The 55228-nt window shown below is 65.4% G+C and carries 53 protein-coding genes and 4 tRNA genes (1 of these 57 cut by a window edge); 19 read left to right on the top strand and 38 right to left on the bottom strand.

Annotation, left to right across the window (positions count from 1 at the left end; all coding sequences use genetic code 11):
- The 4 genes from AC1RQK_RS11145 to AC1RQK_RS11130 form a co-directional block, all read right to left on the bottom strand.
- Positions 1–515 carry the start of a YbfB/YjiJ family MFS transporter gene (locus tag AC1RQK_RS11145; RefSeq protein ID WP_492809142.1) on the bottom strand. It extends 721 nt beyond the left edge of the window, so the window shows 515 of its 1236 coding nt (coding positions 1–515); its start codon is at positions 513–515; its stop codon lies off the left edge, out of view.
- A gap of 49 nt (positions 516–564) precedes the next feature.
- On the bottom strand, positions 565–1179 hold the full coding sequence (locus AC1RQK_RS11140) for a TetR/AcrR family transcriptional regulator (RefSeq protein WP_492809141.1): 615 nt from the start codon (positions 1177–1179) through the stop codon (positions 565–567).
- Between the two features lie 252 nt (positions 1180–1431).
- Positions 1432–2430: a lipopolysaccharide heptosyltransferase I gene (gene waaC, locus AC1RQK_RS11135; RefSeq protein WP_492376111.1), complete on the bottom strand. Its 999-nt coding sequence runs from the start codon at positions 2428–2430 to the stop codon at positions 1432–1434.
- 256 nt (positions 2431–2686) lie between these two features.
- Positions 2687–3292: a cysteine hydrolase family protein gene (locus AC1RQK_RS11130; RefSeq protein ID WP_492376116.1), complete on the bottom strand. Its 606-nt coding sequence runs from the start codon at positions 3290–3292 to the stop codon at positions 2687–2689.
- Between the two features lie 139 nt (positions 3293–3431).
- On the opposite strand from AC1RQK_RS11130, the gene AC1RQK_RS11125 reads away from it, so the two are divergent.
- On the top strand, positions 3432–4304 hold the full coding sequence (locus AC1RQK_RS11125; RefSeq protein WP_492809140.1) for a LysR family transcriptional regulator: 873 nt from the start codon (positions 3432–3434) through the stop codon (positions 4302–4304).
- A 128-nt stretch (positions 4305–4432) separates the two neighbouring features.
- Complete coding sequence (locus AC1RQK_RS11120; RefSeq protein WP_492809139.1) at positions 4433–5827, top strand: APC family permease; 1395 nt, start codon at positions 4433–4435, stop codon at positions 5825–5827.
- Positions 5828–5843: 16 nt separating this feature from the next.
- Here AC1RQK_RS11120 and AC1RQK_RS11115 read toward each other — a convergent pair whose 3' ends face one another.
- The 8 genes from AC1RQK_RS11115 to AC1RQK_RS11080 form a co-directional block, all read right to left on the bottom strand.
- Positions 5844–6410: a TetR/AcrR family transcriptional regulator gene (locus tag AC1RQK_RS11115; RefSeq protein ID WP_492809138.1), complete on the bottom strand. Its 567-nt coding sequence runs from the start codon at positions 6408–6410 to the stop codon at positions 5844–5846.
- Positions 6411–6546: 136 nt separating this feature from the next.
- The gene (locus tag AC1RQK_RS11110) at positions 6547–7023 is read right to left on the bottom strand and encodes a copper resistance protein CopQ (protein ID WP_492376107.1); all 477 of its coding nucleotides are present in this window, start codon (positions 7021–7023) and stop codon (positions 6547–6549) included.
- 336 nt (positions 7024–7359) lie between these two features.
- Positions 7360–9090: an ABC transporter substrate-binding protein gene (locus tag AC1RQK_RS11105; RefSeq protein WP_492376115.1), complete on the bottom strand. Its 1731-nt coding sequence runs from the start codon at positions 9088–9090 to the stop codon at positions 7360–7362.
- Positions 9091–9237: 147 nt separating this feature from the next.
- Positions 9238–9546: a DUF2160 domain-containing protein gene (locus AC1RQK_RS11100; RefSeq protein WP_459371386.1), complete on the bottom strand. Its 309-nt coding sequence runs from the start codon at positions 9544–9546 to the stop codon at positions 9238–9240.
- A 12-nt stretch (positions 9547–9558) separates the two neighbouring features.
- On the bottom strand, positions 9559–10392 hold the full coding sequence (locus tag AC1RQK_RS11095; protein ID WP_492376106.1) for a carbohydrate ABC transporter permease: 834 nt from the start codon (positions 10390–10392) through the stop codon (positions 9559–9561).
- Positions 10385–11278, bottom strand: a complete 894-nt coding sequence (locus tag AC1RQK_RS11090; RefSeq protein WP_492376105.1) for a carbohydrate ABC transporter permease — start codon at positions 11276–11278, stop codon at positions 10385–10387. Before AC1RQK_RS11090 ends, AC1RQK_RS11095 begins: the two co-directional genes overlap by 8 nt.
- Entirely contained in the window at positions 11275–12381 is a 1107-nt protein-coding gene (locus tag AC1RQK_RS11085; protein ID WP_492376104.1) for an ABC transporter ATP-binding protein, read from the bottom strand. Before AC1RQK_RS11085 ends, AC1RQK_RS11090 begins: the two co-directional genes overlap by 4 nt.
- Position 12382: 1 nt before the next feature.
- Positions 12383–13483: an ABC transporter ATP-binding protein gene (locus AC1RQK_RS11080; protein ID WP_492809137.1), complete on the bottom strand. Its 1101-nt coding sequence runs from the start codon at positions 13481–13483 to the stop codon at positions 12383–12385.
- A gap of 156 nt (positions 13484–13639) precedes the next feature.
- On the opposite strand from AC1RQK_RS11080, the gene AC1RQK_RS11075 reads away from it, so the two are divergent.
- Positions 13640–14407 (top strand): DeoR/GlpR family DNA-binding transcription regulator, encoded by a 768-nt coding sequence (locus AC1RQK_RS11075; protein ID WP_150983211.1) that lies wholly within the window; start codon positions 13640–13642, stop codon positions 14405–14407.
- A 127-nt stretch (positions 14408–14534) separates the two neighbouring features.
- Here AC1RQK_RS11075 and purU read toward each other — a convergent pair whose 3' ends face one another.
- Entirely contained in the window at positions 14535–15401 is an 867-nt protein-coding gene (gene purU / locus AC1RQK_RS11070) for a formyltetrahydrofolate deformylase (protein ID WP_043347737.1), read from the bottom strand.
- Between the two features lie 29 nt (positions 15402–15430).
- Positions 15431–16297, bottom strand: a complete 867-nt coding sequence (locus AC1RQK_RS11065) for an NUDIX hydrolase (RefSeq protein ID WP_492376102.1) — start codon at positions 16295–16297, stop codon at positions 15431–15433.
- A gap of 138 nt (positions 16298–16435) precedes the next feature.
- On the opposite strand from AC1RQK_RS11065, the gene glpK reads away from it, so the two are divergent.
- The 4 genes from glpK (at position 16436) to AC1RQK_RS11045 (ending at position 20697) form a co-directional block, all read left to right on the top strand.
- Entirely contained in the window at positions 16436–17998 is a 1563-nt protein-coding gene (gene glpK, locus AC1RQK_RS11060; RefSeq protein ID WP_492376101.1) for a glycerol kinase GlpK, read from the top strand.
- A gap of 111 nt (positions 17999–18109) precedes the next feature.
- Positions 18110–19714 carry a glycerol-3-phosphate dehydrogenase/oxidase gene (locus AC1RQK_RS11055; RefSeq protein ID WP_492809136.1) on the top strand — a complete coding sequence of 535 codons (1605 nt, stop codon included), beginning with the start codon at positions 18110–18112 and terminating at the stop codon, positions 19712–19714.
- 123 nt (positions 19715–19837) lie between these two features.
- Positions 19838–20212, top strand: coding sequence for an MliC family protein (locus AC1RQK_RS11050; RefSeq protein WP_492376099.1), 375 nt, complete (start codon positions 19838–19840; stop codon positions 20210–20212).
- A gap of 98 nt (positions 20213–20310) precedes the next feature.
- Entirely contained in the window at positions 20311–20697 is a 387-nt protein-coding gene (locus AC1RQK_RS11045) for a hypothetical protein (RefSeq protein WP_043347745.1), read from the top strand.
- A 518-nt stretch (positions 20698–21215) separates the two neighbouring features.
- Here AC1RQK_RS11045 and AC1RQK_RS11040 read toward each other — a convergent pair.
- Together AC1RQK_RS11040 and AC1RQK_RS11035 are read right to left on the bottom strand one after the other, a co-directional pair.
- Positions 21216–21500, bottom strand: coding sequence for a hypothetical protein (locus AC1RQK_RS11040; RefSeq protein ID WP_043347749.1), 285 nt, complete (start codon positions 21498–21500; stop codon positions 21216–21218).
- 128 nt (positions 21501–21628) lie between these two features.
- Positions 21629–21856 (bottom strand): hypothetical protein, encoded by a 228-nt coding sequence (locus AC1RQK_RS11035; RefSeq protein WP_150983206.1) that lies wholly within the window; start codon positions 21854–21856, stop codon positions 21629–21631.
- Positions 21857–22058: 202 nt separating this feature from the next.
- Here AC1RQK_RS11035 and AC1RQK_RS11030 point away from each other — a divergent pair, with 202 nt between their 5' ends.
- Positions 22059–23330, top strand: a complete 1272-nt coding sequence (locus AC1RQK_RS11030; RefSeq protein ID WP_492387192.1) for a serine hydrolase domain-containing protein — start codon at positions 22059–22061, stop codon at positions 23328–23330.
- Between the two features lie 130 nt (positions 23331–23460).
- On the opposite strand, the gene AC1RQK_RS11025 is transcribed toward AC1RQK_RS11030, so the two are convergent.
- The 6 genes from AC1RQK_RS11025 to AC1RQK_RS11000 form a co-directional block, all read right to left on the bottom strand.
- Complete coding sequence (locus AC1RQK_RS11025) at positions 23461–23745, bottom strand: hypothetical protein (protein WP_043347757.1); 285 nt, start codon at positions 23743–23745, stop codon at positions 23461–23463.
- 117 nt (positions 23746–23862) lie between these two features.
- Positions 23863–24084 (bottom strand): hypothetical protein, encoded by a 222-nt coding sequence (locus tag AC1RQK_RS11020; RefSeq protein WP_253927639.1) that lies wholly within the window; start codon positions 24082–24084, stop codon positions 23863–23865.
- A gap of 89 nt (positions 24085–24173) precedes the next feature.
- Positions 24174–24377 carry a hypothetical protein gene (locus tag AC1RQK_RS11015; protein WP_043347764.1) on the bottom strand — a complete coding sequence of 68 codons (204 nt, stop codon included), beginning with the start codon at positions 24375–24377 and terminating at the stop codon, positions 24174–24176.
- A gap of 82 nt (positions 24378–24459) precedes the next feature.
- Positions 24460–25701, bottom strand: coding sequence for a CaiB/BaiF CoA transferase family protein (locus tag AC1RQK_RS11010; RefSeq protein ID WP_492376231.1), 1242 nt, complete (start codon positions 25699–25701; stop codon positions 24460–24462).
- Between the two features lie 54 nt (positions 25702–25755).
- Complete coding sequence (locus tag AC1RQK_RS11005; RefSeq protein ID WP_492376232.1) at positions 25756–26733, bottom strand: Bug family tripartite tricarboxylate transporter substrate binding protein; 978 nt, start codon at positions 26731–26733, stop codon at positions 25756–25758.
- Positions 26734–26798: 65 nt separating this feature from the next.
- On the bottom strand, positions 26799–27956 hold the full coding sequence (locus AC1RQK_RS11000; protein ID WP_416049155.1) for an acyl-CoA dehydrogenase family protein: 1158 nt from the start codon (positions 27954–27956) through the stop codon (positions 26799–26801).
- Between the two features lie 216 nt (positions 27957–28172).
- On the opposite strand from AC1RQK_RS11000, the gene AC1RQK_RS10995 reads away from it, so the two are divergent.
- Both AC1RQK_RS10995 and AC1RQK_RS10990 read left to right on the top strand, forming a co-directional pair.
- Positions 28173–28955 carry an IclR family transcriptional regulator gene (locus tag AC1RQK_RS10995; RefSeq protein ID WP_492376233.1) on the top strand — a complete coding sequence of 261 codons (783 nt, stop codon included), beginning with the start codon at positions 28173–28175 and terminating at the stop codon, positions 28953–28955.
- Entirely contained in the window at positions 28955–29779 is an 825-nt protein-coding gene (locus tag AC1RQK_RS10990) for an IclR family transcriptional regulator (RefSeq protein ID WP_492809131.1), read from the top strand. Before AC1RQK_RS10995 ends, AC1RQK_RS10990 begins: the two co-directional genes overlap by 1 nt.
- A 21-nt stretch (positions 29780–29800) precedes the next feature.
- Here the strand turns inward: AC1RQK_RS10990 and AC1RQK_RS10985 are convergent, their stop codons facing one another.
- From AC1RQK_RS10985 to acs, 4 genes are all read right to left on the bottom strand, one after another.
- Complete coding sequence (locus AC1RQK_RS10985) at positions 29801–30181, bottom strand: DUF5594 family protein (RefSeq protein WP_492809129.1); 381 nt, start codon at positions 30179–30181, stop codon at positions 29801–29803.
- Between the two features lie 501 nt (positions 30182–30682).
- Positions 30683–30772 (bottom strand) — tRNA-Ser (locus AC1RQK_RS10980).
- A 62-nt stretch (positions 30773–30834) separates the two neighbouring features.
- Positions 30835–32886 carry a VC_2705 family sodium/solute symporter gene (locus tag AC1RQK_RS10975; protein WP_492376236.1) on the bottom strand — a complete coding sequence of 684 codons (2052 nt, stop codon included), beginning with the start codon at positions 32884–32886 and terminating at the stop codon, positions 30835–30837.
- A gap of 101 nt (positions 32887–32987) precedes the next feature.
- A complete protein-coding gene (gene acs / locus AC1RQK_RS10970; RefSeq protein ID WP_492809127.1) occupies positions 32988–34970 on the bottom strand; it encodes an acetate--CoA ligase in 1983 nt (660 codons plus the stop codon).
- A gap of 356 nt (positions 34971–35326) precedes the next feature.
- Between acs and AC1RQK_RS10965 the strand changes: the two genes are divergently transcribed.
- The gene (locus AC1RQK_RS10965) at positions 35327–36262 is read left to right on the top strand and encodes a DMT family transporter (RefSeq protein ID WP_492376238.1); all 936 of its coding nucleotides are present in this window, start codon (positions 35327–35329) and stop codon (positions 36260–36262) included.
- Positions 36263–36343: 81 nt separating this feature from the next.
- Here AC1RQK_RS10965 and AC1RQK_RS10960 read toward each other — a convergent pair whose 3' ends face one another.
- The 3 genes from AC1RQK_RS10960 to AC1RQK_RS10950 form a co-directional block, all read right to left on the bottom strand.
- A complete protein-coding gene (locus AC1RQK_RS10960) occupies positions 36344–37609 on the bottom strand; it encodes a sensor histidine kinase (protein WP_492809124.1) in 1266 nt (421 codons plus the stop codon).
- A complete protein-coding gene (locus AC1RQK_RS10955; protein WP_492376240.1) occupies positions 37606–38340 on the bottom strand; it encodes a response regulator in 735 nt (244 codons plus the stop codon). The genes AC1RQK_RS10960 and AC1RQK_RS10955 overlap by 4 nt, the downstream gene beginning before the upstream one ends.
- A gap of 82 nt (positions 38341–38422) precedes the next feature.
- A complete protein-coding gene (locus tag AC1RQK_RS10950; RefSeq protein ID WP_492809122.1) occupies positions 38423–39235 on the bottom strand; it encodes a hypothetical protein in 813 nt (270 codons plus the stop codon).
- Positions 39236–39520: 285 nt separating this feature from the next.
- Here AC1RQK_RS10950 and AC1RQK_RS10945 point away from each other — a divergent pair, with 285 nt between their 5' ends.
- Positions 39521–41044 (top strand): fumarate hydratase, encoded by a 1524-nt coding sequence (locus AC1RQK_RS10945; protein ID WP_492376242.1) that lies wholly within the window; start codon positions 39521–39523, stop codon positions 41042–41044.
- A gap of 96 nt (positions 41045–41140) precedes the next feature.
- Positions 41141–41953: a glutamate racemase gene (murI, locus tag AC1RQK_RS10940; RefSeq protein WP_492809120.1), complete on the top strand. Its 813-nt coding sequence runs from the start codon at positions 41141–41143 to the stop codon at positions 41951–41953.
- Between the two features lie 21 nt (positions 41954–41974).
- Here the strand turns inward: murI and AC1RQK_RS10935 are convergent, their stop codons facing one another.
- Positions 41975–44275 (bottom strand): AAA family ATPase, encoded by a 2301-nt coding sequence (locus AC1RQK_RS10935; RefSeq protein WP_492376244.1) that lies wholly within the window; start codon positions 44273–44275, stop codon positions 41975–41977.
- A gap of 448 nt (positions 44276–44723) precedes the next feature.
- Between AC1RQK_RS10935 and AC1RQK_RS10930 the strand changes: the two genes are divergently transcribed.
- The 4 genes from AC1RQK_RS10930 to AC1RQK_RS10915 all read left to right on the top strand — a co-directional run bounded on the left by AC1RQK_RS10930 (position 44724) and on the right by AC1RQK_RS10915 (position 47140).
- Positions 44724–45380 carry an energy transducer TonB gene (locus tag AC1RQK_RS10930; protein ID WP_150983191.1) on the top strand — a complete coding sequence of 219 codons (657 nt, stop codon included), beginning with the start codon at positions 44724–44726 and terminating at the stop codon, positions 45378–45380.
- Positions 45381–45409: 29 nt separating this feature from the next.
- A complete protein-coding gene (locus tag AC1RQK_RS10925) occupies positions 45410–46147 on the top strand; it encodes a MotA/TolQ/ExbB proton channel family protein (RefSeq protein WP_150983190.1) in 738 nt (245 codons plus the stop codon).
- A 29-nt stretch (positions 46148–46176) separates the two neighbouring features.
- Positions 46177–46590 carry an ExbD/TolR family protein gene (locus AC1RQK_RS10920; protein ID WP_492809117.1) on the top strand — a complete coding sequence of 138 codons (414 nt, stop codon included), beginning with the start codon at positions 46177–46179 and terminating at the stop codon, positions 46588–46590.
- A 217-nt stretch (positions 46591–46807) separates the two neighbouring features.
- Complete coding sequence (locus AC1RQK_RS10915) at positions 46808–47140, top strand: hemin uptake protein HemP (protein ID WP_492809115.1); 333 nt, start codon at positions 46808–46810, stop codon at positions 47138–47140.
- A 248-nt stretch (positions 47141–47388) separates the two neighbouring features.
- Here AC1RQK_RS10915 and AC1RQK_RS10910 read toward each other — a convergent pair whose 3' ends face one another.
- The 3 genes from AC1RQK_RS10910 to AC1RQK_RS10900 form a co-directional block, all read right to left on the bottom strand.
- A complete protein-coding gene (locus AC1RQK_RS10910; protein ID WP_006158644.1) occupies positions 47389–47796 on the bottom strand; it encodes a heme-binding protein in 408 nt (135 codons plus the stop codon).
- Between the two features lie 196 nt (positions 47797–47992).
- A complete protein-coding gene (locus AC1RQK_RS10905; protein ID WP_492376823.1) occupies positions 47993–48250 on the bottom strand; it encodes a hypothetical protein in 258 nt (85 codons plus the stop codon).
- A gap of 282 nt (positions 48251–48532) precedes the next feature.
- Entirely contained in the window at positions 48533–48859 is a 327-nt protein-coding gene (locus AC1RQK_RS10900) for a hypothetical protein (protein ID WP_492376824.1), read from the bottom strand.
- A gap of 208 nt (positions 48860–49067) precedes the next feature.
- Between AC1RQK_RS10900 and AC1RQK_RS10895 the strand changes: the two genes are divergently transcribed.
- A tRNA-Leu gene (locus AC1RQK_RS10895) sits at positions 49068–49154 on the top strand.
- A gap of 50 nt (positions 49155–49204) precedes the next feature.
- On the opposite strand, the gene AC1RQK_RS10890 is transcribed toward AC1RQK_RS10895, so the two are convergent.
- Positions 49205–50308: a YeiH family protein gene (locus AC1RQK_RS10890; RefSeq protein ID WP_492374581.1), complete on the bottom strand. Its 1104-nt coding sequence runs from the start codon at positions 50306–50308 to the stop codon at positions 49205–49207.
- Between the two features lie 124 nt (positions 50309–50432).
- On the opposite strand from AC1RQK_RS10890, the gene AC1RQK_RS10885 reads away from it, so the two are divergent.
- Positions 50433–51338 carry a LysR family transcriptional regulator gene (locus AC1RQK_RS10885; protein WP_492809113.1) on the top strand — a complete coding sequence of 302 codons (906 nt, stop codon included), beginning with the start codon at positions 50433–50435 and terminating at the stop codon, positions 51336–51338.
- A gap of 27 nt (positions 51339–51365) precedes the next feature.
- Here AC1RQK_RS10885 and AC1RQK_RS10880 read toward each other — a convergent pair whose 3' ends face one another.
- The 4 genes from AC1RQK_RS10880 to AC1RQK_RS10865 form a co-directional block, all read right to left on the bottom strand.
- The gene (locus AC1RQK_RS10880) at positions 51366–52604 is read right to left on the bottom strand and encodes a cation:proton antiporter domain-containing protein (RefSeq protein WP_492809111.1); all 1239 of its coding nucleotides are present in this window, start codon (positions 52602–52604) and stop codon (positions 51366–51368) included.
- Positions 52605–52990: 386 nt separating this feature from the next.
- Positions 52991–54535 (bottom strand): methyl-accepting chemotaxis protein, encoded by a 1545-nt coding sequence (locus AC1RQK_RS10875; RefSeq protein WP_492374584.1) that lies wholly within the window; start codon positions 54533–54535, stop codon positions 52991–52993.
- 438 nt (positions 54536–54973) lie between these two features.
- Positions 54974–55047 (bottom strand) — tRNA-Cys (locus AC1RQK_RS10870).
- A gap of 104 nt (positions 55048–55151) precedes the next feature.
- Positions 55152–55227: transfer RNA gene (locus tag AC1RQK_RS10865), tRNA-Gly, on the bottom strand.
- Between the last annotated feature and the right edge of the window lies 1 nt (position 55228).

Raw genomic sequence — 55228 nt, 5'->3', positions numbered from 1 at the left:
CGCAGCAACTCCGGAATGATGGTGCCCGAGGCGGCGATGCCCAGCCCGAGCCCCAGGAAGATCATGCCGCTGGCAAAGCCGCGCCGCGCGGCCGGGATATGCGGCAGGATCGTGGTGGCGACCAGCACCATGATGGCGCCGCCGGACACGCCGGAAGCAAAGCGCCAGACAAAGAACCAGCTCACCGACAACGGATACGCGCAGGCAAAGAACGCGGCGGTGGCAATCACCATCAGCAGACGCAGCGCATTACGGTTCGACAGCGCCGTGGCAAGCGGACGGCCCAGCAGCGCGCCGGCCAGGTAGCCCGCGAAGTTCGCCGCGCCCAGCGTCACCGCCTGCGACGACGTGAACCACTGCGCCTGGATCAGCGGCGGAATCAGCGGCGTGTAGGCGAAGCGCGCCAGGCCGATGGCCACCAGGCTGGCGCACAACCCGGCCAGTGTGGCGAACAACGCGCGGGCATCGAGTGTCGATGCCATGGGACCGGGGATGGTGGCTGTGTGCTCGGACATGATGCATTCCTACGGATACGGTGTGTGCGTTTGTTGCGCTCATGCGAGCTCATGCCGTGCGCGGTCCGGCGGGCAGCGGCGGCAGGCCCAGCAGGCTAAGCGCTGGGGCAACAGCCCCCGTCAGCAATGCCCGTTCGGGCCTGACCCGGGCCAGCACGCGCACGCCGAGCAGCACCGCCAGCAGATGCGCAGCCGCATCCGCCGCCGGCATGGCCGCGGGAATCTCGCCGCTCGCCTGCCCCGCTACCATGCAGCGCTGAAAAAAATCCTGGATCTGGGCGAGTTCGTCGGCGATGCCTTTCCGGCAGGCTTCGTCGCCGGGCGTGGACTCCACCGCGGCATTGACCAGCATGCAGCCGCGGTGCCGCACGTCCGCGACCGAGCGCTCGACGATCTCGCCAAAGAACGCCGCAATGGCATGCGCTGGCGATTGCGAAGATTCCAGCCGGCCGATGCGCTCGCGCAGGGTACGGTCTAGGTAGTGCTCCAGCGCCCGCAGGAACAACCCGCGCTTGTCGCCGAAGGCGTTGTACAGGCTGGGCTGCGTCAAGCCCGTGCACTTCACGAGATCGCGTGTGGAGGTGGCCTCGAAGCCATTCGCCCAGAATGCGTCTCCCGCTGCCTCCAGCACCTGCTTCTCATCGAATTCGCGTGGTCGCGCCATGGTGGCTCCGGCTTGCCTGACTTGGGTCGGTCGGGGTGGATAGATTCTGTATCACACGATATAGAACGCATTATATATCGGTCGATATAGAACACAAGGCAAAAATGCGGGCAAGCGTGGGCAACGCAGACGGCCGCCCGGATGGACGGCCTGCATTCCGTGATGAACAAGGGGAGCGGCGCGGGCGCCGGGCACTGCCGGTACCGCGCAAGTGGACAGGACGCCCCGCCGTTGCGGCGGGGCGGGCGGCGATCAGCCCTGGCTGGCGGCCACCAGTTGCGGCCTGGACTGGCCGGCCGTGACCTGGCCGATCGCGGCGAGCACGTCCGCAATCTCCGGCACCACGCCACGCGCGCCAACGGAGACGGACTGCCCGGGCGTGTTAATGCCGAAGTGCTGGCTGTCGGTTACCGTGAACAGCATCACCGACGGCTTGCCCAGCGCATCCGCCAGATGCACGAAACCGGTATCGGTGCCAACCACGAGCGCGGCGGCATCCACCCGTTGCGCGCATTCGGTAATGGTCATGCGCGGCAGGACCTCGGCACCGGGGATCTCCGCTGCCAGGGCTTCGGATTGCTCGCGCTCCGCGGGCGAGCCCCAGGGCAGCTGGATCCGGTAGCCGCGCTCGGTGAGCGTCCTGCCGACCGAGATCCAGCGCTGCGCAGGCCATTTCTTGGCCTCGACGGAAGTCGCGTGGAACAGCATCGCGCGCGGCACGCCATCGGCATTGAGCGGCGCCGCGGGCGCGGGCACGCGCAGCGCGTAATGCTCAACGGGATCCAGCGGATAGCCAAGCGCGTTGGCCACCACCATGCGCATCTTGTGGCGCGCGGTAGCGTCGCCATGCGGCCCGAAGATCTGCGTGTAGGCAAACACGGCGCGCGCCTCGCCAAGGTACTCGGCGGCGTAGCCCAGGCGCCGGCTGGAGCGCGCCAGCCAGGCCACGATGGCGCTCTTGTACACGCCGTGCACATCCACCACCACATCGTACTTCTCGCGGCGCAGGGCCCACAGCGCGCCGATGATGGCACGCAGGTCGGCCCAGCTGCGGGATTTCTTGAAGCCGCGCAGCGGCGGCGCGATCACGCGATCCACGCCCACGGCCCAGCGCGGAATATCGGCGCACGACGCATCGGCCACCCAGTCGATCTTGGCCTCGGGATAGGCGCGCCGCAGGTCGGACACCAACGGCAGCGTGTGCACCATATCGCCCAGAGAGGTGATCTTGATGAGGAGAATGCGTTTCATGGAAATGGAGAATCGGGTTGCGGACGGATCTCGCTGGCTGGCAGCGAGGCCGTAGTATGCACCAGCCCCATGGGCGGCGCACCAATTTGCAAGCCCTGCGACGGCCCCGCATGGGATTCGCGCGGCACCCGGCGCCAGCCAGCGGTACACCGCATTTTCCTTTGACTTTCCTTAACATGGGTACCAGCGTGGGACATACGGTCGGCAGAGGATCCACCACGCATCAGGTGGCCCTCTGCGCCCCGTTCCCGCCAACTCAGGCCCAGGCGCCAGGGCCAGCCACCACGGTGGCAAAGCGGTCATGCAGCGCCGCCAGCGAGTGACGGTGGATTTCCGCTGCCGAGAGCGGCGCCCCGCCCAGCGGGTCAGGCAGGTCGCGCGTGGCGCAGGCCGATGCCACCACGGTGCTGCGATAGCCATGATCGAGCGCTGAGCGCACCGTGGCGCTGATGCACATATGCGTCTGGAAGCCCGCCACGATCAGCTCCTTGCGCCCTAGCTTGTCCAGCATGGCGGCCAGCGTGGTGCCGGCAAAGCTGTTGGGCAGGCCCTTGACCACGGTGTGCTCGCCGCCAAGCGGCTCCAGCCCTTGGATGATGGCCGCATACGGGCCCTCGGGATCGAAGGCGCCGCCGCTGCCGGCCCGCCCGTGATGCACCACGTGCACCACCGGGCTGCCATGCTGGCGCGCCAGCGCCAGGAGCTCGCCGCAGGCCGCGATGGCAGCGGGCATGCCCACCAGCGGGAGCTTGCCGTCGACATACTCGCGCTGGTGGTCGATCAGCACCAGCGTGGCAGCTTCCCACGCCGAAGGAAGGCGGCTGGCGCCGGCGAGGTCGAGCAGGGTAAAGGGTGTGGTCATCATGGCTCCTAGTGCTTGTGCGTCAGATGTCGGAAACGGCGTGGGAATACACGGGCAGGCGCCACCAGGGTGACTACCATGCAAGCGATGATAAGCCGCGCTATGCTGTTCGCCAATTCTCAACTGGCTCACATCCATTGTGCAAAAACGTTCACTCCACTGGGATGACCTGCTCACCCTGTCCACGCTGATCCGCACCGGCAACTACTCGGCCTGTGCCCGCGAGCTTGAAGTCACGCACGCGACAGCGATCCGCCGCATCCGGCGGCTGGAGACGGCGCTCGGCAAGCCCGTGGCAACACGCACCGATGGCGCGTTCGCGCTCTCTGCGGCCGGCCGCTCGGCGCTGGCCGCGGCGCAGCAGATGGAGAGTTCGGCGCAGCGCTTGCTGCGCCAAGTGGAGGACGCCGGCAGCGGCGTCTCCGGCGTGGTCAGCATCGCCTGCACCGCCGCGCTCGGCAGCCACTTCCTGACACCACGCATGTTCGGGCTCTATCGCGCGCACCCGCAACTCGAGGTCAGGCTGGAAACGGACAATCGCATCGCCAGCCTGGCACGGCGCCGCGCCCACATCGCGGTAAGGCTGGCGCGGCCGCAGGAAAGCGATGCCATCGCGCAGCGCGCGGGCAGCATGGGCTTTGGCCTGTATGCGCCGCTACGGCCCGCCAACGCCGGCCCGTGGCGCGAGCAGGATCTCGACGGCGCGCCATTGTGCGGCTTGCTGGACGAAGGCCTGGCGTTGCCGGAATCCGAATGGACGCGCACGCTGGCGGCACGCACGGGCTTCCAGTCGAACAACCTGCTGGCAGTGCGCGAGGCCATTCGCAACGGCTTGGGCATCGGCCTGCTGCCGCACTACCTGGCGCGGGACGATGCCCGGCTCGCGCTGGTGCGCGAGGTGCCGGAGGTCGTACGGGAAATCTGGCTGGCATATCCGCAGGAGTTTCGCGGCGCTTCCCGGTTCCGGCCCGTGATCGACTGGCTGGCCGGGGAACTGCGGCAATGCCCGTGAGCCTCGGAAGCGGTTGAAAAGGCGGAGGCAGGCAGTATAGTTGCCTGAAGCATGCCCGCCCCCACGGGCTCGCGCACGGTGCTGTCGGCAGGCCGCCACCGGCCACCGATGGCACGGGGAGCTTCGCCATGGATCGGAATTCACCGGCAACGCTGGACGCAGGCGCACTCGGGCTGGGCGAATCCGTCGTCATGGGCGTGGCGGGCACGGCGCCCGCCTTCAGCCTGGCGGCCACCACCGCCACCCTGGTCGCGACTGTGGGGAGCCTGGCGCCGGCCAGCCTGCTGTATTGCGGCCTGATCATGTTCGGCGTGACGCTGTCTTACCAGCAACTGAACCGGCTGCAGCCCAGCGCGGGCGCCTGCTACACCTGGGTCTGCGAGATCTTCCATCCGGTGCTCGGTTTTTTCGCGGGCTGGACGCTGTTGGTGGCGTCGGCGGTATTCATGGTATCCGGCACCATTCCGGCTGCCACCGCCACCCTGCTCCTGTTCGATCCGGCGCTGGCGGAGCGCCCGCCCGTGGTGACCCTGGTCGCCGCAGGCTGGCTGCTGGCGGTCAGCGTGGTCGTGGTCAAGGGAGTCAAGCTGACCAGCTACACCCAGGTGGCAATGACGCTGGTCGAGGTCGGGGTGCTGGCCGCGATCGTGCTCGCCGCCCTGCTGCGTGCGCCGCTGCCGCTTGCCCACCCGCCCTCGCTGGCCATGCTGTCACCATTTGACTTTAACCCGCAGCTGTTTGCCAATGGGGCGCTGGTGGCGTTGTTCTTTTTCTGGGGCTGGGACGTGACGGCGAACCTGACCGAGGAAACGCGCGATCCGGCGCATGCGCCCGGGCGCGGCGCATTGATGGCGATGGTCATCGTGCTGGCACTGTTCATGGCCTTCGTCATCGCCAGCCAGGCCGTGCTGAGCGACCAGGAGATCCGCCGAGCCGGCACCAACGTGGTGTTTGCGCTCGCCGCGCGGCTGCTCCCGCGCCCGTGGGACTACCTGGCCGTGCTGGCCGTCATGCTCAGCACCGTGGGCACGCTGGAGACCTCGATCCTGCAGTTCACCCGCACGCTCTACGCCAAAGGCCGCGATGGCCTGCTGCACCCGCGCTATGCCGAGCTGCACCGCACCTGGCGCACGCCGTGGGTGGCCACCGCGGTGATTGCCTCGTTCGGCTTGCTGCTGCTGGCGCTGTCCGCCTGCTTCAACAGCGTGGGCCAGATCATCCAGGACTCGGTCAATGCCATCGGCTTCCAGGTGGCGTTCTATTACGGGCTAGCCGGCTTCGCCTGTGCCTGGCACTGCCGGCGCGGTGCCGCCCGCGCACCCGCCAGGCTGTTGCTGCTAGTGCTTTGGCCCGCTTGCAGCGCGGCGTTCCTGTGGTTCATCGGGCTGTACAGCATCCCCAGCTTCGACCTGGCCACGCGTTTGGTGGCCCTGGGCGGCATCGCGGTTGGCGCGGTGCCGCTCTGGCTCAACCGGCGCCGGCGGCTTGCCGCACGCGGAGCGCTCGGGGCCCCTGGCCCGTGACACGCCCCCGGGGCGCCTAGGCGGATACCGATGCTGTCAACAGGTCCGCGGCGGCCTCGATACGCTGTGGCGCGCCGAACAGCCGCGCGACCACCAGCCCGCTTTGCAGCGCGCCAAACACGGCTTGCGCCAGCGCCTGCGGCGGAATCGGCAAAGCCTTGTGCCGCACGGCCTGCGCGGTTTCCAGCAGGCGCGTGAGCCAGGTCTCGTGCAGGCGGTAGAAATCCTTGAGGATGCGATGCACCGCTTCCGGCAGGAACACGGCATCCGTGGACAGCATGCCCACCAGGCAGATGGCGTCGCCACCCGCGGTAGCCAGCCAGGGCGCGAGGTAAGCGCGAGCCTGCTCGTCCACCGGCAGGCTGGTGTCGATGCCGCGCACGCGCTCTGAGTTGCGGGCGCTGTACTCCGTCACCGCCGCCTGCACCAGGTCCTCCTTGGAGGGAAAGTGGTAATGGATGCTGGAGGTCTTGACCCCTACCCGCTCGGCAAGGTCCCGATAACTGAATCCATTGAACCCCCGCTGCCGCACCAGCACCAGGGTGTGCTCCAGCAGTTGATCGCGTACGGACGGAGTCGTCATGGCATGCATCCACCTTTCGGCGGACCCTCGAGGCGCCGGCAATGGCAAAGAGCCGGTGTTACCGGCTCTTTGCATGTATCACCGCATTCATTGGATGACCGATTGATTCACAGCGTGCTCAGGCGTCGCGCGTAGCTCAAGCGTTGGCGCCTTCCGTGAACACGTCGAACTTGCCGGTACGGGCACCGTCGGTATAGGCGTCCACGCTGCGAGCCGGGCTGGCCGACACGCCACTACGATCCAGGCCGGCGACGATACGTGCGCCATCGGTGTACGGGTCGAACTTGCCGGCACGGGCGCCGTCGGTGAACTGGTCAACGGCCCGCGACGGCGAAGCCGAGACGCCGGTGCGATCCAGGCCGGCCACGATGCGGGCACCGTCCGTGTACGGGTCAGCCTTGCCAACGCGTGCGCCTTCGGTGAACGGGTCGAACTTGCCGCTGCGCGCGCCGTCGGTGAAGGCGTCGGGCGTGGTGGTGCGGAACACGTAGCCGTACTTGTCACCCGAGAACGTGCTGTCCTTCGGGCCTGAAGCCTGGGCAGTGCCGGCAACGAAAGCAGCAGCAAGGGCGGCGGCGGTGATCAGGGTCTTGGCGAAGAGGTTCGAGGTCATGATGTTCTCCATTTGCATTTGAGGACCCGCGCTTGGGCGGAATCGAATCGGTACGCTTTGGAACCCTTCGCTTCCTTCGCCTGTTACCTACTAGTAGATAGATGAGCTGGCCAAAAAAAACGGGAATTCCCCGGGTGATGCGCTGGATCCTCTTTCCTGCTGCAGCTTTTCTTGCTGGGGCGGAGCAGCGGCTTCCATGTGTTGAATATTATCTACTGGTAGATAGATAGTCAAGGGGTTTTTCAGGAGATCGCTTTTGTCGATAACGCATCACAAACTCCGGAAGAAAAAACGGTGGCACAAGGCCACCGTCCGCTACGCCATCGGGGATGGCGCTTACCGCACCTTCCCTTCCTTCCATGCCTGCAACAACTTGTCATAGGCGATGGTCTCGCCCTTCGGCTTCTCGTTGGCCAGCTTCTTCCAGGGCGCGTGGTCGTCGGACAGCCACTTGGCGGGATCGCTCTTGGCGTTGAGCTTGGGCGCGCAGTTCGTCATGCCGGCGCGTTGCAGCCGCCCCATCACCTGGTCCATTTCCTCGGCCAGGTTGTCCATCGCGGCCTGCGGCGTCTTCTCGCCGGTCACAGCGGTCGCCACGTTCTTCCACCACAGCTGGGCCAGCTTGGGGTAGTCGGGCACGTTGGTGCCGGTGGGCGTCCACGCCACCCGCGCCGGGCTGCGATAGAACTCGATCAGGCCGCCATACTGCGCGGCATTCTTGGTGAGGTACTCGTGATGGATGTCGCTGTCGCGGATAAAGGTCAGGCCGGTGAGCGACTTCTTCAGCGATACCGTCTTGGACGTCACGAACTGCGCGTAGAGCCAGGCCGCCGCGAGGCGGTTGGGATCGGTGTTCTTGAAGAAGGTCCAGGAGCCCACGTCCTGGTAGCCGTTCTGCATGCCCTGCTTCCAGTACGGGCCATAGGGCGACGGCGCCATGCGCCATTTCGGCGTGCCGTCCGCATTGACCACCGGCAGCCCCTTCTTGGTCATGTCGGCGGTGAAGGCCGTGTACCAGAAGATCTGCTGCGCCACCTGCCCTTGCGCCGGCACCGGGCCGGCTTCGGAGAAGGTCATGCCCATGGCTTGCGGCGGCGCGTACTTCTTCATCCAGTCGATGTACTTGGTGAGCGCATAGACCGCGGCCGGGCTGTTGGTGGCACCGCCGCGCGAGACCGATGCACCTTCCGGCGTGCATTTGTCAGCGCCGACACGGATGCCCCATTCGTCCACCGGCATGCCGTTGGGCAGGCCCTTGTCAGCCGACCCGGCCATCGAGAGCCAGGCGTCGGTAAAGCGCCAGCCGAGCGACGGATCCTTCTTGCCGTAGTCCATATGGCCGTAAACCTTCTTGCCGTCGAGTTCCTTGACGTCGTTGGAGAAGAAGCTGGCGATGTCCTCGTAGGCCGACCAGTTGGTGGGCACGCCCAGGTCATAGCCGTACTTGGCCTTGAACTTGTCCTGCAGGTCCTTGCGCGCGAACCAGTCGGCGCGGAACCAGTACAGGTTGGCGAACTGCTGGTCGGGCAGCTGGTAGAGCTTGCCATCCGGCGCGGTCGTGAACTTGGTACCGATGAAATCCTTCACGTCCAGCCCGGGATTGGTCCACTCCTTGCCGGCGCCGGCCATGTAGTCGGTCAGCGGCAGGATGGCGCCGTAGCGATAGTGCGTGCCGATCAGGTCGGAGTCGGAAATCCAGCCGTCATAGATCGACTTGCCGGACTGCATCGAGGTCTGCAGCTTCTCCACCACATCGCCTTCCTGGATGATGTCGTGCTTGACCTGGATGCCGGTGATTTCCTCGAAGGCCTTGGCCAGCGTCTTGGATTCGTACTCGTGGGTCGTGATGGTCTCCGAGACCACGCTGATCTGCGTCACGCCTTTCGCCTTGAGCTTGGCGGCAGCGTCCATGAACCACTTCATTTCAGCGAGCTGCTTGTCCTTGGCGAGCGACGACGGCTGGAACTCGCTGTCGATCCACTTCTTGGCCTCGGCCTCGCCTGCCCAAGCGGCGTGGCCGCAAGCGAGCGCCGCTGCGCAGGCCAGCGCCGTCATGCCCAATTTCACGTGCACCTTCATTGACGTCTCCTCGAGAATCCCCCTCCCTGCTCTTTGTCTGGGTCGCGGTCCGGGGAAGGTGCAGGCCGCTATGCCCATTGACGAAAAATCCGTCGCTTTATTCTTGTCGGCTCAGGTACGCGATCCGCATGCGGCTCAGCCCTTGCGCATCACCAGGCCCAGCGCAAGCATGGACAGCACCAGGCTGATCCAGATCGAAGGCTCCTCCGCCAGCGAAAACCACGCCATCATCTTCTCGCCCAGGCCTACCCACGCGAGGTTGATCCAGGCCGCGCACATCAGGCCGATGAACAGGCGATCGCCGCGGGTGGTCGCGATCGGCAGGAAGCCCTTGCGCTCCATGGTAGGGGCGCGCGTCTCCCACATCGTCATGCCAACCAGCATCACCGCGATGCTGATGAAGAACACGGCCACCGGGGTGGTCCATACCATCCAGTTGAACATGGCATCCTCTCCTTACACGCGGCCCATCGCGAAGCCTTTCGCGATGTAGTGCCGCACAAACCAGATCACGATGCCGCCGGGCACGATGGTGAGCACCCCGGCCGCGGCCAGCACGCCCCAGTCCATGCCGGAGGCCGACACCGTGCGCGTCATGGTGGCAACGATCGGCTTGGCGTTGACCGAGGTCAGCGTGCGCGCCAGCAACAGCTCCACCCAGCTGAACATGAAGCAGAAGAATGCGGCCACGCCCACGCCGGCCTTGATCAGCGGCAGGAAGATGGTGATGAAGAAGCGCGGGAAGGAATAGCCATCCACATAGGCCGTCTCGTCGATCTCGCGCGGCACGCCCGACATGAAGCCCTCCAGGATCCACACCGCCAGCGGCACGTTGAACACCAGGTGCGCCAGCGCCACGCCCAGGTGCGTGTCCATCAGGCCGATGGTGGTGTAGAGCTGGAAGAACGGCAGCAGGAACACCGCCGGTGGCGTCATGCGGTTGGTCAGCAGCCAGAAGAAGACGTGCTTGTCGCCGATGAACCGGTAGCGCGAAAACGCATAGGCCGCGGGCAGCGCCACTGTGATCGAGATCACCGTGTTCATCGCCACGTAGATCATCGAGTTGATGTAGCCCGAGTACCAGGACGGATCGGTGAAGATGGTCTTGTAGTGCTCCAGCGTGAAATCGTTGGGCCACAGCGACAGCGTGGAAACGATCTCCTCGTTGGACTTGAACGACATGTTCAGCATCCAGTAGATCGGCAGGATGGCGAAGACCAGGTACACCACCAGGAAGACTGCACGCCAGTAAGTGGCGCTTTGCTTGGCTTCACGTTTGGCTTCACGCATTGGGCATGTCCTCGCTGCCGGCGGTGCCCGCGCGCTGCATCCAGTTGTAGAGAATAAAACACATGAGCAGGATGATCAGGAAGTAGACGATCGAGAATGCCGCGGCCGGGCCCAGGTCGAACTGGCCCACGGCTTTCTGCGTGAGGTATTGCGACAGGAACGTGGTCGCATTGCCAGGCCCGCCGCCGGTCAGCACGAAGGGTTCGGTGTAGATCATGAAGCTGTCCATGAAGCGCAGCAGCACCGCGATCATCAGCACGCCACGCAGCTTGGGCAGCTGGATATAGCGGAACACCGCCAGGCGCGAGGCGCCGTCGATCTGCGCGGCCTGGTAGTACGCGTCGGGAATCGCGCGCAAGCCGGCGTAGCACAGCAGCGCCACCAGCGGCGTCCAGTGCCACACGTCCATCACCAGCACCGTGAACCACGCGTCCACCGCGCTGCCGGTGTAGTTGTAGGCAAAGCCCATGCCGGCAAGCCCCGCACCCAGCAAGCCGATGTCGGTGCGCCCGAAGATCTGCCAGATCGTGCCCACAACGTTCCATGGAATCAGCAGTGACAGCGCGATCACCACCAGCACCGCCGACGCCTTCACCCCCTTGGCCGGCATCGACAGCGCCAGCAGGATGCCCAGCGGGATCTCCACCGCCAGCACCGCCAGCGAAAAGCCAAGCTGACGCAGCAGCGCGTCGTGCAGCTCGCCGTCGCGCAGCACGGTGCGGAACCATTCGGTGCCGACGAACACGCGCCGCTCGGGCGAGATGATGTCCTGCACGGAGTAATTGACGATGGTCATCAGCGGCAGGATGGCAGAGAACGCCACGCACAGGACCACCGGGATGACCAGCAGCCAGGCCTTCTGGTTGACGGGCTTCAGCGTGCTCATGCCACCAGCTCCTCGTTGACGTAGTAACAGGTATGACGGTTGAACACGGACAGCCACACGGTCTCGCCCGCCCGCAGCGCCGCGCCCTCGTTGCCGAGCCGGCCGCGCACGGTGGCAGCGTGGCCGCTGGCATCCTGCACGGTGGCGGTGACCAGCCAGTAGGTGCCAATGTCCTGCGCGCGCTCCACGCGTGCGGGCACGGCCTGCGGATCGGTGCTCGCGGCCAGGCGCAGGTACTCGGGGCGCACGCCGACCTTGAAGCTGCCGGCCGCCTGCAAGGCCGTGGCGACGGTCGGCGCGAACTCTGGCATATAGCGCCGACCGGCAATTTCGATGGCGCCATCGCGCCATGCCCCTGCCAGGAAGTTCATGCCCGGCGAGCCAATGAAGTTGCCAACGAAGGTATGCGCCGGGCGCTCGAACAGCGCATCGGCCGGCCCCACCTGCACCGCCCTGCCGCGCGACATCACCACCACCTGGTCGGCAAAGGTGAGCGCCTCGGTCTGGTCATGCGTGACGTAGATCAGCGTCAGCCGGAACTCGTGGTGAATCTCCTTGAGCTTGCGGCGCAACTGCCATTTCAGGTGCGGATCGATCACGGTCAGCGGCTCGTCGAACAGGATGGCCGATACGTCCTGGCGCACCAGGCCCCGCCCGAGCGAGATCTTCTGCTTGGCGTCGGCCGCCAGGCCGCTGGCGCGCCGGTCCAGCGATGCGGACAGGTCCAGCATCTCGGCCACGCGGCCCACGCGCTCCTTCACCTGGGCCGCGGGCACGCCGCGGTTGCGCAGCGGGAAGGCCAGGTTTTCGCCCACCGTCATGGTGTCGTAGATCACCGGGAACTGGAACACCTGGGCGATGTTGCGCGCCTGCGGCGTGGCTGCTGTCACGTCGCGGCCATCGAAGGAAACGGTGCCATGCGATGGCCGCTGCAAGCCGGAAATGCAATTGAGCAAGGTGGTCTTGCCGCAGCCGGAGGGCCCGAGCAAGGCGTAGGCGCCGCCGTCATTGAACGTGAACTTCAGCGGCAGCAGCGCGTAGTCCTCATCCGCTTGCGGATCGGGACGGTATGAATGGGACAGCTCGAGGTCGATGCGTGTCATCTCAGGCTCCCAGCTCGGCAGTGGCGGGGGCGACCTTCAACGGCCGGCTTGGCGCATGAATGCGCATGCCGTCTGCGTCGAACAGGTAGAGCTGCGCGGGATCCAGGTGCAGCGTGAGCGGTGCGCCCAGTTCCAAGTCGACCACTCCCGGAAACTGCGCCACCAGGTTGCCAACCGGGGAATCCATGTGCACGAAGGTGTCCGACCCGGACAGCTCGGCCAGCGCCACCCGGCCCGCCACCGGCACCGAGCCGGGCACGGCGTCCAGGCGCAGCGCACCGGCCCGCACCCCGACCGTTACCGTGCCGCCTTGTTCCACGGCCCCGGGCAAGGGGACCACAACGCCGCCAGGCAACGTGACCGCGCCGGCCAGCAGGCTGCCGGCCATCAGGTTCATGGGGGGATCGCTGAAAGCACGCGCCACGCGCAGCGAGGCGGGATAGTGGAAGACCTCTGGCGTGGGCCCGTACTGCAACAGCTCGCCGGCATCCAGCACCGCGGTATAGCCGCCCAGCAACAGCGCTTCGGCCGGCTCCGTGGTGGCATAGATCACGGTGGCATTGCCATGCGCGAAAAGCTGGGTGAGTTCCTCGCGCAACTCTTCGCGCAGCTTGTAGTCCAGGTTGACCAGGGGCTCGTCGAGCAGCATCAGCGGCGCGCCCTTGGCCAGCGCGCGTGCCAGCGCCACGCGCTGCTGCTGCCCGCCGGAGAGCTCGGCGGGAAAGCGCTCGAGCAGGTGCTCGATATGCAGGCGGGTGGCCAGCGCCCTCACCTGTCCATCGATATCCTTGGAACGCCGCAGCTTGAGCGGCGAAGCAATATTGTCGAAGACGGTCATCGACGGGTAGTTGATGAACTGCTGGTAGACCATCGAGACGTTGCGCTCGCGCACCGGCATGCCGGTCACGTCGACGCCGTCCACCTCGACGCGGCCGGCACTGGGCCGGTCCAGCCCCGCCATGACCCGCATCAGCGAGGTCTTGCCGGCCTGGGTGGCTCCTAGCAGGATGGTCACCGCGCCCGGCACGGGCGTCAGCGACATGGGATATAGATACGCCTGCGAACCTGCTTGCTGGGCGATGCCTTCCAATCTGAGCTGCATCGAGTCTCCGATTCCGAATGCCACATACATCACATATACCGCAATGATGCAAACGCACAAATCCTTGCTTCCCGCTCGTTTTAGAGCAAAAACGAAAATAAAACAATCATGCACCGCATCATTTGTTTTCGTTTGTGTTTGAACTAGAATGCCGGCATGACGCTAAATCCACGCCAGACCGCCCTGCTGGAAGAGGTTCGCAGCCAGGGCTTCGCTTCCATCGACGAACTTGCCCGCAAGTTCGGGGTGACCCTGCAGACCGTGCGCCGGGACGTCAACCTGCTGGCTGAAGGCGGCATGCTGGCGCGCTTTCACGGCGGTGTGCGGGTGGAGGGCTCCACGGTGGAGAACATCGCCTATCGGCAGCGCCAGGGGCTCAATGCCGAGGGCAAGGCCCGCATTGCGCGCGCAGTGGCCAGCGCCGTGCCCGAGGGTTGCTCGCTGATCCTGAATATCGGCACCACGGTCGAGGAAATCGCGCGCGAGCTCATGCATCACCGCGGCCTGCGCGTGATCACCAACAACCTGAACGTGGCGAGCATCCTGGCCGACAACCCCGATTGCGAAGTGATCGTCGCCGGCGGCGTGCTGCGCTCGCGCGACCGCGGCATCGTGGGCGAGGCCACGGTGGAGTTCATCAGCCAGTTCAAGGTGGATATCGGCCTGATCGGCATCTCGGGCATCGAGGCCGACGGCACGCTGCGCGATTACGATTTTCGCGAAGTGAAGGTAGCGCGGACCATCATCGAGCATTCGCGCGAAGTCTGGCTGGCGGCGGACGCCAGCAAGTTCAACCGGCAGGCCATGGTGGAACTGGCGCACGTCTCGGAGATCGACCGGCTGTTCACCGATGAGCCGTTGAAGCCGCCATTCGAGAGCATGCTGGAAGAAAGCGGAGTGCGCTGTGTGGTCGCGCAGGCCTGAGAGCGGCCAGCCACGGCGCAGGCGCCCCTGCGGGCGAGGCGGTGCCGGCGCGACTGCCGCCGGGCACCTGGCGAAGGGCTTGCTGAGTGGCTTGCCTAAGGACTCGCTTAGGGACTTGCCGGAGGTCTTACTTGAAGACGACGGTCTTGTGGCCGTTGAGCAGGATGCGGTGCTCGGCATGCCATTTGACGGCACGCGCCAGCGCCACGCACTCCACGTCACGCCCCACCGCGGTGAGCTGCTCGGGATCCATGCTGTGGTCCACGCGCTCGATTTCCTGCTCGATGATCGGGCCTTCGTCCAGCGCCGCGGTCACGTAGTGGGCGGTCGCGCCGATCAGCTTCACGCCGCGGTCGTGCGCCTGATAGTAAGGCTTGGCGCCCTTGAAGCTGGGCAGGAACGAGTGATGGATATTGATGGCGCGGCCGGCCAGCTTGCGGCACAGGTCGTCGGACAGCACCTGCATGTAGCGCGCCAGCACCACCAGGTCGATGTTCTGCTCGCGCACGATCTCGAACACCTTGTTCTCTTGCGCGGCCTTCTGCTCAGCCGAGGCGTTCATCATCGGCAGGTGGAAAAACGGGATATCGTACGACGCGGCAAGCTGGTAGAAATCGCGGTGGTTCGACACGATGGCGGCGATCTCCACCGGCAGGCCGCTGGCCTTGGCGCGGAACAGCAGATCGTTCAGGCAATGGCCGATTTTCGACACCATGATCATCACGCGCGGCTTGACGCTGGCATCGAACAAGTCCCACTGCATGGCGAACTGATCGCCGATCGGCGCAAACGCGGTCTTCAGCGTGGCCAGGTCCGGGCCGCCGGCGGCCGGCGTGAAATGCACACGCATGAAGAAGCGGCCGGTGAACTCATCGCCGTACTGGTCGGAGTCGACGATATTGCAGCCGTGCTGGAACAGCAGGCCCGAGACGGCATGGACGATGCCAGGCTGATCCGGGCAGGAAATGGTGAGAATGAATCCGGTATTGCTCATCGTGTGTGGTTTTGTCTAGTGCGCGCCGATCAAGGGCGGGGGATGCCGGGGGCGCTCCAGCCGCGGCGATTGAGCGCATCCAGCGTCACCAGGGTCGCGTCGACCGTCATGGCGCCATCCGCCATGATAGCAAGCAATGCCTCCGGCTCGATACGGCGGTGCTCGGCCACCTCCCCGTCGCGGTTATGCGGCACGAAATCCGGCGGCAGCAACAGGTCGTACACGTACACGGCCTCCCACTGCACGCCCTCGGGGATTTCACGCAGCACTTCGATCACGCCATGCGCCTCGGCGCGTTGCGCCAGCACGGGCGCAATGCCTGACTCCTCGTCGCACTCGCGCACCAGCGTGGCAAGCGGATCACTGCCGTGCGGCATGCCGCCAGCCACCAGGTTGTCCCACATGCCGGGGTCGACCGCCTTGGCGGCGCTGCGCCGTGAAATCCACAGCGCGCGCGCGCCGGCAATGACGCCGTTCATGTGCGAGGCAAAGGTCAGCAGCCCGAGAAAGCGCGCGGCCGCGCGCTCGATCACCGCGAAGGCCGGCGCCGCGAGTTCCGGCGTGACGGCGAACAGCTCGTCGCGCCAGCCGCGCACATGGCCGGCATCCGCCAGCCAGTGCGCCAGCACCTTCAGCGCCGCGCTGCGAGTGCAAGCATCGCCGCAGTCCGGCAGCAGCGCCACGCTGCCACCCCGCGGCTCGCCCAGCACGCCCGGCACCGTATCCTGCGCGCGCAGGATCTGCGCATGCGCGCGCGGCAGCCAGCCCACCTGGCGGCCTGCCACGGTCAGCCGCAAATGCGCGCCGGCATCGAAACGGCTGCGCGCCGCCAGCGAGGCGGCAACGCGGGACACGACGGGGTTCTGGCTGGCGCTATCGGGCAAGGTATCGGACATGAAGGATCCCGGCGGCCGGCAAGGCACGCCTGCAATGGTCAATGCAATGGTTAATGTAGTGGTTAATGTAGTGGTTAATGTAGTGGTTAATGTAGTGGTTAATGTAGTGGTAAAAGCAGTCAATCCAGGACAAGACGCATGAAGCAAACCCAGCCTTCGGGCCTGCCGCAATTCGTGCTGGCGCTCGACCAGGGCACCAGCAGCTCGCGCGCGATCCTGTTCGATCACGCCGGCAACGTGGCGCGGGTCGCGCAGCGCGAATTCCGCCAATATTACCCGCACCCCGGCCACGTCGAGCACGATCCCTACGAGATCTGGCAGTCGCAGCTGGCGGTGGCCCACGAGGTGCTGAACGACGCCGGCGTCGCGGCCAGCCAGGTGAGCGCCATCGGCATCACCAACCAGCGCGAGACCACCGTGCTGTGGGACCGCCAGACCGGCGAGCCCATCGGCCGCGCGCTGGTCTGGCAGGACCGCCGCACCGCGCCGATGTGCGAGGCGCTGCAGGCCGACGGCCATGGCGAGCTGTTCCGCGACAAGACCGGCCTGATCATCGACGCCTACTTCTCCGGCACCAAGCTGCGCTGGATGCTCGACAACACCGAGGGCGCGCGCGAACGCGCGGCGCGTGGCGAGCTGGCGTTCGGCACGGTCGACAGCTGGCTGATCTGGCAGCTGACGGACGGCAAGCGCCATGTCACCGATGTCTCCAACGCGTCGCGCACGATGCTGTTCAACATCCACACCTTCCAGTGGGATGATGACTTGCTCGACCTGCTGGACATCCCGCGCAGCTTGTTGCCCGAGGTGGTGCCCTCCAGCGGCGAGGTGGCGCGCACGGCGCTGCGGCTGTTTGGCGCGGAGATCCCCATTGCCGGCATCGCCGGGGACCAGCAGGCCGCTACCTACGGCCAGGCCTGCCTGTCCCCGGGCATGGCCAAGAATACCTACGGCACGGGCTGCTTCCTGCTGATGAACACGGGATCGCAGCCGGTCACTTCGCACAATCGCCTGCTCACCACCATTGGCTGGCAACTGGGCGGCACCACGCCGCCCGCCAGCCGCACCCAATATTGCCTGGAAGGCGGCGTGTTCATGGGCGGCGCCACCATCCAGTGGCTGCGCGACGGGCTGCAGATCATCAACAGCGCGCCCGAGGTGGAGCCGCTGGCGCGCCAGTGCGACGACACCGAAGGCGTGGTGCTGGTGCCGGCCTTTGCCGGCCTGGGCGCGCCGCACTGGGATCCGTTCGCGCGCGGCACGCTGGTCGGCCTGACCCGCGGCACCGGACGAGCGCACATTGCCCGCGCCGCGCTGGAGTCGATCGCACTGCAGAGCGTGGACGTGCTGGACGCCATGCAGAAAGATGCCGGCATCTCGCTGGCCGAACTGCGTGTGGACGGCGGCGCATCGCGCAGCGACCTGCTGATGCAGATGCAGGCCGACCTGCTTGGCACGGCCGTGGTTCGCCCGCGCGTGACCGAGACCACGGCGCTTGGCGCGGCCTACCTGGCGGGACTGGCCACCGGCTACTGGAGCGGCGAGGACGAGATCGCCAGCCAGTGGCAGGTGGAGCATCGCTTCGAGCCCAACCTTAGCGCCGACGCGCGCGCGTACCGGCTCTGGCGCTGGCATCGCGCGGTAGAGCGCGCACGCGACTGGGCGCGGGAAGATGGCGCGCCACCGCACTCGACAAATTGAGCGCGAGCTGAGCGCAGCGCACAAGCCACACAAGGCACACAAGCCTACACGGCAAGTACAAAAGTACATACAAGCAACACCGCGACACGCATTCGCACCAAACAAGGAATCATGCAGACACTGCACACCCCCATCCTGCCGCCCGACCGCGCCACCCTGCTCGCCACCCTGGAGCGCGAGCCTAAGTGGGATGTCATCGTCATCGGCGGCGGCGCCACCGGCCTGGGCACGGCGGTGGACGCCGCCTCGCGCGGCTACCGCACGCTGCTGGTGGAGGCCGCCGACTTCGCCAAGGGCACCTCCAGCAAGGCAACCAAGCTGGTTCACGGCGGCGTGCGCTATCTCGCGCAGGGCAATATCAGCCTGGTGCGCGAGGCGCTGCATGAGCGTGGCCTGCTGGCCCGCAACGCGCCGCACCTGGTGTGGCCGCTCGGCTTCGTGGTGCCGGCCTACCAGTTGTTCGACCAGCCCTTCTACGGCATCGGCCTGAAGCTATACGACATGCTGGCCGGCGGCCTCAACCTGTCCGGCAGCCGCTGGCTCAACCACCGCGAAACCCTGGCAGCGGCGCCGACCCTGGCCGAGCACGTGGGTGGGCGGCCCCTGCGCGGCGGCAACCTGTATTTCGACGGGCAGTTCGACGACGCCCGCCTGGCCATCGCGCTGATGCGCACGCTGTTTGACGTGGGCGGCACGGCCATCAACTACCTGCGCGTGAGCGGGCTGTCGCAGCGCAACGGGGTGATCGACGGCGTCACCGTGAAGGACGTACTGGGCGACGCCAGCTTCGACCTGAAGGCGTCCTGCGTGATCAACGCCACGGGCGTGTGGGTGGATGCCGTGCGCCAGATGGAAGACGGCCAGGCCCGCAGCATGGTGGCCCCCAGCCAGGGCGTGCACCTGACCTTGCCGCGCAGCTTCCTGCCCGGCGACCGTGCCATCCTGATCCCCAAGACCGATGACGGCCGCGTGCTCTTCGTCGTGCCCTGGAACGGCCACACCATCATCGGCACCACCGATACGCCGCGCAAGGACCTGCCGCTGGAGCCGCGCGCCGGCGCCGACGACGTCGATTTCATCCTGGAGACCGCCACGCGCTACCTGTCGCGCGCGCCAACCCGCGCCGACGTGACCAGCGTCTGGGCCGGCCTGCGCCCGCTGGTCAAGGCCACCGGCGAAGCCTCCACCGCCTCGCTCTCGCGCGAGCACACCATCCTGGTGTCCAAGGCCGGCCTGATCACCGTCACCGGCGGCAAGTGGACCACCTACCGCAAGATGGCCGAGGACGTGGTGGGCACGGCCATCCAGCGCCAGATGCTGCCGGCCGCGCCCTGCGTGACAGCAGATCTGCCGCTGCACGGCGCGCAGGGCTTGCCCGCGAACCTGCCCGCGCCCGGCAGCGGCTCGCCGGACCGTTACTACGGCAACGAGGTCGGCATGCTGCACACGCTGCCCGGCAACGACGACATGCTCGTGCCCGGCGCCGGGCTGACCGCCGCCCATGTGCGCTTTGCCGCGCGTTTCGAACTGGCTCGGCGAGTCGAGGACGTGCTGGCGCGCCGCAATCGCGCCCTGTTCCTGGAAGCCAGCGCCGCGAGCGCGGCAGCGCCGCGGGTGGCCGAGATCCTGGCCGAGGAGCATGGGCACGACGCCGCCTGGCAAGCGGTCGAGGTAGCCAGCTTCCGGGAGCTGGCAAGCGGCTATATGTTGGCCTGAGCGACAACCCGCGGCAGGGACGCCACCCCGCCGCGCGTGCCGCGGGGAGTACGCCAGTCACGACCTGGGCCGCCTCATCAGCCATCGGCATCTTGCTACCGAGCTAGCCAACAAGGAAACCATATGCCTCTTCGTTCGCCCCTGCGTCGCTTCACTACCTGCGCCATCGCCGCCACCATCGGCCTGGCCGTTGCCCCCGCCATGGCCAAGCCCGGCATCGACGGCGTGCGCTTCGACCCGCCCCGTGCCGTGCGCTACCAGTGCGAAGACGGCAAGCAGGTCACGGCGCGCTATTTCAACAGCACCGACAACCAGATCGCCATCTTGCGGCTGGATGGCAAGCCGCTGCTCTTTGTCAGCGTGCTGACCGGCTCGGGCGCCCGCTATGCGCATGGCGCGTATCTGTGGATCACCAAGGGCGACGAAGGCATGCTGCAGGACCTGACCAAGGGCGAGAGCGCGCCACCGGCCTACGCCAACTGCCACGCAGCGAAATAGGGCTCCGGAGCAGCGCCCGAGCAGGTCATCGCCAGAACATTTTGGTGCTTGTGCCCTGGCCGAGCGATAATGCGGGTTATCGAATCAGGGAGAACACCATGGACGAGATTGATGATCTGTCCGATCTGCCGATGCCCCGCTTTATCTGGGGCTTCGCGATCTTTACGCCCAAGGGCGGCGAGGTCATGCATGACGAATTTGAATATCTGACCCACACCCGCGCGCCCCGCTTCACCTGCCGGGTAGTCGAACTGGAAGACATGCCGGTCGACAGCGAGGAAAGCGGCATCGACGGGCGCATCGTGCATTACGACGAGCCCGGCCGCCTGTTCTACATCTCCGACGCCGGCATCGCGCTGGTGAACTTTGAGCTGTTCGACAAAGTGCCGGAGAAGCAAAAGCTCAAGAAAATCTGCGATGAGGCCATCGAAAACTGGATGCTTCGCCGCGATTTCCTCGACTCGGAAGAAGGCGAAGAGGACTGAGCGCCCTTTGCTCCACCCCGAAGGGATGACGGCCATAAGGCTGTGATCCCCTGGAGCGGTCCCCGCGGCCGCTCCGTTCCCTCCGCCCTGGCGTGCCTCGCCGCGGGCAACCGCACTGCCCCGAGTCTTTCCCGCCCCCGTCAGCCCAGTCCTACACCGCAAGCGGAAACCGCCGGACACCCTGCCAGAACGGCCGTGCCTATAGTGGAACCGTGGAAAACAGATAGGAAAGGAAGGAAATCATGCCCTACATTCTCGCCTGGCTGCTCGGTGTCCCTGCCTTCGTATTGCTGCTGATCTGGCTGTTCGTGCATTGAGGTTTTGCCCTCGCTCACACAGGAACGGCATCCGGGAGACCCCCCTTCCCTCAAAGCAAAACAGCAAAAGCAAAACGCCCGCTGAAACCCAGCGGGCGTTTTGCTTGCTTCTGTTTGCTACGGCCCTGCGCACCACACCGTTTGCGTGGACAAGAAGGCACAAACCAGTGCTTCTTGCCCACCCGGCCCAGCGCGCTGCAATCAGGCTGCCGCGTCTTCCTGCGGCAGGCCTCGTTCCAGCGCTTCTTTCAGCAGGCCGCTCATGCCACCGGCGTGTGCCGGCGCCAGTGCCTGCAGGCGCTTCACCAGTTCGGCATCCAGCTTGCATGCAAACGGCACCAGGCCTTGTTCCTGGTCGAGCCGGCGCTGTTCGCGGCGATCGACCTTGGCCGGGCCGGTATCACGGCCGGCACGGACTGCCGCGGACAGCTTCAGGCTGTTTGCGAGCTTCAACGCTTTGTTCTTTTCGAGGTCGGTCTTTTTCACGGCTTGTTCCGCTAGAGTCTGTCTGGGGCGGTATTGTACGCAGGTCGGCGGGAAGGCCCACCTTTCCGACGTGCACATGACGCGATGCACGCCTGGCCGGCACTGCATGGCGTCACCGCGCCAGCCCCCTACCGCGCCTGCCTCACCTCGATCAAATCCGCCGCCACCCGCTCGATCTCCGCATAGACGGGAAGCGCCTCGTCGGGGCCGGTGCACCCGACACCGGTCGCGCTGGCTTCGTCCGCGCCCAACGGATGAAAGACAAAGGCCATGCCTGGCTTCCACCTCGGGTCGTTCTTCAGGCTTTCATTGAGGATGGCCAGGTACTGGCTGCGAGTGAACACGTGTTTTGACATCTTCACCTCCGATGATTTGTCGGGATCGTAGCATGGCGCGCGGCCCGATTCGGGTGAGCCTCGATTCACGCGCGCCAACCCGCATGCGATGATCACCTTGCATTTGCAGCAATCGAGCCCTTCCCGATGCCACATCGGTGCCACACCGAGGCTGCATCGATAAGACATTGCCAAGACAACGATAAGACAAAGGATGAGACAAATGATACGCAGCACTTTGCCTGCGCTGGCGGTCGCACTGCTGGCTGCCTGCGCGGCCCCGGCCAACACGCAAAATACCGCACCGCTCACGACCGGCTTCTCCGCCACGCAACTGGACAGCATGAGCGCGCGCGTGCGTGCCGATGTCGCGCAAGGGCGCATTCCCGGCGCCGTCTACCTGGTGGCCCGCAATGGCAGCATCGTCAACACGCAGACCATTGGCTGGCAGGACGCGGCGGGCAAGGTGCCGATGCGCCCGGACTCGATATTCCGCATCTACTCGATGAGCAAGCCGATCGTCTCGGTGGCAGTCATGATGATGGTCGAGGACGGCCGCATCCAGCTGGCCGACCCGGTGTCGAAGTACCTGCCCGAGCTTAAGGACCTGCGCGTTGGCGTGGAGAAGATCGACGCTGCCGGCAAGCCCGTGCTGGAACTGGTGCCCGCCCAGCGCGAAATGACCGTGCAGGACCTGCTGCGCCACACGTCTGGCCTGACCTACGGCGTGTTCGGCAAGTCGCTTGTCAAGGAGGAATACAAGCGGCTGGACGTGGATGCCACCGAGCAAAGCAATACCGAGTTCATCGCGCGTCTGGCCAAGGTGCCGCTGCAGTTCCAGCCCGGCACCACGTGGGAATACAGCCGCTCCACCGATGTCCTGGGCGCCCTGCTCGAGCGCGTGTCGGGCCAGACGCTGGCCACGCATCTGCAGCAGCGGATCTTTGCGCCATTGCAGATGAAGGACACCGGTTTCTGGGTTCCGCCGGCACAACAAGGCCGCATTGCGGAGCCCTTTGCCGTCGATCCCGACAGCAAGGTGCCGGTCGGGCTGATCGACGTGCGCCGCGCCCCGAAGCTTGAATCGGGCGGCGGCGGCCTGGTGTCGACCGCGGCCGACTACTTCCGCTTTGCCCAGATGCTGCTCAATGGCGGCGAGATCGACGGGGTGCGCCTGCTATCGCCCAAGACGGTCGCCTACATGACGGCCGACCACCTTGGCATCGTGGGCGCCCGTTCCCTGGCGCGCGGCGCGGCCTACCTGCCGGGGCCGGGCTATGGCTTTGGCCTGGGGTTCGGCACGCGCACGGGCACCGGCGAATCGGCCACGCCGGGATCGGTCGGGGACTACTACTGGGGCGGGGTCGGGGGCACCTACTTCTGGGTCGACCCGAAGGAGAAGACCGTGGCGATCTGGATGATGCAGGCGCCGGGGCAGCGCGAGTATTACCGCGCGTGGTTCAGGAACACGGTGTACAGCGCCATGATCCCATGAGCCCATGAGCCCATGAGCCCATGAGCCCATGACTTCATAGCGCCATAGCGCCGTGATGAAGCGCCGCGGTGGCCGCCCGCTGCCACCGCGGCTGGCGTGCCTGCCGCGCCTGACCGCCCCCAAGGCCGCCCTACAGCGCAGCAACGGACTCGCCCGGCACCAGGCCGTTGATGATGTCCTCGCCGAACTTCACGGCGCCGCGGCGCGCGGTGCCGATATTGTCCCAGGGCGCGGCGCTGAGGCGAAACACGCGCGAGCGCTCGGTCCCCGGCTCATGCCCTTCGCGGCAGATCACCACCGACGCGTTGAAGCTGCGATCCGGCCGGCGCTCGGGCCAGGTACGTTCCGCCTGGTGACGATAGATCAGCGGGTAGAGATCGAAGCCTTTGTAGCGGGTGAAAGGTCCAGTGTCCAACTTGCGCTCCCCTGTCGATGATGGATGGGTGGATGCGGCCGGCGCCGCACCGCCACGGATTCGCCCCGCCCTGTTGCCAGGCGGTGGCGGGAATGCTTTCAGGCAAATCGGGCCGCGTCAGTCTGCCGGCTGTATCGACCAACCCGGCCCCTTGCCGTTCTTGTCGCTCTCATGGCGCCAGCGGCAGCCGCAATCGGCACAGGTGTAGGTGGCAAAGGTGATCGCGGGCTGGCCACGCGGCTTGATGCGCTGCGTATCCGTCAGAAGCAGCCGGGGATGCCCCGTGCCACCGGTCGAGCCGGGCCGTATCTGCGCACAGGCCTCGCACATGCTCATCATCGCTCCCGCGCCTTGCACATGCAGTCAGCGAGCGGGCCGCTGCGCGCCGACAGTGTCAATGCTGCGCTTTCCCATGGCGCGCGTAGCGGCTACTTATCCGCCGCCATCGCCTTGAGCTGCGCGTCGCCAGCCACGCGCGCCGCGTCCGAGGTGGTGAAGGTATCGTCCGAAACAATGGTGCGCTTGACCATCTGCGCAGCGAAGTCGACCAGCGTGATCACCCACACATAGCGCCCGGCCTGCGGCGCTGTCTGGACAATTGCCTGAAGATGCGGCGTGGAATCCTTAGCCATGATGCTCCTCCGGAGAATCGGATCAGGCCACTGTAGCACGAGTTGCGCACGAGGCTGCCGCAACGCCGGTGCACCGCGCTTGTCAGACCACCTGCAGTTCGCGCAGCGTTTCCAGATCGGCCGGCGTCAGGCCAAGCTCGGCGTAGAACGCCGCGTTGTGCTCGCCCACCGCGGGGCCGCTGCGGGGTGCCGGTGGCGCATGGCCGGAAAACCTCGGCACCACGCAGGGCGCGGGAATCGAGCCGAGATCGGGGTCGGGCAGGCGGACGACCGCGCCGCGTGACTGGAAATGCGGATCCTCCAGGATATCGACAATGGTGAAGATCTTGCTGAACGGGATCTCGTGCGCGCCCAGCGCCCGCGCCACGGCTTCGTCGTCATGCGCGGCAAACCAGGTCTTGACGATGGCGTCGAGCGTATCGAGATGACGCACGCGCGCCGGGTTGCTGGCATAGCGCGGATCGTCGGCCATGGCAGGTTTGCCGATGGCATGGCAAAGCCGGCGGAAGATCGGGTCCGATGACGCCACGAGCGAAACCCAGTGCCCGTCCGCGGTAGCGTACATATTCGATGGCGCGGTGTAGGTGGCGCGATTGCCGGCGCGCTGGCGCACCTGCCCCAGTTGCTCGTACTCCACTGCCAGTGGCTCCAGCAGGCGGAACAGTGCCTCGGTGGCGGACAGGTCGATCTCGCGGCCACGCGCCTCGTTGCCATGCGCGTGCGCGCGCCGGCTGTCGGCCACGGCGGCTGCGATCGAGAACGCGCCGAACAGCCCGGCCACCATGTCGCCCATCGGATAGTTCATGTGCATCGGCGAGCCCGACGGATCGCCCGCCAGGTTGGTGAACCCGCTCATCGCCTCGAACACGCGCGCAAAGCCGGCTCGCCCCGCATACGGCCCCGTCTGGCCAAAGCCGGTCAGGCGCAGGATCGTCAGGCGCGGATTGGCTGCGTGCAAGGTCTCGGCGTCGAGGCCCCAGCGATCCAGCGTGCCAGTGCGGAAATTCTCTACCAGCACATCGAACCGCGGCAGCATCTTGAGAAACAGCGCGCGTCCTTGCGGCTTGCGCACATCCAGCGTGATGCCGCGCTTGCCGCGATTGGTGACCTTCCAGTACAGCGGCAGCTTGCCCTTCACCGGCGCGAGCCCGCGCAGCGGATCGGTGCCATCGGGCAACTCGAGCTTGACGACTTCCGCGCCCATGTCCGCGCATAGCGTGCTGGCAAATGGCGCGGCGACTACCGTGGCCATGTCGAGGATGCGCACGCCGGCGAGCGGTCCGTTCTGCTGCGCGGCGGGCGCGTCTTGATCTATGTGGTTCATGCGGGTGCCGAGGCGATGTTCTGGTGTGTTGGAAATTGGCTCAGGGCAGCGTGCTTAGTCGAGCGTGGTTCCAGTCGACTTCACCAGCGCGGCCCACCACGCCGTATCACTGCGGATCAGCGCGGCGAACTGCTCGGGCGTGTTGCCTACCGGCTCCGCGCCGAGGTCCACCAGGCGCTTGCGAATCTGGGGCTTGGCCAGGATCTTCGCTGTCGCATCATGCAGCTTGGCAATGATCGGGCGCGGCGTGCCAGCCGGCGCCATCAGCCCCTTCCACGCGGTCACCACATAGCCCCTGAGCCCGGCCTCCTCGACCGTCGGCACATCGGGCAAGGCGCTGGCGCGCTTGTCGCTGGCCACCGCCAGGGCACGCAGGCGGCCCGATTGCACAAACGGCAGCAACGCCGGCATGTTGTCGATCATCAGCGTGATATGCCCGGCGATCAGGTCGGCCACCGCGGGGCCGCTGCCCTTGTACGGTACGTGCTGCAGCTTGATGCCGGCGGACTGGTTCAGCAGCTCGCCCGCGAGTTGCGCCGTGGTGCCGTTGCCCGGCGAGCCAAAGCTGAGCTGCCCGGGCTTGCTCTTGGCATAGGCGATGAACTCCTTGAGGTTGTGCGCAGGCACCGACGGGTTGACCGCCATCAGGTTGTGCTCGCGCGCCAGCATCGTGACCGGTGCGAGGTCTCGCAGGGGGTCATAGGACATGCGCGCGTAAAGGCTGGGGTTGATCACCGTGGGACCGGCCGCGGCCAGCAGCAGCGTGTAGCCATCGGGCGCAGCCTTGGCCACCGCATCGCCGCCGATATTGCCGCCAGCGCCTGCCTTGTTCTCAACGACCACGGTCTGGCCGAGTTCTTCCTTCAATTGCTCGGCCAGCAAGCGCGCCAGCGTGTCGGTGGACCCACCCGGCGGGAACGGCACGACCAGGCGGATCACTTTGGCCGGATAACTTGCCTCGGCCAGCGCCGGTTGCGCAAGCCCAGGCAGGGTCAGCAGGACGGAGCCCGCTGCAAGCAAGGTTTTCAACATGGTGTCTCCTTGAAGGAATGACGCCGCCTGGCAAGTTGGCCGGCGGCTGTTCTGCGCTTTCGTGATCAGCTCGCCGCGGCCTGCGCCAGCGTGCGCTTGGCGATATTGAGCTGGTGGATCTGGCTGGTGCCTTCGTACAGGCGGAACAGGCGTACGTCGCGATAGAAGCGCTCGATGCCGAAGTCCGCGATATAGCCGTAGCCGCCAAACATCTGCACGCAGCGATCCGCCACGCGCCCGCACATCTCGGAGGCGAAGTACTTGCACATCGAGGCTTGCATGGTCACGTCTTCGCCGCGATCGCGCTGGCGCGCCGTTTCCATGATCAGCGCGCGCGCAGCAAAGATCTCGGTCTGGCAATCGGCGATCATTGCCTGCACCAGCTGGAACTCCGCCAACGGCTGGCCGAACTGCTGGCGCCCGGTGACGAAGCGGATCGCTTCGTCCAGCATGCGGATGGCCGGCCCCGTGCACAGCGCCGCCAGATGGATGCGCTGCTTGTTGAGCACCTTCATCGCCGTGCGAAATCCTTGCCCTTCCTCGCCTCCGATCAGGTTGGCGCCGGGCACGCGGCAATCGTTGAAGTGCACCTCCGAGACCGGCGAGCCCTCTTGCCCCATCTTGCGATACGGCTGCCCGGTGGTCAGGCCCGGCGTGCCGCGCTCCACGATAAACGCCGAGATGCCGGCCGCCCCGCTACGCGCGGGATCGGTACGTGCCATCACGGTGAACAAGCCTGCGATGGGCGCATTGGTGATGAAGCACTTGGTGCCGTTGAGCACATAGTGGTCGCCGTCGCGCCGCGCGGAAGTCGTCAGCGCCGTGGCATCCGAGCCGGCCTCCGGCTCGGTCAGCGCGAACGAGCCGGTCAGCTCGCCACTGGCGAGCAAAGGCAGGTAGCGGCGCTTTTGCTCGGGCGTGCCATCCGCCACCAGCGCTTCCGAGCCAATGCCGGTATTGGTGCCCACCCGCGCGCGGAAGGCCACCGAGCACTGTGACAACTCCAGCGCCGCCAGCACGAGTTCCTCGGTTGTCATGCCGGCGCCGCCGTACGCCTCGGGAATCGAAAAGCCGAACAAGCCCAGCTCGGCCATTTCCTTTACCAGCGCTTCGGGTATGGCATCGAGCGCGGCCACCTCGGCCTCGCGCGGCACCAGCCGCTCGCGCACGAAACGCCGCAATTCGGCCAGAAAGGCTTGAAAGGCGTCCGGTTCCCTGATCATCAGTCTTGCTCCATCCGGTAAGTGCGGCCGGGATCGGCTGCGTGGAAACCAGCGTAGCAACCCGTGCCAGAAAAGCGGATCGATGTTTCGCTATCTTGAACGCGAGGCGTGCCCGGAATGCCCGGCGATGGCTATGATGGATGCGTACCACTGCCCTGCGATGCAGCCCATGCGCCGCCTTTGAACCGCCTTTGAACCGCTTTTCTCTCACGCCAGATGCCGCTCCGCCCCCATCACCCGGACCCTGCCTTCGCCACCACGCTGGCGCACGGGCTAGCGCTGCTGCAGTGCTTTCGCGTGGGAGAGACGGTCATGAGCAACAAGCAATTGGCGGAGCGCACCGGGCTGTCCAAGGCCACCATCAGCCGCCTGACGTACACGCTGGCGGCACGCGGCCTGTTGCTCTACGACACCGATCTGCGCCGCTACCGGCTGGGCTCCACTGCGCTCTCGCTTGGCTACCCGCTGCTGGCCAGCCTCAAGGTCAGGCAGCTTGCGCGCCCGTTGATGAAGCAGCTCGCCGACGAAGTGGGCGGCTCGGTCTCGCTCGGCCTGCGCGACCGGCTGCAAATGGTCTACGTGGAGACCAGCCGCGGGCACGACGCCATCGCCTTCCGGCCCGATATCGGCGCATCGCTGCCAATGCTCCCCACCGCCATCGGACGCGCCTGGCTGTGCCAGGCATCCCCCGACGAGCGCGAGCCGGTGCTGGCGGCGCTACGCGCCAGCGACGCCGCGCAATGGCAGGCGCACGCCACCGCGCTGGAAGCCGCGGCGCACGATTTCGCCACGCTTGGCTTCTGCCTGTCGCGCGGGGAATGGCAGCGCGACGTGCATGCCGTGGCCGTGCCGATGCGTGCCGAGATCGACGGCGAGGTGCTGGTCTTCAATTGCGGGGTGCCAGGCGGCAGGATGACACCACGAAAGCTCGAACGCGAAATGGGGCCGCGCCTGCTGCGGATGGTGCGGCGCGTGGAAGCGTCGTTGGGGATCGCGTGATGGCATCGGCGCCCTCACCCGGCCGATCGCGCGGCACGCCCGTAGGCGACGAGCGCGACACCGGCGATCGCCAGTTCGCCACCACGCTCGCGCACGGCATCGATATCCTGCTGGCCTACCGCCCTGGCGAATCCCTGCTCGGCAACAAGGAGTTTGCACAACGCACCGGCCAGTCGAGATCAGCCGTGGCAAGGCTCACGCACACGCTGACCGTGCTCGGCTACCTGCGGCGCGACGCCGCGCAAGCCAAGTACCGGCTCGGCGCGCCCGTGCTCTCGCTCGGCTATCCGCTGCTAGCCAGCATGCATATCCGCCAGATCGCCCGGCCGTTGATGAAAGAGCTCGCCGACCGCGTCGGCGGTGCGGTATCGCTAGGCATGCGCGACCGCACGCAGATGATCTATGTGGAGACCGCCCGCTCCACCGACAGCCTTGTCGCGGTGCCGGACATCGGCGCCGCGCTGCCCATGCTCACCACCGCGATCGGCAAGGCCTGGCTATGCAAGGCGCCCGCCGAAGAGCGTGAAAGCGTGCTCAATCGCCTGCGCCTCCAAGACCCCGATGCCTTCCTGCGCTTCCAGCCACAGATCTTGCGCCTGCGGCAGGATTTCGAGGCCAAGGGCTACTGCGTGAACCGTGGCGAATGGCGCAGCGATGTCCATGCCTTTGCCGTGCCGCTGTTCCGGCCGGTGGATTCGCAATGGCTGATCTTCAACTGCGGGGTATCAGCACAAGCCAAGCCATTCGCCGCGCGCGAGCGGGAAGTCGCGCCGGGGCTGATGGATCTGGTGCGAAACGTGGAAAGGCTGCAGGGGATGCGGTGAGTACGCCCGAACAGCTCAGCCTCAATGCTCGAAATCCAGCCCGCCAAGCAGCACGGTAGGGTCTGCCTGCGAGCGCGTCCCGAAATCGATCTGCCGGGGTGTTTGCCACGCGCGCATCTTGCCCGGCAGGGCCGCGAGATAGTGTTCGAATTTTTCCGCGCCACCGGCGGCGAACAGCGCTTCCACCTCGAGGCCGTCCCACGACAGGTAGACGTTCAATGGCTGCGCGAACCGCCGCGGCTCATCGAACGGCTCGCCGGAAAGGCGGACGCGCGCAGCGCGGCCAGGCCTCTCGTCCGGCACCACCTCGACGTGAATGCGGCGCTTGAACAAATCCGCGATCGTCTGCGCAATCCGCGGGGCGAACTCCGTATTGAAACGCGCTGCAATGTCTTGGCTCACTGTGTGTCTCATCCCGATTTTTTATCGATCGTAGCACGGCGCGTTTGCCGCGACGGCATCGGGAACACGCGCGGTTCACCACCTGCAGCAGAACTCACAAGCACGATGAACCGCCGGCAAAAGCCGTCCATGAGAGCCACCAGCAACCCGCCATTAAACTCAGGTTGACCCCGATTCCTGCTGACCTATACTGAAGTCCTGCCGACTGAGACACGCAGTAGCAAAGCGAAGGTAAGTGGCAGATGATCCTCTGGCCAGCATGGCAGTGAGATCGAGCAAGCCGATTAGGCTTGCAAGTCCGAACCGGATCCCAATGAGTTTGCCGACCCGGTTCGGTCCCCTCCCCCTTCAACCGCGGGAAATAAAAAAGCACCTGCTACAGGTGCTTTTTTTATGCATGGGGAGTTCGCGCATGCCGGCGCGCAAGACGCGCGCGCTGCCCCTGAAGCTGCCCCGAAAATAGAAAAAGCCCTTGAATACCAAGGGCTTTTTCCGTTGTTCTGGCGGAGAGACGGGGATTCGAACCCCGGATAGGTATTAACCTATACACGCTTTCCAGGCGTGCGACTTAAACCACTCATCCATCTCTCCAGCAAGTCCGCGAGTATATCAGAGTGTTGTTTCGCAAATCTAGTGTTTCGTGATCGAAGACACTAGCCGCGTCGCAAGTACGTCACGAGACGGTCAATCACCGGGGCGTTGCGCGGCGTCAGCAGGCTGACCAGGATGGCCACGGCAAAGCCGGCGGGCACACCGAATGCGCCGGAAGCGATCGGGTCCACGCCGAACCAGCGATTGCCGAAAATGCCGGTCATGCGGGTAAAGAACGGATAGTTGACGAAGATATAATAGACCGCCACCCCGAGTCCGGCCACCATGCCTGCCACCGCGCCCGCAGCCGTGGTGCGGCGCCAGAAGATCGCCAGCACCAGCACCGGGAAGAAACTGGACGCGGCCAGGGAGAAGGCCGCGCCAACGAGAAAGAGAATATTGCCGGGCCGCAGCGAGGTGACGTAAGAGGCAAACAGGGCCACGCCCAGCAGCACGATCTTGGCCGTGGTGACACGCCGCTGGTGACTCGCGGTGCGGTCGACCATGTGATAGAAAACGTCGTGCGACAGCGCGTTGGCAATGGTGAGCAGCAGGCCGTCGGCGGTGGATAGCGCGGCCGCCAGCGCGCCCGCGGCAACCAGCCCCGAGATCACGTAAGGCAAGCCCGCGATTTCCGGTGCGGCCAGCACGATCATGTCGGGCTGGATGAGGATCTCCGCCCACTGCACGATGCCGTCGCCGTTCACATCGCGAATGCCGAACACCGGCGGATCGACCTTGCGCCATTGCACCACCCACTGCGGCAGTTCCGCGTATGGCGTGCCAACCAGGTGCTGGAAGAACTCGTACTTGACCAGCGCCGCGAGTGCGGGCGCGGAGACGTAGAGCAGCGCGATGAAGAACACCGCCCACGCCACCGAGTTGCGCGACTCCTTCACCGAGGGTGTGGTGTAGAGCCGCGTCAGGATGTGTGGCAGGCTGGCGGTGCCCAGCATCAGGCAGAACACCAGCAACACGAAGTTCAGCCGTTTGGTCTTGCGCTCCGCCTCCGAGGGCGACGGATAGGGCTCGGTCGACGGCGTGGAAGGCTGGCTGCGCGCCAGGGCTTCTTCGCGCTGCTGGTTCCATTGCTGCTGGGCCGCGGCAACGTCACGCGGAAACTCGACCCGCTCGCGCTCCACCGTCTTGATCTCGCGCAGCGGTGCGTTACGCAAGCGCAGCTCCTGCAAGCGCGCGGACAGCGCATTGCGCTCCTCATCGAACGATTGCGGCAGCCGCGAGATGCGGTCCTGCATCTGGACGGCCTGCTGGCGGTAGTACTCGCGCACGGCTTGCTCGGCCGGGTCGCGCTCGATGCTGCGCTCGCGCGTGTCGAGCTGCTGCAGCAGCGTGCCGTAGCTCAGTTGCGGCAGCGCCTGGTGATGGTGCTTCCACGCGATCATCGAGACCGTGACCAGGAAGGCCGCGATCAGCATGATGTATTGCGCAACCTGGGTCCACGTCACCGCGCGCATGCCGCCAAGGAAGGAACACACCAGGATGCCGGCCAGGCCGAAGAATACGCCGACGGCGAACTCCACGCCGATAAAGCGCGTGACAATCAGCCCTACCCCCTGGATCTGTGCCACCAGATAGACGAAGGAACATAGCGAAGCCGCCAACACGGCGATCGCGCGCACTGGCATGTTGCCGCCGGGCTTGCCATTGCCATAGCGCGCGGCGAGGAAGTCGGGGATGGTGTAGCCGCCGTACTTGCGCAGGTAGGGCGCGAGCAGGAACGCAACGAGGCAATAGCCGCCGGTCCAGCCCATCACGTAGGCCAGGCCTTCGTAGCCCGACGCAAACAGGATGCCGGCCAAGCCGATGAAGGACGCCGCGCTCATCCAGTCGGCTGCGATCGCCATGCCGTTAAACAACGCGGGTACGCGCCGGCCAGCTACATAGTATTCATTGAGGTCGGAGGTGCGGCAGATCAGCCCGATGCACGCATAGATGGCGATGGTGACGAACAGGAAGACGTAACCGAGCCAGAGGGCATCGCCGCTGGAATGCTCCAGCAGGCCCATCATGCCGATAAAGACAAACAGGCCTATCGTGAACAAGCCGTAGTACAGCAGCAGCCGTCGGCGAAAGCGCGACTGTTCATCAGGCATGGGAGCAGTGGTTGGGCAGCCGGGTTGGGCAAGCAAGCAACCTGCCGGCACGCGCAAGGCGTGCCGGCAGGGGCGGATGACCGCGTTGTCTCGTTATCGCGTTATTGTGCCTGCTTCAACTGCTCCAGGATGGCGGGGTTTTCCAGGGTGGACGTGTCCTGGGTGATCTCTTCGTTCTTGGCCAGCGAGCGCAACAGGCGCCGCATGATCTTGCCGGAACGCGTCTTGGGCAGGTTGTCGCCAAAGCGGATGTCGCGGGGCTTGGCGATCGGGCCGATCTCCTTGCCCACCCAGTTGCGCAGCTCCGCGGCGATCTGTTTGGCTTCTTCCTCGTTCGGGCGGGAGCGCTTGAGCACCACGAAGGCGCAGATGGCCTCGCCGGTCATGTCGTCCGGGCGGCCCACCACGGCGGCTTCCGCCACCATCGGGTTGGAGACCAGCGCGGACTCGATTTCCATCGTGCCCATGCGGTGGCCCGAGACGTTGAGCACGTCGTCGATACGGCCCATGATGGTGAAGTAGCCGGTCTCCTTGTCGCGGATCGAGCCGTCACCGGCAAGGTACAGCTTGCCGCCGAGTTCTTCCGGGAAGTAGCTCTTCTTGAAGCGCTCCGGGTCGCCCCAGATGGTGCGGATCATCGAAGGCCACGGCCGCTTGACCACCAGGATGCCGCCGCTGCCGTTCGGTACGTCCTGCCCTGTCTCGTCAACGATGGCCGCGATGATGCCCGGCAGCGGCAAGGTGCACGAGCCCGGCACCAGCGGCGTGGCGCCCGGCAGCGGCGTGATCATGTGGCCGCCGGTCTCGGTCTGCCAGAAGGTGTCGACCACCGGGCAGCGCTCGCCGCCGATATTCTGGTAGTACCACATCCACGCTTCGGGGTTGATGGGCTCGCCCACCGTGCCCAGCAGGCGCAGGCTGGACAGGTCGTATTGCTTGGGATGGATCTTCTCGTCGGCCTCGGCCGCCTTGATCAGCGAGCGGATCGCGGTCGGCGCGGTGTAGAAGATGCTGACCTTGTGGCGCGCGATCATGTCCCAGAAGCGGCCGGCGTTGGGATAAGTGGGCACCCCTTCGAACACCACCTGCGTGGCGCCGGCGGCCAGCGGGCCGTAGGCAATGTAGGTGTGCCCGGTGACCCAGCCGATATCGGCGGTACACCAGAACATGTCGTCGGGCTTGATGTCGAAGCTCCATTTCATCGTCATCAGCGCCCACAGCAGGTAGCCGCCGGTGCTGTGCTGCACGCCCTTGGGCTTGCCGGTTGAGCCCGAGGTGTAGAGCACGAACAGCGGATGCTCGGCGCTGACGGGCTCGGCCTCGCAGGTCTGCGGCTGGCCGGCGGCGACATCGTCCATCCAGCGGTCGCGGCCTTCGGCCCAGTTGACCTTGCCGCCCGTGCGGCGGTACACGATCACGCTCTTCACGGCTTCGCAGCCACCCAGCGCCAGCGCTTCATCGGCGATGGCCTTGAGTGGCAGCGCCTTGCCGCCGCGCATCTGCTCGTCGGCGGTGATCAGCGCCACCGCGCCCACGTCGACCAGCCGCTCTTGCAGCGACTTGGCGGAGAAGCCGCCGAACACCACCGAGTGCGTGGCGCCAAGGCGCGCGCAGGCTTGCATGGCTACGACGCCCTCGACGGACATGGGCATGTAGATGACGACGCGGTCGCCCTTCCTGATGCCCAGCGCCTTGAGGCCGTTGGCAAACTGGCACACTTTGGCATGCAACTGGCGATAGGTGACCTTGGTAACGGTGCCGTCGTCAGCCTCGAAGACAATGGCCACCTTCTCGGCATTGCCGTTGTCCAGGTTGCGATCCAGGCAGTTAAAGGAAGCATTGAGCTCGCCGTCCTCGAACCACTTGTAAAACGGCGCATTGCTCTCGTCCAGCACCTTGGTGAAGGGCTTGGTCCAGTGCAGTTGCTCGCGGGCGTGGCGCGCCCAGAAACCCTCGTAGTCGCGCTCAGCCTCGTCGCACAAAGCCTGGTAAGCCTCCATGCTGGGGATCGCGGCTTGCTTGGCGAACGACGCCGGGGGATTGAAAATGCGATGCTCCTGCATCACGGACTCGATGGCGGACATTTGTTTGTCTCCTGATATAGCGTGGCTGCCTGGCTGCGAACTTACGCTCGACGGCTTACTTAAACCTGACGCTGCCAAACCCAACCCGCTCGCATGCCGCCACCCGCGCGCCGGCTGCTGCGGCGCACCATGGATAACGGCCGGACACGGGTAAGGATGTGCAGCCTTCTCCATTAGGCTAGCACAGCTATAATGCCGCGAGCCCTATCCCGAACGCGGCGCTGCGGCATTGCGGACCTTCGCTGGCAGACATGCTCAGCGCAACGCGCCACTGCGAGCCGCCGGCCCGTACCGTGCCAGAACCAGGCCAGAAGCCGGCCAGATCCCGATCGAACAGCGCCGCCACCCAGAACCCCGTGCCCATCCACGCCCTCTTCCTGATTGCCTCAATGGCCCTCGTCGGCAGCAATGTCGGGCTGGGCAAGGCCATCGTCGCTTACGTACCCATCCTGCTGTTCGCGCTGCTGCGCTTCGCCATCGCCATCGTGTGCCTGGCGCCCTGGTACCGCCCCGCGCGCATGCGCGCCGTCTCGCGCGGCGAATGGCTCAACCTCTTCCTGCAAGCCTTTTTCGGCACGTTCCTGTTCACGCTGCTGATGCTGGGCGGCGTGCGGCTGACCAGCGCCATGGCCGCAGGCGTGATCACCAGCACCATCCCGGCGACCGTGGCCCTGCTCTCATGGCTGATCCTGCGCGAGCGGCTATCGCGGCGCACCGTGTTCTCGGTCTTGCTAGCGGTGGCGGGCATTGCGGTGCTGAACGTGGCGCGGGGCACAGACCACGGCGGCGGCAGCGCTGCCGACGTCGGCAGCGAGCATGCGCTGCTCGGCAACCTGATGATCATGGGCGCGGTGGTCTGCGAATCGATCTACGTGATCCTCTCGCGGCGCCTGGCGCAAACCCTGGCGGCCATCGAGATCTGCGCCTACACGCACTTGATCGGCGGGCTGCTGATGCTGCCACTGGGCCTGATGCCGCTGCTGCATTTCGACATGGCATCGGTTCCGGCGAGCATATGGTGGATGGTGCTCTGGTATGCGCTGTCGGCCAGCATCTTCTCGTTCTGGCTGTGGATGAAAGGCGTGCGGCATGTGCCGGCACAGATGGCGGGCGTGTTCACTGCGGTGCTGCCGATCGCGGCCGCCACCTACGGCATCGTCTTCCTCGGGGAGACGCCGGGCTGGCCGCACGGCGTGGCGCTCGCCTGTGTGCTGGCCGGCATCGCACTGGCGAGCTGGCCCGGACCGCTGGCCCGCCGCGCCTGGCGCGCCAGCAGGACAGGCAAGGGCTAGCCCATTGAGGGGCTTCGGCCCAACGCCGGCATCACGGAACCGCAGCCAAGGCCGCGGATTTTTTCGCCGGCAGCCAGCGCTTCATGCCACCAGATGCTCTGGCGGTTGCGGCGCGGGCAGCACGAGGCAGACCTGGAAACCGCCCCCGGGCGCATTGCGAGCGAGGCATTTGCCCCCCATGCGTTCCACCAGGCGGCTGACGATCGCCAGCCCAAGGCCACAATGGCCGTCGCCGCCACGCGAGGTGTCTAGCCGCACGAATGGACGCATCGCCACCTCGACCTGCGCATCCGGCATGCCCTCGCCATGGTCGCGTATCACGATATGCCAGTGCTCGCCGTCCAGCCGGGTCTCGATCTGGATCGGCGGCATGCCGTACTCCAGCGCGTTGTCCACCAGGTTGGTGACCATCCGGTCCACCAGCGTGCGTGGCAACAAGAACCGCGGCCCGGCGTCCACGCGCAACTGAAACAACGCGCCGGAAAACTGCTGGCGCAGAAAGGCATCGACTTCGATGGCCGCACCGGGATCGGGACTCTCGTTCGCGTACTCCAGGAACTGGTTGACGATATGCGTGATCGAGTCGATGTCCTGCACAAAGCCACCGCGCTCAGCGGTGTCCGCGAGCACGTCGGCACGCAGGCGCAGCCGGGTCAGCGGCGACTTCAGGTCGTGCGCCACGCCGGCGAGCATGACCGCCTGGTTCTCGCGGCTCTCCGCCTGCCTGCGCATCATGTCGTTGAAGGACTCGGCCAGATAGCGCAACTCGGACGGGCCCGTCACCGGAATCAGCGCCGCGCTCCCGCCATTGCCAAGCTCGCGCGCGGCACCGGCCACGCGGGCGATCGGGCGCTGCATCTGCCATGCCACGAACAGGGACAGCAGGATCGCCGCGACCAGCATGCCCGTGGTTTCAAAGACGAACGGCGGCAATGGCGGCGGCCGCATGTCCAGCGCCATGACCGCCCAGCGGGACTGCCCGGGAAGGCGCGCCCACAGGTGCGGCGGCCATGCCTGGTCCACACGCAGCTCCGACCCTGCTGGAAGCCCTTGCCGAAGGTCACGCAGCAGATGGCGCAAGGGTCCATGTTCTGGCAACGGGCCGGCGGCGGGCTCGGTGCCAAGGGCGGCAAGCCGGATGGCGGCGCCTGGCTTGCGCTGCGCGCCGGCACCCGGCCTCCCGTCGAGCGTGCCCAGCGCCAGCACTATGCCCCGTGCCATGCCGTCCGCCTGACCATGCGGGCGCAGGTGAAACATCAGCGCAGTCCAGCCCAGATGGACAATGACGAGCACGGAGACGGATAGCACCGCCATGCGCCCAAACAGCGTATTGAACGGATTCTTCATGCGTCCGGCGCTTCGTCGGCGCAGAACGCGTCGAGCCCGGGGACGAAGACGTAGCCGCGGCCCCGCACGGTCTGGATGTAACGAGGCACGGATGGATCCTCCTCGATCACGCGGCGCAAACGCCAGACCGGCACATCCAGGCTGCGGTCGCGGAAATGCATGTCGGAGCCATAGAGACGGTCGTGCAGCCGGGCGCGCGAAAGCACCTTCATCGGGTGGCCGGTGAAGACCTTGAGCATGGCGAATTCGGTATCGCGCAAAGGCAGGCGCTCGCCGTCGCGGGTCAAGATGCGGGCGGAAAAATCGACGTCGAACGGGCCAAAACTGTAAGAGTGACGCTGCTCCGGCGCGCTCCCCGGGGCCTGCGGGCGGCGGCGCAGCACCGCGTGGATCCGCGCCAGCAATTCGCGCGAGCAAAATGGCTTGGGCAGGTAATCGTCGGCGCCAAGCTCCAGGCCCGCGGCACGGTCGGCGGCCTCGCCACGCGCCGACAGGAAAATCATGGGCACATCGTCACCGGCAGCGCGCACTTCCTGCAACGCGCTCAGCCCATCCTTGCGCGGCATCATGATATCGAGCAGCACCACCGATGGCCTCTCTTGCGTGAGGCGACGCGACAAATCGTAGCCGTCATGCAGCACTGACACCGTCATGCCGCTGGATAGCAGGATGCGTGACAGCAGGTCACAGGCGACGGGGTCGTCGTCGACGAGAAGCACGTGAGGAGTCATGAATGTGATGGCGCGCGCACGCTGCCGGGGCAGCATGCGCAGGGCGTGCTGGGAACAGCAGCACCCCCTTGCGGGTGGTTCTTTATGCCTGCGTGGTAACGAAGTTGCCAACGGTGCTCATCGTACCGTTGCCGCTGCTCAGGTTGGCCGAGAGCGTCTGCAGGAACGACTGCAAGGATACCGTCGATCCCGAGCTACCGGATTGCTGAAGCGCGGAAAAATCCGTCTCGAGGGTCGCGAGCGTTGCTGAGGCCGGGTTGCTGGCGCTATCCGAACTGGCACCACTCGATGAAGTGCTGCTGGCGCCAGCTTCTTGCGCCAGGCTGGACAGGTCCGCGCTGACGCTCTGGTAGTGGTGATGATGGTGGTGATGGCCGGTTGCGGTAGCCGGCGATTGGGTCGTCTGCGCAGCATCGGTGCCGGTCGCGCTGGCTACGGTGCTGTCGGTCGTGCTGGCGGCGGTGGTAGCGGTGGTAGCAGCGCTCGTGCCCTGGCTCGCGGTGGTGCCGGCAGCCTGGGCGGCAAGTGCCTGGAACAGCGCGCCGACGAACGCCTGCACCGCGTTGCCGGACGCATCGGCGCTGTCCGTTGCGCTGGACGCGGTGGTGCTGCTGCTGGCGGCGGCGCCCGAAGCGGTGCTGGCAGAGGTGGCGGAAGTGGCAGACGAGGCGGACGCCGCGGTCGTCGAACTGTCAGTGCTGGACGACGAGGTCGTGATGCCCAACTGCGCCAGCGTTTGCTGAAGTGCCTGCATCAGCGCATCGGCCGGATTGCTGGCCGAGTTGCTGGTGTCGCTGCCACTGGACGCATCCTGGCTACCGCAGCTTTTGCCGGTGTACTGCGTCTGAAAGAGGCTGGACAGCGACGTGTTGCTGCCAATTGCGCTCAAGGTCATGGTCACATCTCCGTTATTGAGGAGATGCCAAGATAACCGCCGGCCCACCGTGAACATGCGCCAAGGAGAAAACGGAATCGGGGCCTTTTCACCCGCCCGTAAGGCCCTGTAAGGCAAGCGTCGCAGGCAGGCGAAGAACTTCGCGGCAGGAAGCGCGCATCGGCCGGCCGTGAGCAGCGAAGCGCACCTGCGGCCCTGTCGACAACCGCATGCAGTCAGGCACCTCCCCCTCGCTAGGTGTATGATTTCGGGCTGAATTTCCCCTCGACTGTCCTCCCCACAAAAATGACTGTCATCAAACAAGAAGACCTCATCCAGAGCGTCGCCGACTCCCTGCAATACATCAGCTATTACCACCCGATGGACTACATCGCCAGCCTGGGCCGTGCCTATGAGCTGGAGCAGAGTCCCGCGGCCAAGGATGCGATCGCGCAGATCCTGACCAACAGCCGCATGTGCGCTGAAGGCAAGCGCCCGATCTGCCAGGACACCGGCATCGTGACGATCTTCGTCAAGGTCGGCATGGATGTGCGCTGGGATGGCGCCACCATGGGCCTGTCGGACATGATCAACGAAGGCGTGCGCCGCGGCTACACCAACCCGGACAACGTGCTGCGCGCGTCCATCGTGAGCCCGCCCGAAGGCGGCCGCAAGAACACCAAGGACAACACCCCTGCCGTGATCCACTACGAAGTGGTGCCGGGCAATACCGTGGACATCCAGGTGGCGGCCAAGGGCGGCGGCTCGGAGAACAAGTCGAAGTTCGTCATGCTCAACCCGTCCGACTCCATCGTCGACTGGGTGCTCAAGACCGTGCCGACCATGGGCGCGGGCTGGTGCCCGCCGGGCATGCTGGGCATCGGCATCGGCGGCACCGCCGAGAAGGCCATGGTCATGGCCAAGGAATCGCTGATGGACCCGATCGACATCCAGGACGTGATCGCTCGCGGCCCGCAGGACTGGATCGAGGAAATGCGCGTCGAGCTGTACGAGAAGGTCAATGCGCTTGGCATCGGCGCGCAAGGCCTGGGCGGCCTGGCCACCGTGCTGGACGTCAAGATCATGGGCTACCCCACCCACGCTGCCTCCAAGCCGGTCGCGATGATCCCGAACTGCGCGGCCACCCGCCATGTGCACTTCACGCTGGACGGCAGCGGCCCGGCCAAGCTCGAAGCGCCTGACCTGTCGGCCTGGCCGAAGGTCGAGTGGGCACCGAACACCGAGACTTCCAAGCGCGTCGACCTGAACACGCTGACGCCGGCAGAAGTCGCCTCGTGGAAGCCGGGCCAGACCCTGCTGCTCAACGGCAAGATGCTGACCGGCCGCGACGCCGCGCACAAGCGCATCGCCGACATGCTGGCCAAGGGCGAGAAGCTGCCAGTGGACTTCACCAACCGCGTGATCTACTACGTGGGCCCGGTCGATCCGGTGCGCGACGAGGCCGTCGGCCCGGCAGGTCCCACCACCGCTACCCGCATGGACAAGTTCACCGAGATGATGCTGGCCGAAACCGGCCTGATCTCGATGATCGGCAAGGCCGAGCGCGGCCCGGTGGCGATCGAGGCCATCAAGAAGCACAAGTCTGCCTACCTGATGGCAGTCGGCGGCGCGGCCTACCTGGTGGCCAAGGCTATCCGGCACGCCAAGGTGGTCGGCTTCGAAGACCTGGGCATGGAAGCCATCTACGAGTTCGACGTCAAGGACATGCCCGTGACGGTGGCCGTGGACAGCGAAGGCACCTCGGTGCACAAGACCGGCCCCGCCGAATGGCAAGCCAAGATCGGCAAGATCCCGGTCGCTGCGCTGTAACGCGAGCCACGCCGTGACAGCGCAGCTGTCTGCAAAAGCCGGGTCTTCCGACCCGGCTTTTTGCTACCTAACCTCTTGATTGCCTCGAACCCTCCCGTGAACAACGCACCCATCGGCATCTTTGATTCCGGCCTCGGCGGCCTGTCCGTGTTGCGCGAAATCCGTGCCCTGCTCCCGCAGGAATCGCTGATCTACGTAGCCGACTCGAAGTACGCGCCCTATGGCGAGAAGCCCGAGCATTTTGTCGAGGCGCGCACGCTGCAGGTTTGCGAATGGCTGGTGGCGCAGGGCTGCAAGGCCCTGGTGATCGCCTGCAACACGGCGACCATGCATGCGGTGCAAACGCTGCGCGAAAAGCTGGCGCTGCCGATCATCGGCGTCGAGCCCGGCCTGAAACCCGCCGCCGCCGCCAGCCGCAGCAAAGTCGTTGGCGTGCTGGCCACGGGTAACACATTGAAGAGCGCAAAGTTCGGCCGGCTGCTTGCCTCCCTGGAAGGCGAGAGCCGCTTCCTCTGCGAGGCTGGCGTCGGGCTGGTGCCGCTGATCGAGCAAGGCGATGTGGATGGCCCGGCCGTGCGCGAGAAACTCACCACCTACCTGTCGCCCATGCTCGAGGCCGGCGCCGATACGCTGGTACTTGGCTGCACCCATTACCCCTTCCTGTCGGACACCGTGCGTGAACTGGTGGGCGACCGTTTGACGCTGGTCGATACCGGTGACGCGATCGCGCGGCAACTTCGGCGCAAGCTGGCCGAGCACGACATGGCTGCAAACGCCGACGCGGTGCCCAACGACCGCTACACGTCGACCAAGGATGCCGCCCACCTGCGCGCCATGGCCGCGGCGCTGCTGCATGTGGACGCGCCCGCGGAAACCCTGGTAATCGAGCCGGCGCCCGCATTCGACTGAGGCACCGGCTCCCGCTTCAGGTCATTGCAGGAACCCCAGCGGGCGACGCTGCCGCACATCCGGCTTGACCGCATGTTCCTGGCGCAACTGTGCCAGGAACTCGTCTGGCGTCAGCGTCTCGCCGAGCAGCACGCACTGACGCTTGACCGTGGCGAAGTCGCCCGGCGTCAGGCAATCCATCTTCGCCAGCTCCTCGCGCATGGTTGCGTCCATGCGCTGCGGATCGGCATCCAGCGCTTCCTCGACAAACATCGCCGTGCGTTGCTCGGGCTTGAGCGGCAGGAAACGGATCTTGAACGAGAAGCGGCGCAGCGCCGCCTCGTCGATCCGCTCGAACAGGTTGGTGGTGCAAACGAAGATGCCGTTGAAGCGCTCCATGCCCTGAAGCATCTCGTTGACCTCGGACACCTCGTAATTGCGCACGGCGTTCTGCCGGCTTTGCATGAAGCTGTCGGCTTCGTCGAGCAGCAGGATGGCACCGTCTTCCTCCGCGCGCGCGAACATCGCCGCGATCTGCTGCTCGGTTTCCCCCACGTACTTGCTCATCAGGTCGGAGGCGCGCCGGATCATCAGCGGTTGCTCGAGCGCGGCCGCGATGTGCTCGGCCAGCGCGGTCTTGCCGGTGCCCGGAGGACCATAGAAACACAAGGTGCCGCGCTGCCGTGCCTTGAGCGCCTGCACGATCTTGCCGACCTCGTAGCGCGTCTCCAGGTTCAGGTAATCCAGGCGGTAGTGCGTCACCACCGGGCGCCCTTCCACTTCCGGGCGCAAGCCCATGGCGCGGTCGGCATGGTCAAGCTGCCGCAAGATCAGCGCCTCCACCGGCTCGGCCACGCCCGAGCCCGCCAGTTGCACGAAGCGCGCGGCCGATTGCACCTGCGCCGGTGTCAAGGTCTTGCGCGCGGCCAGCGACGCGATAAAGGCGTCGCTCACGTCCAGCGTGCCCAGGTGCTTGCGAATGATGTTCTCGCGCACCAGCGGGGGCGGGATCTTCAGCTCCAGGTGGAACTGGAAACGGCGCAGATAGGCCGGGTCGATCTGGCGAATCGAGTTGGAGATCCAGATCACCGGGACCGGGTTCTGCTCCAATGTCTGGTTGACCCAGGCCTTGCCGTTCACCGAGCCGCGCGGGTCCTCCTGGCCAAACAGGCTGGTGAGCTCGCGCGCGCTGCCCGGGAACACATCCTCGACTTCGTCGAACAGCAGAGCCGTGCGCGGGCGGCCACGCAGGAACGCCTGCGACACCTGCAGCGAGCGATAGCGATCCTTGCCTGACAAGCTGTTGCCGTCGCGGTCCAGGCAGTCCACTTCGTACAACTCGCAGCCAGCCTCGCGCGCCAGCAGCCGCGCGAACTCGGTCTTGCCGGTGCCGGGTGGGCCGTAGATCAACACGTTGACGCCGCAGGCATGCTGCTGCGTGGCGTTGGCCAGCAGCGCCGACAGGTAGCGCGCATCGGTCTCGACGTGCGGATAGTCGCCGGTGCCAAGCGTGGGTGCTGCCGCCGGGCGCGTGAACACCGCCATCATCTCGGCTTCGTTCGCGTAGTTGCCAAGCAGGACATGCAGCAGCCGGTCCGACAGGCGCATCAGGTCGCCCAGATCGGTCACGCTGTTCTCGGGCAGGGGCTGCTCGATCAGGTTGAGCGTCTCCAGACGCGATCCGGGCCGCAGCGACACCGCCACCGCGGCCGGACTTGCGCCGGTCAAGCCGGCGAGGATCTGGAAGGCTTCCTGGCTGTGCGCCACCTTGCAGTCCACCATCACCGCGCGCAGGTCGCGCTTGTATTTTGCGAGCGCCGCATACAGCAACAGCTTGCGCTCATGCTCGGGCAAATCCAGCACATGGCTGAGCATGTCGATGTTACGCACCAGCAGCACGCGCTCGCCATCCAGCCGCGCTGCCAGCGCCGCCGCCGACGCATCGAACACGGCGAACATATCCTTGGCGTGATGCTTGACGTACTCATCCAGGTAGTAGAACAGCGCGCTCTCGTCGAACGCGCTGTTCCATTGCCCGTGCCGCTCCAGGAATTCTTCAGGCGTGAGGCGCGCTGCACCTTTCCAGGCCGGCATATCGGCGCAGCGCGCGGCAAGGAAGCGCTGGACGCGCAACACCACGCCGTACGGCCACACCATCTCCTGTGCGCTGACCGTCAGGATGTCGTTGATATTGCTGCGCAGGTTGAATCTGGGCCCCAGCGAGCACACGACCCGCAGGGCGAACTGGGCGCACATCCAGTCGAGCGCGGAGGTGCATGGCGAGCCGGTCGCAGCACGCAGGAGGGTCGAGCGGTCGTCTTCGGCGAAACGGGTGAAATCCATGGCCTGGTCCTCTCGCACGGGGGGCGCCGCGGCCAGCGCGGCGAAATGCTCGAATGGATCGAATGGCTCGTCTTTTTCCTATGCTAGCGCGCTTTGTGGCAAATCGGGCATTGCCAGCAACCCTGTGCCGTGCGAGAGCGCGCATTTTGTCGCAGCCGCGGGAAGGTATCGCCAAATCGGCGTATAAAGACGGCTGCGCGGCAGCGATTCAACGCATTGCACAAAATGCCACCAAATAAGAATCATTATCGTTTATACTGACGACCTGACACGCTGCCTCAAGAGCGGCGCTCCCACCGGCATCACTGTTGAAGGAGCGTTTATCATGGAATTGCTGCTTAGCTTGCTGGTCGGTTGTGGCATCTCGCTGATCCTGTTCTATCGCAAATAGGCCCTATCGCTAATAAAGCCGGCGCCGCGCCAATTCGCCGACATCTGCTGTTTTCTCATGTTCGATCAACGTTTTTTCAAGATCACGCTTGCCGTCCTGCTGTTCCACGTCGGCCTGCTTTACCTGATCCAGAGCGGGCTGGGACGCAAGATCACGGAGGCCGTGATCTCGCCAGAAGTCGTCGCCCGCATCATCCCGCTCGAGCCACCCCAAAAGCCCGCCGTCGAGACGCCAAAGCCCAAACCGGAAACCCCGCCCAAGCAGGTGAAGGTCACTACACCCAAGCCTGCACCGCCGCAACCGCGCCCCACGCCGACGCCGGTGGCATCGCTGCCACCCACGCCCAATGCCGTGGAAGCACCGCCCGCGCCACCTGCCCCGCCGGCACCGCCCGCCCCCGCCCCCGAGCCGGCCGCTCCGGTGTCGGCAGCGCCACGCGCGGTCGGCATTGGCGAGATCCAGTGCAGCCCGCCGCAACCCACCTATCCGTCGCAATCGCGCCGCATGGGTGAAACCGGCAAGGCCGTGGTGCGTCTGACTACAGACGATACCGGCAAGGTGGTCAAGACCGCAGTCGTGACCTCGAGCGGATCCTCGAGGCTGGACCAGGCCGCCGAGGAGGCGGTGCGACGCATGCGCTGCAAGCCCTATCTGGACAACGGTCGTGCCGTGGCGGTTACCGCCCAGCAGCCGATCGGGTTCGAACTCAACTGATTTCAATACCGACCTCACCAGGAACCAACATGCAGGACCTCGGACTTTCTCACCTCTGGACGCAAGGCGATTTCGTCATGCGTGCCACCGCCATCATTCTGCTCATCATGTCGCTGGCTTCGTGGATCGTGATTCTCACGAAGGCGTGGGATCTCTTCCGGCTGAAGAAGATGGCGCATGGCGCTGAAAAGCAGTTCTGGCACTCCGACGATTTCGACCACGCTCTCGAAACCCTCGGCAGCAGCGAAGCCAACCCGTTTCGCACGCTAGCCATGACCGGCAAGGAAGCCGCGCAGCACCATCGCGCCAGCCAACCGCAGCTGCACGACGTGATGGACATCTCGGACTGGATCACCCGCTCGCTCAAGAGCGCCATCGACGAGGCCGTTGCACGCATGCAATCGGGCCTGGCCGTGCTGGCGTCCGTCGGTTCCACAGCGCCGTTCGTTGGCCTGTTCGGCACCGTGTGGGGCATCTATCACGCGCTGATCAACATCGGCGCCTCCGGCGTGCCGACCATCGACAAGGTGGCAGGCCCGGTGGGCGAGGCACTGATCATGACCGCCTTCGGCCTGGCCGTTGCGATCCCCGCGGTGCTGGGCTACAACGCGCTGACCCGCGGCAACAAGGGCGTGATCTCGAAACTCAACCGGTTCGCCCACGACCTGCACGCCTACTTCGTCACCGGCGCCCGTGTGCGCCCGACCAGCGCCAGCGCGCGTGCCACCGATGACAACGGTGTGCGCCTCGCAGTCAAGAATCAGTAAGGCCGCAGCAAGGCAACAAGGAAGTCATCATGGCATTCGGCACCCTCGACTCGGACGATAACGAAGTAATGAGCGAAATCAACATGACGCCGCTGGTCGACGTCATGCTGGTGCTGCTGATCATCTTCATCATCACCATTCCCGTGATCAACCACACGGTCAAGATCGACCTTCCGCGTGCAACCAACACGCCCAACGATCCCAAGCCACAGAACATCAACCTGTCGATCGACGCCAGCGGCAAGGTCTTCTGGAACCAGGCTGAGGTGGACGAGCCCACGCTCGAAGCCAACATAGCCCAGGCCGCGCAGCAGCAGCCGCAGCCTGAGCTGCATCTGCGGGCCGATCGCGACGTGCGCTATGAGCGTGTGGCGGAAGTCATGGCAGCCGCTCAGCACGGCGGGTTGGGCAAGATCGGGTTCATCACGGAACCCAAGCACTAGTGTTGTTCGTGCCGTGCTCTTTGGGCCGGCAACGTAGCATCGACAAAAAGGGCGCTCAAAGGAGTGCCCTTTTTGCTTGCGCTGACCCGTCCTGCACGATTAAAAATCTCTATTGTAATGATAACAATTCTCATTTAAGATTGAGCCAACTTGAACCCGGTCGTGACCGCTCGCAGTCTCGCGCAGCCGCCACAGACCACCGGACCGGAGCCCGCCCATGAGCACCCTGACCCTGCCGCTGTCGCAACCGCATGAAGTCACCCGTCGCCGCCTTTCCCTGCGCCGGGTCGAAGTCAATTCCAACAAGGCTGCGCAGGCGCGGCGCGAAAGCCCCGCCAGCGCGGCGATCGAATCGATGAAATCTGCTGTAGCTGCCCTGCCCGCACGGCTCGAAGCGCTGGTGCGCGACAGCCTCCCAGCTGCGCCCGCAGGGGATGCAGTGCCCCTGGATTTGTTGATGCGTGGCGCCAACCTGCTGCCGATCCTGCATAACGGCGAGGTCTACACGCTGCGCATCACGCGCTATGGCAAGCTGATCCTGACGAAGTGACCGTGCCCAGGCGCGCGCACGCGCCAGCACAAGCCATGCCGTGGGAAACCATTGTGGCAACCATGTAACGCTGTACGGGATTTCGATGCAAGAAGGGCTACCGGAACCGGCAGCCCGATGCCAAAGCCCGTCGACAGGCTTCAGCATCCGGAAGCACAAGCGATTTGCTCCGCAGTCGGCAGGAGGTGCGTGGGCAGTGAGCCACGCTCACTGCCGGCACCACGGCCGCCTCTGTTTGCAGGCGAGTATCAGACGCCCAGGGCGGCAATGCCCGCGCGCGCGATCTGTGCGTCTTCGGTCGATTTCACGCCCGACACGCCAACTGCACCCACTACCTGGTCATTGACCACGATAGGCACACCACCTTCCAGCATGCCTTGCAACACCGGCGCGGTCATGAAAGAGTGACGGCCGTTGTTGATCATGTCTTCGTAAACCTTGGACTCGCGACGGCCCAGCGACGACGTGCGTGCCTTTTCGGTCGCGATGTAGCTCGAGATCGGTGCGGCGCCGTCCAGGCGTTGCAATGCCAGCAGGTGACCACCGTCGTCCACGATGGCAATCGAAACCGCCCATTGGTGATTCTTGGCTTCCAGCTCGGCTGCGGCCAGTACCTTCTTCACATCATCTGCCGTCAGCACGGTTTTTTGCTGCATACCACTCTCCTCGAAGATCATTTCAGTGAGCCGGAAGTATAGCGCCACGGCCCTTGGCATGACCATGCCGCCACCGTCCTGGCACCTGCCCGCAAAAAGCAAAAGACCCGCTCGAGGCGGGCCTTTCGATGATTCACGGCGTTGCTGGATGCGGACGGCCGAAGCCCTCAGGGCCACAGGCTTGTGTCCGGCAAACTCAGGCTCCGTCGCTGAACTGGTCGCGGCGATCGCCAACCTTGGCGCCGTCGGTGTAGGGATCCACCTTGCGTGCGCCGTCGGTGTACGGGTCAACCTTGCCAAGCTTGGCACCATCGGTGTAGGGATCAACCTTGCCGATCTTGGCGCCATCGGTGTAAGGGTCTGCCTTGGCAATACCGGCTGCGAAGGCGGAGGCGGAGAGTGCGGAGAGGGCGGTCAGGGCTGCGATCGCCACCAGGCTGTTTTTGATCTTCATGGGCGGATCCTCTTGGGAATTAGGTCGTGCTGGAGGGGCGCTGGATGATGAAGCATTGCGGAATCTTGTCATCACGGCGTCACAGCAGCAGTATAGGTGGAAACCCTAATAAGGATATGAGAGCCGGTTTGACCTGTCTCTTCAAATTTTTTGACCCCACCAATAACAATGGAACCTTGTCCGGATTGCCGCCTACAGTTTGCCTCCCAGGGCTGTGCGTGAAAAACGAAAGGGCCCCGCAGGGCCCCTTTTACCAGCCTGCACGAGGCAGGTCGTTCATGCTTATCGCCAGTGGCGTCCATGTCCCGGGCCATAGTAGCCCCGCCCATAGTAGCCGCGGCCGTAGTAACGCGGGCCGTAATAGGCCGGCCCCGGACCGTAGTAGACCGGCGCCGGCCGCACGATGACCGGCGGCGGACCATAGTAGACAGGGGCAGGCGCCATGACCACGGGCGGCGCGGCAATGTAGGCTGGCGGCGGATAGTACGCCGGGCCGCCGACCACAACGCCAGGCACCCCAATCGCCACGCCAACGCTCACATGGGCCATTGCCGCACCGGATGCCAGCGCCCCAAGCAAAGCGAGTCCTGCGAGCCACCAACGTTTCATGATCCTTGCCTCTTGCAATGCGTTATTCGATAAGAGGTATTGTAGGTTCCTGGAAATTTGCAGGTGAAACCGAGAACGTTACATTGTTACCAAGCGTAACAACCGACGCATAAACACGTTGCTGCCACCCGCCTGGCTGCCCACGGTACAAATCCCGCGCGAAGCTTGCATCACCGCGCCCAACCGACCACAATATCGGGCTTGCCGTGCGGCCGTGGAGAAATTGGTAGACTCAGCAGACTTAAAATCTGCCGCCTTTACGGGCTTACGGGTTCGACCCCCGTCGGCCGCACCAGCATCCACCCTCCCCAGCTTCCGCCCTCCCCCTGTCCCGGCTTTGCGCGCTCAGGCCACCGCCGCGCACAACAGCGCGCCACCGCACACCAGGAACACAAACAGCAGGCCGGCCAGCACCAGGGGCTTGCGCCCGGCGCGCAGCAAGGTGCCGATGCGGGTGTGCAAGCCAATTGCCAGCATCGCGCAGGCAAGCAGCCAGTTATCGAAGGCCAGCAGGGCAGGCTTCCAGCCCTGGGGCACAAGGCCCGCCGAATGCACGGCCATCACCGCCACGAAACCCACCGCAAACCACGGGATCGCCTTCAGGATGGCACCCCACGGACGCCCGCCTGCCGCCTTCTCGCCTTTGCCGTCTTCCTCCAGCCCGATGCCGGCCTTCGGCCACAACGCCAGCACCAGCAACAGCGGACCCAGCGCCAACACGCGCACCATCTTGGTCACCACGGCGGCATCCGCGGTGGCATCGCTGACCATCTTGCCCGAGGCGATAACCTGTGCCACCTCGTGCAGCGTGGCGCCAGTGTAGATGCCAAACGTGCGCTCGCTGATGGCAAGGTGCCAGTGCTGGGTGGCCAGCTCAAACAGATAGGGATACAGCAGCATGCCAGCCGTGCCGAACAGCACCACCGTGGCCACGGCCACGGCCGTCTGGCGGTCGTCGGTGCGCACCACCGAAGCCACCGCGATGGCCGCCGCGGCGCCACATACGGCGCTGCCCGCGCTAACGAGGATGGCTTCACGGCGGCTTAGTCCCAGCAGCGAAGAACCGATCCAGATCCCCAGCAACATGGTCGAGACCAGCATGGCCAGCGGCACCAGCACGCCTGCCAAGCCCAGGTCGGCGATAGCGCCGAAGGTGAGGCGCAGGCCATACAACGCCACGCCGAGGCGCAGCAGTTGCTGGCGTGCCAGCTGCATGCCCGGCGCAAGCGGGGTGAGCCAGCGTTGCGGCAGCGTATTGCCCGCCACCATGCCGGCGAACATGGCCAGCGTCAGCGCGCTCATGCCGAGGTGAGAGACCGCCGGGTTGGCCGAGAACACCATGGCCAGCCAGGCGATGAAACCCAGCGGCACCAGCGTCAAGACCCGGGTCGGCCACGAAGGCGGTTCGGTGCCGAGATTGGCAACTGCGGACGATTGAATGGAAGACATGGCGGGGGTCCTGCCCGTAACGCCGGAGGGCTTCGGGGCGCATATTGAATATGTCCGAAGCGTACTTAGCAGGCAGAAATCTGTAAAACAGGTAATATCGCTATACATTACCTGCTTTACAGATATGACCCATCGCCCGCTACGCCTGACCCTGCGCCAACTCTCCGTGTTCGTCGCGGTGGCCCAGCACGGCAGCACCGTGGCTGCGGCCGATGCGCTGGCCATGTCGCAATCCGCGGTCAGCGCCGCGCTGGCGGATCTGGAGGCCACGCTGGGCGGCGCCCTCTTTGACCGGGTCGCGCGCCGCCTGAGCATCAATGAGACCGGCCGGCTGTTTTTCCCGCGCGCACTGTCGCTGCTGGACCAGGCACAGGAACTCGAGCGCTTCACCGTGCAACCCGGGGTGCAACTGCGCATTGCCGCCAGCAACACCATCGGCAGCTATATCCTGCCGGGTCTGCTCGCGGGTTTTCGACATGCACAGAGCGGGCCCTGCGCGCTCGACATGCGCATTGGCAACACGCGCGAGGTCCTGCAGGCGTTGCTGCATTTCGAGGCGGACATCGGGCTGATCGAGGGCACATGCCACGAGCGCGACCTGCGCAGCGCCCACTGGCGGGACGATGTGATGGTGGTAGTGGTCAGCCCGTCACACCCGCTCGCAAGCTACCCTGGCAATCTGGCTGCCTTGCGCGACGCCGACTGGGTCGTGCGCGAACCCGGCTCGGGCACGCGCGAGATCATCGAACAGCGGCTGGCACCACTGCTGGGCGAGTTGCGCTTTGCGCTGGAGCTGGGCAACTCCGAAGCGATCAAGCGTGCCGTGATGAGCGGCTATGGAGTGAGTTGCCTGTCGCTGCAGGTGGTGGAAGACGAATTGCAACGCGGCACACTGGTGGCGCTGCGCAATGGCCTGCCCGAAGTGGTGAGGCCGCTGCACCTCGTGGTTCACCAGGACAAGTACCCTACGCAGGGCCTGCTGGCCTTTACGGAGTATCTTCGCCGCGATGCCGCGGCGACCAGCCAGTGAGCTGCGCAAGCCGCTGCATGCCCGCGCTCACGCGGGGTGGGGATCCGCTTCGCCTGCATGCTTGGCGGTATAGCGATCGAGCAGGTGGAACAGCAGCGGGTTCAGCACGATGGACAGCAGCGCGCCTGCCAGGATCAGGGCGTGGCCCCGCTCAGGCAGGATCTTCAGATAGACACCGAGGCCCGCGAGGATAAAGGAGAACTCGCCGATCTGGGCCAGGCTGACCGCGATGGTCATGCCGGTACGGGTGGAATGCCCGAACACCCGAACGATGCAAAGCGCAGCGAGCGATTTGCCCACCACGATGATGAACAGCGTGGCCAGCACGCCCCAGGGGTCGTTGATCAGCACCATGGGGTTGAACAGCATGCCGACCGAAACAAAGAACAGCACTGCAAACGCATCGCGCAGGGGCAGCGACTCCTCTGCCGCGCGGTGACTGAATTCCGACTCCGCCAGCACCATGCCTGCAAAGAATGCACCGAGCGCAAACGACACGCCAAACAGCGAGTACGCGCCAAAGGCCACGCCGAGCGCCGTTGCCAACACCGCCAGACGGAAGAGTTCACGGCTCCCGGTCCAGACGATGCGCTCCAGCATCCAGGGAATAAAGCGACGGCCGATCACCAGCATCACCGCGACGAAGGCAGCCACCTTGCCCAGGGTAGCGAACACGGCGAACACGATGTCGCCGGAGTCCGGTGCGGCCACGCCTGACGCCGTGGCATCTGCGGACGGCGTGAGCAGGCCCGCCAGCGCCGGCAGCAGCACCAGCGTCAGCACCATGGCCAGGTCTTCCACGATCAGCCAGCCCACCGCGATCCGGCCCTGCGGCGACTCCACCAGCTCGCGCTCCTGCAAAGCTTTGAGCAATACCACGGTGCTAGCCACCGAAAGCGCCAGCCCGAAGACCAGGCCTGGCCCCCATTCCCAGCCAAAGCCCCAGGCCGCGCCCATCCCGAGCAAGGTGGCGATGCCGATCTGTACCACCGCCCCGGGAATGGCGATCGTTTTCACCGCCATCAGGTCTTTGAGCGAGAAATGCAAGCCAACCCCGAACATCAGCAGAATCACGCCAAGTTCCGCCAGTTCCGGCGCCAGCGCCTGGTCCGCGGTGTAGCCCGGCGTATACGGGCCAACCACGATGCCCGCGCACAAGTATCCGATCAGCGGCGGGAGCTTTAGCCGGTTGGCCAGCGCGCCCAATATAAACGCCAGGACGAGACCGCCGACGATGGTGCTGATGAGCGGGGTAGCGTGATGCATGCGTTCTGGGTTCCTCGTGCTTGGCCATGGCGGCGGTGACTGGACAACCCGCCCGCCCCCAGCGGCCGTATGGCGGGGACCACAAAGCGACCTCTGGGCCGCGCTGCGGCGTTGAACGCCGGGCACAGGCCGAGAGGTACCGCACTGATTGAGGGAAAACGGGAACGGGAGTTTTACGGCAGCCTGGAGGCAAAAAGCGCGGCATGAGTCCAAGCGGACGACGATGGCACGCTGTTCAGGTCGGATATCCCCTGAACGCCCCGTGAAGACTACAACATGGAATGTAACACGATCACCACAATGGCAAAGCGCGGAATCGGGGCAGGATGTGCCCCCATCCCCGCGCAAGTGCGCCGCCCCACCTGCCATCCCGCCGCCCTGAAGTCCTACCGCCCGGCCAACTGGAACGTCGCCACGGTATCGCGCAGCTTGTCGGCCTGCTCTTCCAGCGATTGCGCAGCCGCTGCCGCCTGCTCCACCAAAGCTGCGTTCTGCTGCGTGACCTGGTCCATCTGCCCGACGGCCTGGTTGATCTGCTCGATCCCGGTGCTCTGCTCGCTCGACGCCGCGGCAATCTCCCCGATGATGTCGGAGACGCGCCGCACGGCCTGGCGAATCTCGCTCATGGTCTTGCCCGCACCCTCGGCCTGCGTCGAGCCCTGGCGAACCGTGTCCACCGAGGTGTCGATCAAATCCTTGATTTCCTTCGCCGCGCTGGACGAACGCTGGGCCAGGCTGCGTACCTCGCCAGCCACAACCGCAAAGCCGCGGCCCTGCTCGCCGGCGCGCGCCGCCTCGACCGCCGCATTGAGCGCGAGGATATTGGTCTGGAAGGCGATGCCCTCGATCAGCGTGGTGATTTCAGCAATGCGGGTGGAACTGGTGCTGATTGCACCCATGGTTTCCACCATCTGCTGCACGGCCGTGCTGCCTTGCTCCGCCACCTCGGCGGCATTGTCCGCCAGGCTGCTGGCCTGGCGCGCATTGTCGGCATTCTGGCGCACGGTCGTGGTCAACTCTTCCATGCTGGCGGCAGACTGCTCCAGCGATGCCGCCTGCTGCTCGGTACGCGTGGACAGATCCGCGTTGCCCGCCGCAATCTGGTGGGCGGCCGTACTGACCGAGTCGGTCGACGAGCGGACTTCATGCAGTGCCGACGCCACGCGCTCTATCAACTGGTTGAAAGCAATCGCCGTGCGCCCGATCTCATCCTCATGGCGCACCGAAGCGCGGCGATTGAGGTCGAGCGACTCGCTCACATAGCGCAGGGTCTGCTCAATCTCGGCAAGGCTGTTGTGGATGTGGCGGTAGAGCGAATAGCCAAGCGTACCGGTAACCAGAAAGCCGCAGGCAATGATCGCCGAGAAGACCGTCAAGGCCAGTCCGTATGCCTTGCCGTTGCTCACCACCACCTGCTCGCCCAGACCCGCATTATACGCCACGTGCTTGTTGATGGCGGTGCGCAGCGCCGAGGCCGCGACAAAGAGCGAGCCCCCCATCAGCATGCCACGCGCACCTTCATCGTCGTTGGCGGCGAAGCGCTCCAGGAAGCGCTCCCGCTCCGCGCGATATTGCCTCGCCGCGGCGCGGTCCGCCTCCAGCATCTGGCGGTCTGTCTCGTCGGAAATATCGCTGCGCTCGTAGGTCGCGACCGTGCTGTCGAAAACCGCATCCGCCTCCGCCAACGCCTTCGTGGCTTCGGCGCGGCTGCTCGCCTCCGGCGACAAGGCATAGCGGTAGAGCGACACGCGCATGGTGCTGACGGTATCCCGCAGGTCGCTCAGCGTGCGAACGCTGATGAGCGTGTTGTCATTGAAGTAGGTAAAACGCTCCTGCGACTCGCGAAGCTGCCAGAGGCCGCCGACTCCGACGGCAAGCAGGGCCAGCAAGGCCAGCGACAAGGTAGCTAAGAGGCGTTGGGTGATGTTCATGACGCAATGTCGGCGCGCGCGAGAGGGCGGCACCGATTCTCCAAGAAAGGTGGACGATGAAATGACGCCCGTGAGCAACGGGAACGGGGTCAAGCAGTCTGTTTTGGAAGCGCGCTTGCAACAATCTCGGAATCCGGTGAGCCGTCTTTTGGACGACCCTCACATCCGCCTTTACGGCAGCCGCTGGAATAGCTGAAGCAGAATTGGGAAATACAACAAAAATAAGCGACGATATTAGGACTTGTCCTAAAAATCGGAGAGGATAAACGACAAAAAAGAGCCGAGACGCGCAATCTAGCGGAAATTTGAGGGGAAAAAAGAGGGGGAAGAAGGAGGGGAAAGGAAGAGGGAATTGCCGGTGCGGATGGCGCCAGCGATCGGATCGCCAGAAAGCAAAAAGCGCCACCGGTTAGGGTAGCGCTCTGTGCTTGAAGATACTGGAGGCGGGGGTCGGAATCGAACCGGCGTACACGGCTTTGCAGGCCGCTGCATGACCACTCTGCCACCCCGCCGGGTGACGGCTGCTGGATTGTAGCCGCATTCGCCAGACCCTGCCGGGCTGCGCTTGCGCACTACCATCACAAACAAAAAGGGAAGCGGTGCTTCCCTTTGGGATTGGAGCGGGAGACGAGGCTCGAACTCGCGACCTCAACCTTGGCAAGGTTGCGCTCTACCAACTGAGCTACTCCCGCA

This window comes from Cupriavidus sp. GW822-FHT02D05 (genome assembly GCF_058802485.1).
This window is presented reverse-complemented; position numbering and strand designations above follow the sequence as displayed.

Excerpts from the sequence above, each read along its gene's own strand:
- AC1RQK_RS11140 (WP_492809141.1), bottom strand. The coding sequence starts at position 1,179 with ATGGCGCGACCACGCGAATTCGATGAGAAGCAGGTGCTGGAGGCAGCG.
- waaC (WP_492376111.1), bottom strand. The coding sequence starts at position 2,430 with ATGAAACGCATTCTCCTCATCAAGATCACCTCTCTGGGCGATATGGTG.
- AC1RQK_RS11130 (WP_492376116.1), bottom strand. The coding sequence starts at position 3,292 with ATGACCACACCCTTTACCCTGCTCGACCTCGCCGGCGCCAGCCGCCTT.
- AC1RQK_RS11120 (WP_492809139.1), top strand. The coding sequence starts at position 4,433 with ATGGATCGGAATTCACCGGCAACGCTGGACGCAGGCGCACTCGGGCTG.
- AC1RQK_RS11115 (WP_492809138.1), bottom strand. The coding sequence starts at position 6,410 with ATGACGACTCCGTCCGTACGCGATCAACTGCTGGAGCACACCCTGGTG.
- AC1RQK_RS11110 (WP_492376107.1), bottom strand. The coding sequence starts at position 7,023 with ATGACCTCGAACCTCTTCGCCAAGACCCTGATCACCGCCGCCGCCCTT.
- AC1RQK_RS11100 (WP_459371386.1), bottom strand. The coding sequence starts at position 9,546 with ATGTTCAACTGGATGGTATGGACCACCCCGGTGGCCGTGTTCTTCATC.
- AC1RQK_RS11095 (WP_492376106.1), bottom strand. The coding sequence starts at position 10,392 with ATGCGTGAAGCCAAACGTGAAGCCAAGCAAAGCGCCACTTACTGGCGT.
- AC1RQK_RS11090 (WP_492376105.1), bottom strand. The coding sequence starts at position 11,278 with ATGAGCACGCTGAAGCCCGTCAACCAGAAGGCCTGGCTGCTGGTCATC.
- AC1RQK_RS11085 (WP_492376104.1), bottom strand. The coding sequence starts at position 12,381 with ATGACACGCATCGACCTCGAGCTGTCCCATTCATACCGTCCCGATCCG.
- AC1RQK_RS11080 (WP_492809137.1), bottom strand. The coding sequence starts at position 13,483 with ATGCAGCTCAGATTGGAAGGCATCGCCCAGCAAGCAGGTTCGCAGGCG.
- AC1RQK_RS11075 (WP_150983211.1), top strand. The coding sequence starts at position 13,640 with ATGACGCTAAATCCACGCCAGACCGCCCTGCTGGAAGAGGTTCGCAGC.
- purU (WP_043347737.1), bottom strand. The coding sequence starts at position 15,401 with ATGAGCAATACCGGATTCATTCTCACCATTTCCTGCCCGGATCAGCCT.
- AC1RQK_RS11065 (WP_492376102.1), bottom strand. The coding sequence starts at position 16,297 with ATGTCCGATACCTTGCCCGATAGCGCCAGCCAGAACCCCGTCGTGTCC.
- glpK (WP_492376101.1), top strand. The coding sequence starts at position 16,436 with ATGAAGCAAACCCAGCCTTCGGGCCTGCCGCAATTCGTGCTGGCGCTC.
- AC1RQK_RS11055 (WP_492809136.1), top strand. The coding sequence starts at position 18,110 with ATGCAGACACTGCACACCCCCATCCTGCCGCCCGACCGCGCCACCCTG.
- AC1RQK_RS11050 (WP_492376099.1), top strand. The coding sequence starts at position 19,838 with ATGCCTCTTCGTTCGCCCCTGCGTCGCTTCACTACCTGCGCCATCGCC.
- AC1RQK_RS11045 (WP_043347745.1), top strand. The coding sequence starts at position 20,311 with ATGGACGAGATTGATGATCTGTCCGATCTGCCGATGCCCCGCTTTATC.
- AC1RQK_RS11035 (WP_150983206.1), bottom strand. The coding sequence starts at position 21,856 with ATGTCAAAACACGTGTTCACTCGCAGCCAGTACCTGGCCATCCTCAAT.
- AC1RQK_RS11030 (WP_492387192.1), top strand. The coding sequence starts at position 22,059 with ATGATACGCAGCACTTTGCCTGCGCTGGCGGTCGCACTGCTGGCTGCC.
- AC1RQK_RS11020 (WP_253927639.1), bottom strand. The coding sequence starts at position 24,084 with ATGATGAGCATGTGCGAGGCCTGTGCGCAGATACGGCCCGGCTCGACC.
- AC1RQK_RS11015 (WP_043347764.1), bottom strand. The coding sequence starts at position 24,377 with ATGGCTAAGGATTCCACGCCGCATCTTCAGGCAATTGTCCAGACAGCG.
- AC1RQK_RS11010 (WP_492376231.1), bottom strand. The coding sequence starts at position 25,701 with ATGAACCACATAGATCAAGACGCGCCCGCCGCGCAGCAGAACGGACCG.
- AC1RQK_RS11005 (WP_492376232.1), bottom strand. The coding sequence starts at position 26,733 with ATGTTGAAAACCTTGCTTGCAGCGGGCTCCGTCCTGCTGACCCTGCCT.
- AC1RQK_RS11000 (WP_416049155.1), bottom strand. The coding sequence starts at position 27,956 with ATGATCAGGGAACCGGACGCCTTTCAAGCCTTTCTGGCCGAATTGCGG.
- AC1RQK_RS10995 (WP_492376233.1), top strand. The coding sequence starts at position 28,173 with ATGCCGCTCCGCCCCCATCACCCGGACCCTGCCTTCGCCACCACGCTG.
- AC1RQK_RS10990 (WP_492809131.1), top strand. The coding sequence starts at position 28,955 with ATGGCATCGGCGCCCTCACCCGGCCGATCGCGCGGCACGCCCGTAGGC.
- AC1RQK_RS10975 (WP_492376236.1), bottom strand. The coding sequence starts at position 32,886 with ATGCCTGATGAACAGTCGCGCTTTCGCCGACGGCTGCTGCTGTACTAC.
- acs (WP_492809127.1), bottom strand. The coding sequence starts at position 34,970 with ATGTCCGCCATCGAGTCCGTGATGCAGGAGCATCGCATTTTCAATCCC.
- AC1RQK_RS10960 (WP_492809124.1), bottom strand. The coding sequence starts at position 37,609 with ATGAAGAATCCGTTCAATACGCTGTTTGGGCGCATGGCGGTGCTATCC.
- AC1RQK_RS10955 (WP_492376240.1), bottom strand. The coding sequence starts at position 38,340 with ATGACTCCTCACGTGCTTCTCGTCGACGACGACCCCGTCGCCTGTGAC.
- AC1RQK_RS10950 (WP_492809122.1), bottom strand. The coding sequence starts at position 39,235 with ATGACCTTGAGCGCAATTGGCAGCAACACGTCGCTGTCCAGCCTCTTT.
- AC1RQK_RS10945 (WP_492376242.1), top strand. The coding sequence starts at position 39,521 with ATGACTGTCATCAAACAAGAAGACCTCATCCAGAGCGTCGCCGACTCC.
- AC1RQK_RS10935 (WP_492376244.1), bottom strand. The coding sequence starts at position 44,275 with ATGGATTTCACCCGTTTCGCCGAAGACGACCGCTCGACCCTCCTGCGT.
- AC1RQK_RS10930 (WP_150983191.1), top strand. The coding sequence starts at position 44,724 with ATGTTCGATCAACGTTTTTTCAAGATCACGCTTGCCGTCCTGCTGTTC.
- AC1RQK_RS10925 (WP_150983190.1), top strand. The coding sequence starts at position 45,410 with ATGCAGGACCTCGGACTTTCTCACCTCTGGACGCAAGGCGATTTCGTC.
- AC1RQK_RS10920 (WP_492809117.1), top strand. The coding sequence starts at position 46,177 with ATGGCATTCGGCACCCTCGACTCGGACGATAACGAAGTAATGAGCGAA.
- AC1RQK_RS10915 (WP_492809115.1), top strand. The coding sequence starts at position 46,808 with ATGAGCACCCTGACCCTGCCGCTGTCGCAACCGCATGAAGTCACCCGT.
- AC1RQK_RS10910 (WP_006158644.1), bottom strand. The coding sequence starts at position 47,796 with ATGCAGCAAAAAACCGTGCTGACGGCAGATGATGTGAAGAAGGTACTG.
- AC1RQK_RS10905 (WP_492376823.1), bottom strand. The coding sequence starts at position 48,250 with ATGAAGATCAAAAACAGCCTGGTGGCGATCGCAGCCCTGACCGCCCTC.
- AC1RQK_RS10900 (WP_492376824.1), bottom strand. The coding sequence starts at position 48,859 with ATGAAACGTTGGTGGCTCGCAGGACTCGCTTTGCTTGGGGCGCTGGCA.
- AC1RQK_RS10890 (WP_492374581.1), bottom strand. The coding sequence starts at position 50,308 with ATGTCTTCCATTCAATCGTCCGCAGTTGCCAATCTCGGCACCGAACCG.
- AC1RQK_RS10885 (WP_492809113.1), top strand. The coding sequence starts at position 50,433 with ATGACCCATCGCCCGCTACGCCTGACCCTGCGCCAACTCTCCGTGTTC.
- AC1RQK_RS10880 (WP_492809111.1), bottom strand. The coding sequence starts at position 52,604 with ATGCATCACGCTACCCCGCTCATCAGCACCATCGTCGGCGGTCTCGTC.
- AC1RQK_RS10875 (WP_492374584.1), bottom strand. The coding sequence starts at position 54,535 with ATGAACATCACCCAACGCCTCTTAGCTACCTTGTCGCTGGCCTTGCTG.